General features: G+C 33.0%; 46 protein-coding genes and 3 pseudogenes (1 of these 49 running past the window's edge). 9 read left to right on the forward strand and 40 right to left on the reverse strand.

The features are described from left to right. From L987_RS10765 to L987_RS10795, 7 genes and pseudogenes are all read right to left on the reverse strand, one after another. On the reverse strand, positions 1 to 909 hold the 5' portion of the coding sequence (locus L987_RS10765; RefSeq protein WP_047504610.1) for an ABC transporter ATP-binding protein. The gene continues 546 nt to the left of window position 1, outside the view; 909 of the gene's 1455 nt are visible here — the first part of the coding sequence; its start codon is at positions 907 to 909; its stop codon lies beyond the left edge, outside the window. A 9-nt stretch (positions 910 to 918) separates the two neighbouring features. Continuing rightward, on the reverse strand, positions 919 to 1638 hold the full coding sequence (locus tag L987_RS10770; RefSeq protein WP_011302335.1) for an energy-coupling factor transporter transmembrane component T: 720 nt from the start codon (positions 1636 to 1638) through the stop codon (positions 919 to 921). 1 nt (position 1639) lies between these two features. Further along, complete coding sequence (locus L987_RS10775) at positions 1640 to 2224, reverse strand: MptD family putative ECF transporter S component (protein WP_002482316.1); 585 nt, start codon at positions 2222 to 2224, stop codon at positions 1640 to 1642. Between the two features lie 185 nt (positions 2225 to 2409). Further along, positions 2410 to 4134, reverse strand: a pseudogene (locus L987_RS10780) (glycosyltransferase family 2 protein). Between the two features lie 150 nt (positions 4135 to 4284). Further along, positions 4285 to 5973: a teichoic acid ribitol-phosphate polymerase TarL gene (gene tarL / locus L987_RS10785; RefSeq protein ID WP_011302333.1), complete on the reverse strand. Its 1689-nt coding sequence runs from the start codon at positions 5971 to 5973 to the stop codon at positions 4285 to 4287. Between the two features lie 75 nt (positions 5974 to 6048). Next, positions 6049 to 7077, reverse strand: coding sequence for an alcohol dehydrogenase catalytic domain-containing protein (locus tag L987_RS10790; protein ID WP_011302332.1), 1029 nt, complete (start codon positions 7075 to 7077; stop codon positions 6049 to 6051). Beyond that, positions 7070 to 7786 (reverse strand): D-ribitol-5-phosphate cytidylyltransferase, encoded by a 717-nt coding sequence (locus L987_RS10795; protein WP_011302331.1) that lies wholly within the window; start codon positions 7784 to 7786, stop codon positions 7070 to 7072. The genes L987_RS10790 and L987_RS10795 overlap by 8 nt, the downstream gene beginning before the upstream one ends. Positions 7787 to 8295: 509 nt before the next feature. Here L987_RS10795 and L987_RS10800 point away from each other — a divergent pair. After that, a complete protein-coding gene (locus L987_RS10800) occupies positions 8296 to 9633 on the forward strand; it encodes an aspartate aminotransferase family protein (RefSeq protein ID WP_011302330.1) in 1338 nt (445 codons plus the stop codon). 258 nt (positions 9634 to 9891) lie between these two features. On the opposite strand, the gene L987_RS10805 is transcribed toward L987_RS10800, so the two are convergent. From L987_RS10805 to pgsB, 5 genes are read right to left on the reverse strand one after another with little or no spacing between them, the layout of a single operon-like run. After that, positions 9892 to 11484, reverse strand: a complete 1593-nt coding sequence (locus tag L987_RS10805) for a gamma-glutamyltransferase (protein ID WP_011302329.1) — start codon at positions 11482 to 11484, stop codon at positions 9892 to 9894. Between the two features lie 2 nt (positions 11485 to 11486). Further along, positions 11487 to 11645, reverse strand: a complete 159-nt coding sequence (locus tag L987_RS13950) for a hypothetical protein (protein ID WP_162837506.1) — start codon at positions 11643 to 11645, stop codon at positions 11487 to 11489. Beyond that, positions 11635 to 12705, reverse strand: a complete 1071-nt coding sequence (locus tag L987_RS10810) for a CapA family protein (protein ID WP_011302327.1) — start codon at positions 12703 to 12705, stop codon at positions 11635 to 11637. The genes L987_RS13950 and L987_RS10810 overlap by 11 nt, the downstream gene beginning before the upstream one ends. A gap of 15 nt (positions 12706 to 12720) precedes the next feature. Next, positions 12721 to 13173, reverse strand: a complete 453-nt coding sequence (gene pgsC / locus L987_RS10815; protein WP_002482307.1) for a poly-gamma-glutamate biosynthesis protein PgsC — start codon at positions 13171 to 13173, stop codon at positions 12721 to 12723. Between the two features lies 1 nt (position 13174). Then, entirely contained in the window at positions 13175 to 14332 is a 1158-nt protein-coding gene (gene pgsB / locus L987_RS10820; RefSeq protein WP_011302326.1) for a poly-gamma-glutamate synthase PgsB, read from the reverse strand. 435 nt (positions 14333 to 14767) lie between these two features. On the opposite strand from pgsB, the gene L987_RS10825 reads away from it, so the two are divergent. After that, complete coding sequence (locus L987_RS10825) at positions 14768 to 15097, forward strand: hypothetical protein (protein ID WP_011302325.1); 330 nt, start codon at positions 14768 to 14770, stop codon at positions 15095 to 15097. Between the two features lie 195 nt (positions 15098 to 15292). Beyond that, positions 15293 to 16450 (forward strand): ArgE/DapE family deacylase, encoded by a 1158-nt coding sequence (locus tag L987_RS10830; RefSeq protein WP_002482304.1) that lies wholly within the window; start codon positions 15293 to 15295, stop codon positions 16448 to 16450. Between the two features lie 172 nt (positions 16451 to 16622). On the opposite strand, the gene L987_RS10835 is transcribed toward L987_RS10830, so the two are convergent. Beyond that, positions 16623 to 17504 (reverse strand): AraC family transcriptional regulator, encoded by an 882-nt coding sequence (locus L987_RS10835; RefSeq protein ID WP_011302323.1) that lies wholly within the window; start codon positions 17502 to 17504, stop codon positions 16623 to 16625. A 103-nt stretch (positions 17505 to 17607) separates the two neighbouring features. Here L987_RS10835 and L987_RS13775 point away from each other — a divergent pair. Then, positions 17608 to 18516, forward strand: a pseudogene (locus L987_RS13775) (DMT family transporter). A 243-nt stretch (positions 18517 to 18759) separates the two neighbouring features. Here L987_RS13775 and L987_RS10845 read toward each other — a convergent pair. The 13 genes from L987_RS10845 to nhaC all read right to left on the reverse strand — a co-directional run bounded on the left by L987_RS10845 (position 18760) and on the right by nhaC (position 33389). Continuing rightward, on the reverse strand, positions 18760 to 19734 hold the full coding sequence (locus L987_RS10845; RefSeq protein WP_011302320.1) for an alpha/beta hydrolase fold domain-containing protein: 975 nt from the start codon (positions 19732 to 19734) through the stop codon (positions 18760 to 18762). A 166-nt stretch (positions 19735 to 19900) separates the two neighbouring features. Beyond that, on the reverse strand, positions 19901 to 20392 hold the full coding sequence (locus L987_RS10850; RefSeq protein WP_047504616.1) for a GNAT family N-acetyltransferase: 492 nt from the start codon (positions 20390 to 20392) through the stop codon (positions 19901 to 19903). A 430-nt stretch (positions 20393 to 20822) separates the two neighbouring features. Continuing rightward, positions 20823 to 21149, reverse strand: coding sequence for a thioredoxin family protein (locus tag L987_RS10855; protein ID WP_011302318.1), 327 nt, complete (start codon positions 21147 to 21149; stop codon positions 20823 to 20825). Between the two features lie 114 nt (positions 21150 to 21263). Then, positions 21264 to 21668 carry an acyl-CoA thioesterase gene (locus tag L987_RS10860; protein WP_172439370.1) on the reverse strand — a complete coding sequence of 135 codons (405 nt, stop codon included), beginning with the start codon at positions 21666 to 21668 and terminating at the stop codon, positions 21264 to 21266. Positions 21669 to 21790: 122 nt separating this feature from the next. Beyond that, positions 21791 to 22780, reverse strand: a complete 990-nt coding sequence (locus L987_RS10865; protein WP_047504619.1) for a D-cysteine desulfhydrase family protein — start codon at positions 22778 to 22780, stop codon at positions 21791 to 21793. 155 nt (positions 22781 to 22935) lie between these two features. Beyond that, on the reverse strand, positions 22936 to 23481 hold the full coding sequence (locus tag L987_RS10870; RefSeq protein ID WP_011302316.1) for a GNAT family N-acetyltransferase: 546 nt from the start codon (positions 23479 to 23481) through the stop codon (positions 22936 to 22938). 174 nt (positions 23482 to 23655) lie between these two features. Beyond that, positions 23656 to 25692: a glucose-specific PTS transporter subunit IIBC gene (gene ptsG / locus L987_RS10875; protein WP_047504622.1), complete on the reverse strand. Its 2037-nt coding sequence runs from the start codon at positions 25690 to 25692 to the stop codon at positions 23656 to 23658. A 236-nt stretch (positions 25693 to 25928) separates the two neighbouring features. After that, a complete protein-coding gene (locus L987_RS10880; RefSeq protein ID WP_011302313.1) occupies positions 25929 to 27323 on the reverse strand; it encodes a YfcC family protein in 1395 nt (464 codons plus the stop codon). A gap of 333 nt (positions 27324 to 27656) precedes the next feature. Beyond that, complete coding sequence (locus tag L987_RS10885; protein ID WP_011302312.1) at positions 27657 to 29399, reverse strand: pyruvate oxidase; 1743 nt, start codon at positions 29397 to 29399, stop codon at positions 27657 to 27659. Positions 29400 to 29609: 210 nt separating this feature from the next. Then, on the reverse strand, positions 29610 to 30296 hold the full coding sequence (locus L987_RS10890; RefSeq protein ID WP_011302311.1) for an LrgB family protein: 687 nt from the start codon (positions 30294 to 30296) through the stop codon (positions 29610 to 29612). Then, positions 30297 to 30692 (reverse strand): CidA/LrgA family protein, encoded by a 396-nt coding sequence (locus L987_RS10895; RefSeq protein WP_011302310.1) that lies wholly within the window; start codon positions 30690 to 30692, stop codon positions 30297 to 30299. 244 nt (positions 30693 to 30936) lie between these two features. Then, a complete protein-coding gene (cidR, locus tag L987_RS10900; protein WP_002482286.1) occupies positions 30937 to 31812 on the reverse strand; it encodes a cidABC operon transcriptional activator CidR in 876 nt (291 codons plus the stop codon). A 230-nt stretch (positions 31813 to 32042) separates the two neighbouring features. Beyond that, positions 32043 to 33389 (reverse strand): Na+/H+ antiporter NhaC, encoded by a 1347-nt coding sequence (gene nhaC, locus L987_RS10905; protein WP_047504626.1) that lies wholly within the window; start codon positions 33387 to 33389, stop codon positions 32043 to 32045. 182 nt (positions 33390 to 33571) lie between these two features. Between nhaC and L987_RS10910 the strand changes: the two genes are divergently transcribed. Then, entirely contained in the window at positions 33572 to 34003 is a 432-nt protein-coding gene (locus tag L987_RS10910) for a CHAP domain-containing protein (protein ID WP_047504628.1), read from the forward strand. Positions 34004 to 34233: 230 nt separating this feature from the next. Here the strand turns inward: L987_RS10910 and L987_RS10915 are convergent, their stop codons facing one another. The 3 genes from L987_RS10915 to L987_RS10925 form a co-directional block, all read right to left on the reverse strand. After that, entirely contained in the window at positions 34234 to 35208 is a 975-nt protein-coding gene (locus L987_RS10915) for an SMP-30/gluconolactonase/LRE family protein (RefSeq protein ID WP_041079362.1), read from the reverse strand. A gap of 188 nt (positions 35209 to 35396) precedes the next feature. After that, on the reverse strand, positions 35397 to 36680 hold the full coding sequence (locus L987_RS10920; protein WP_011302305.1) for a hydroxymethylglutaryl-CoA reductase, degradative: 1284 nt from the start codon (positions 36678 to 36680) through the stop codon (positions 35397 to 35399). Between the two features lie 2 nt (positions 36681 to 36682). Next, a complete protein-coding gene (locus L987_RS10925) occupies positions 36683 to 37834 on the reverse strand; it encodes a thiolase family protein (protein WP_002482281.1) in 1152 nt (383 codons plus the stop codon). Positions 37835 to 37938: 104 nt separating this feature from the next. Between L987_RS10925 and L987_RS10930 the strand changes: the two genes are divergently transcribed. After that, positions 37939 to 39108, forward strand: coding sequence for a hydroxymethylglutaryl-CoA synthase (locus L987_RS10930; RefSeq protein WP_047504632.1), 1170 nt, complete (start codon positions 37939 to 37941; stop codon positions 39106 to 39108). Between the two features lie 255 nt (positions 39109 to 39363). On the opposite strand, the gene L987_RS10935 is transcribed toward L987_RS10930, so the two are convergent. Both L987_RS10935 and L987_RS10940 read right to left on the reverse strand, forming a co-directional pair. After that, complete coding sequence (locus tag L987_RS10935) at positions 39364 to 40953, reverse strand: BCCT family transporter (protein ID WP_172439360.1); 1590 nt, start codon at positions 40951 to 40953, stop codon at positions 39364 to 39366. 133 nt (positions 40954 to 41086) lie between these two features. Then, the gene (locus tag L987_RS10940; RefSeq protein ID WP_011302302.1) at positions 41087 to 41620 is read right to left on the reverse strand and encodes a methylated-DNA--[protein]-cysteine S-methyltransferase; all 534 of its coding nucleotides are present in this window, start codon (positions 41618 to 41620) and stop codon (positions 41087 to 41089) included. A gap of 120 nt (positions 41621 to 41740) precedes the next feature. Here L987_RS10940 and L987_RS10945 point away from each other — a divergent pair, with 120 nt between their 5' ends. Then, positions 41741 to 42013 (forward strand): YrhK family protein, encoded by a 273-nt coding sequence (locus tag L987_RS10945; RefSeq protein WP_002482277.1) that lies wholly within the window; start codon positions 41741 to 41743, stop codon positions 42011 to 42013. 96 nt (positions 42014 to 42109) lie between these two features. On the opposite strand, the pseudogene L987_RS13780 reads toward L987_RS10945, so the two are convergent. The 7 genes and pseudogenes from L987_RS13780 to L987_RS10980 all read right to left on the reverse strand — a co-directional run bounded on the left by L987_RS13780 (position 42110) and on the right by L987_RS10980 (position 53174). Beyond that, positions 42110 to 43521, reverse strand: a pseudogene (locus tag L987_RS13780) (MFS transporter). A 236-nt stretch (positions 43522 to 43757) separates the two neighbouring features. After that, positions 43758 to 44450: an alpha/beta hydrolase gene (locus L987_RS10955; RefSeq protein WP_011302299.1), complete on the reverse strand. Its 693-nt coding sequence runs from the start codon at positions 44448 to 44450 to the stop codon at positions 43758 to 43760. Between the two features lie 42 nt (positions 44451 to 44492). Further along, positions 44493 to 44957, reverse strand: coding sequence for a hypothetical protein (locus tag L987_RS10960; protein ID WP_011302298.1), 465 nt, complete (start codon positions 44955 to 44957; stop codon positions 44493 to 44495). A 260-nt stretch (positions 44958 to 45217) separates the two neighbouring features. After that, complete coding sequence (locus L987_RS10965) at positions 45218 to 46393, reverse strand: M20 family metallopeptidase (RefSeq protein ID WP_047504634.1); 1176 nt, start codon at positions 46391 to 46393, stop codon at positions 45218 to 45220. Positions 46394 to 46482: 89 nt separating this feature from the next. Beyond that, the gene (locus L987_RS10970) at positions 46483 to 47880 is read right to left on the reverse strand and encodes an MFS transporter (RefSeq protein ID WP_047504637.1); all 1398 of its coding nucleotides are present in this window, start codon (positions 47878 to 47880) and stop codon (positions 46483 to 46485) included. 318 nt (positions 47881 to 48198) lie between these two features. Next, positions 48199 to 50481 carry a transcriptional regulator AryK gene (aryK, locus tag L987_RS10975; RefSeq protein WP_047504640.1) on the reverse strand — a complete coding sequence of 761 codons (2283 nt, stop codon included), beginning with the start codon at positions 50479 to 50481 and terminating at the stop codon, positions 48199 to 48201. 182 nt (positions 50482 to 50663) lie between these two features. Further along, positions 50664 to 53174 (reverse strand): MMPL family transporter, encoded by a 2511-nt coding sequence (locus L987_RS10980; RefSeq protein WP_011302294.1) that lies wholly within the window; start codon positions 53172 to 53174, stop codon positions 50664 to 50666. Between the two features lie 147 nt (positions 53175 to 53321). Between L987_RS10980 and L987_RS10985 the strand changes: the two genes are divergently transcribed. Further along, on the forward strand, positions 53322 to 53876 hold the full coding sequence (locus L987_RS10985) for a TetR/AcrR family transcriptional regulator (RefSeq protein WP_011302293.1): 555 nt from the start codon (positions 53322 to 53324) through the stop codon (positions 53874 to 53876). A gap of 179 nt (positions 53877 to 54055) precedes the next feature. Here L987_RS10985 and pruA read toward each other — a convergent pair whose 3' ends face one another. Beyond that, positions 54056 to 55600, reverse strand: coding sequence for an L-glutamate gamma-semialdehyde dehydrogenase (gene pruA, locus L987_RS10990; protein WP_011302292.1), 1545 nt, complete (start codon positions 55598 to 55600; stop codon positions 54056 to 54058). Between the two features lie 240 nt (positions 55601 to 55840). On the opposite strand from pruA, the gene L987_RS10995 reads away from it, so the two are divergent. Next, positions 55841 to 56911, forward strand: coding sequence for an acyltransferase family protein (locus tag L987_RS10995; protein ID WP_047504643.1), 1071 nt, complete (start codon positions 55841 to 55843; stop codon positions 56909 to 56911). A gap of 110 nt (positions 56912 to 57021) precedes the next feature. On the opposite strand, the gene L987_RS11000 is transcribed toward L987_RS10995, so the two are convergent. Then, positions 57022 to 57603 carry a DUF4064 domain-containing protein gene (locus tag L987_RS11000; RefSeq protein WP_047504646.1) on the reverse strand — a complete coding sequence of 194 codons (582 nt, stop codon included), beginning with the start codon at positions 57601 to 57603 and terminating at the stop codon, positions 57022 to 57024. Positions 57604 to 57671 lie beyond the last annotated feature (68 nt).

Raw genomic sequence — 57671 nt, forward strand, 5'->3', positions numbered from 1 at the left:
TGTAGATTTTCCCGAACCGTTATGCCCTATAACTGCTGTCACTTTACCTTTATTTAGTTCAATTTTAGGTATATTAATTGATAAAGGTAATCTAGGTTTATATTTAAAATTAAAATCTTTCAACGTTAACGTACCACATGCGACATTGTGATGAACTTTAGGTTTCATTTTATCTAAATGTGTTGTTCTCAATCCTAACTCTGCCAATGTTTCATGACTCAGTTTATTAAATGTATCCTTGTCATATTGTTTACGCATTGTGCCTTGTGCCAATATGATAAAGCGATCAACAACATCCATTAAATAATGCAAACGGTGTTCAGCTATAATAATGGTTTTACCTTCTTGCTTCCATATATTTAACATTTTTCGCAGTTTGCTGATTGTTTTGAAATCTAAATTTGATGAAGGTTCATCTAAAATAATGATATCGTGACCACTCACTTGAATCGTCGTACATGCTATTAACTGTTTTTCTCCACCAGAAAGATTAAATATACCTCTATCCAATAAATGTTCAATATTAAATTCATAGGCGCTGTTAGCAATTTGTGTATTAATTTCGTTTGGCTCCACACCAAAATTCTCAGGCTCAAAAGCAAGTTCACTTGTTGTATTTAAGCAGAAAAATTGTGAGCGTGGATTTTGAAAGACTGAGCCACTTACTTGTGAAACCTCATAAATAGATTGTTTAGTAATGTCTTTACCATTCACAATGATACGACCATCTATCTCTCCATGAAAGAAGTGTGGTATCGTCCCGTTCAATAATCGTGTTATGGTGGTTTTACCGCAACCTGATGCACCAGTTAAACAAATAACCTCACCATCATTAATAGTAAGGTTTATATCGTTTAAGATTTTTTCGCTATTGTCATAATTAAATGATACATTTTCAAATTGAATCATATTTTAACCTCACACTATATAGTAAGTTATACATAAAAGCAGTGTGCCAACTATGAATAACCAATCAAGCCAACGTATTTTCAACGTCACAATAGAACTTCTTTTATGTGTCAAATTCAATCCACGAGTAATGGATGCGATAGTCAATTCATTCCCTATTTTAATCACACTATTTAATAAAGGTACAATACGATACTCGATATATTGCATTGGTTTTTTAAACGCAAACCGTAAAGAAATCCCTCTTATTTTCATTGCATCCTTAATGGATGCTGATTCCATTCTTATTGTGGGTATAAATCTAAACATAACAGCAATTGGGATAGTTATTTTTCTAGATAACTTCATGCGTTCTAAACCTAAAATAAGCACTTCTACTTGTGTTGTCTTAAATATATAGTAACCCATGGCTAAAGAAGGCAAAAATCTTGTAATAATTCCAGAAGGTACAAACACGAGTAATGTTGCAACTTGGCTTTGTTCAATAGACACAAATGCTTCACCATACCAAGCAGCTACGGTTAGCACAATACAGGCAATGCCAATCTTATATTTCCCTATCACAATCAATAATAAGACGGGAATCACCATTATAATCAATCTGATAAATATGCCCTGACCCGTTACGCCACCTGTTAGTGAAATGAGTGAAATAATTAGCATGAGTCCAATTTTTATCCTTGGATCAAAGTTAAATATATGATTTTGACTTAATACTTGATTATACATTTTATATAATACCTGCCCGCTTAAAATGCTTTTTCAAAATGCCTTTAGCAATGTATGCACCTATCCAAGCACCAATAATTGTAGTGATAAGAATAATGGGAATCATACCAATAGAAAACAATCCTTCTACTGTCGCTTCATAATCTGTACCATATTTGTCTTGAATAAAAGCTAAATATGAATTTCTCATAAAATAAAACGGTAGTAAATTACCTATTGGCCAAAATGAAAAAATAATATAACCTATACTATTTAATTTCCAACTTTTATATTGGCCCATCGCCATAACCATATCTGCAATCACAATCACTGGCACGCTTAAAATCAAAGCCATCCAAGGATGCCCCATGATTGCTAATAATAAACTTACGACAACACCACAAATCGTTAATGCACCAAATTTCTGCGTTTTGGTAATAAGTAACATCACAGGTATGCCACCTACTAGCCCTATCATTGCAGGAAGTAACAACATAAAGATAGGTATAATACCTAAAATACCCGGTGGTGCTATAAAAATGAAGTATACTGCCGTAAAGAGTCCTATATTAATTAAATCTTTAACATCTATTTTACTTTTTGTCATCGGTAACTCCCTCTTCACATGAATCTAAAAGACAATCTATATATAAATTAATTATTATTAAATTAAGATATAAAAATCATTCATTTCAAACTTACTATAATTGAAAATCATTATCAATAACATTCGATTAAAAAAAATAGTAAGTCAGCTAATATTTCTTTAACTCACTTACTATTATATACCAACTAGTATTTTAAAACTAAATGGGGCGTTTCAATTTTGAAGTTCTTTTTCAGATCTTTATCTTTCACTTTTTCTCCAACAGACAGATGATAAGTAAGTGTGTCTTTTGTAGTCACAGACGTTAAATAACCATACGTAAACATATGAGGTAAGATGACAGCTGTCATCCCTTCAGATAGAATATAGTTAAATTCTAAGCTGCGTAGTTGTATTGTCTGTTTATCCTTAATTTCAACAGCTAACATTTCATTTAATTTGTTGCTCGTTATATAAAATGATAAATTATCGAAGTCTTTCGTAAAATATGGTGTAAATCGATAATACCGATTGTTATATTGGGTAATTGTGCTCGTTTCCTTACTATACGGGTACTTAACACGTTTATTGCCAATACGTTTCTCAATGGTCATATTATCCACACGCATCTCTAGATGTGCATCCCAGACTTTTTCTTTTATGAGATAAGGCATCAAATCATTTAAATCTGCCTTAAACTTAAATCTAGTCTGATTATTCATAGTTAAAGGTATATAAATAAATTCTTTTTTATTACGTGATAATAATTTGAGTTGAATCATTGAAGCAACATGGTTGGGATTAATAATAGAACTAATAAATTCTAACTCCAGTTCAAAACCTTGATCGTTAAATTCGAAATGTGACATTCTAATATCAGGCTTCACTAATTTTTTGAAGACAAAATACGGTTCACCTTCATCAAATTGTATTTTTAACGTTCCTTCTTGAGCACTGTAGCTATGAAACTTTCCATTTTTATAACTTTCTTCTACCATTTGGTAATGCTTCATGTCTTTTAGACGAGCGTAATGTAATAACGGTTTGAATGAATCATTCACTAATTCATCTACAGCTGTTGGTACTTTTTGAATAAAATCTCCTAACGCATCCATCCACGCTTCTTTTTTATCATCTGCAATTTTAAGAGAAAAGTTATTTGTTCTAGAGAATGAGAAATGTCTATCTATAAAATATCCTAGCACTTCATTTTTATTTTCTAATGGGCTGTTTAATATTTCTTCAGTAATTAATGACATCACTTTATAAAAATCTTCGGGTGAGACATACGCAGAACTCATATGTTCTCCCTCACGTTTAGTTGCATAATAGTAAGGCTTATCTGCAAGTACAGCAATTCGTTTCGCATTGACATATGCCTTCATTGTAAATAATTGATCTTCTGCACTTCTTAAGTCCTCTGGAAATTCGATTGCGTGATCACGTAATAATGAGGTTCTTTAGAACTTAGTTGGGCTAAGTGTATAAATAATTCTAGAATTGGCTAATGTGACTGCATCACTCGTTTCTTTAAACATGGATTTCGGTACACCACGACCATTCACGCCTTCCATTTTCACCAAGACCACATCTGCATGATTTTGATCAACAAATTTCGACACATCTTTTAATGTATCTTTATTAATGTAATCATCTGAATCTACGAAAAATACATATTCACCTTGCGCTAATTGTAAAGCCGTATTTCTAGGTTTACCTGGTCCGCCTGAATTTGTATCAAGTTGTTTTATTATCAAATTTAATTTATTTTTATAAGCTTCTACCACATTTAAAGTATTATCTGATGAACAATCATCTACCAAAATAACTTCAAAATCTTTTTTATCATAACTTTGATTTTGTAAACTGTTTAAAAGTTCTGCTATATATTTTTCTGAATTGTAACTTGGTACTATAATTGAAAATTTCATTATACTCCACCTTGTAAAAATGAGTTAAGTACAAATCAATATCAGCCGTTCGGCAATCACAATTACAGGATCCCGTTCTATATCTAACGCTGAATATATATTTTTGTAGTTAACTCATTATGTTTTAATTGGTATTTCTATTCACTTAATTTAGCTGCCAAAAACGTTTCTTACTAAACGTTCACTTGAACGTCCATCTTGATATTTAAAATGTTTATCTAAAAATGGCTCAACTTTTTCAACGTCAAAATCTTTTTGATCCAATGCTACAATTAAATCGTTAAACGATTCAACGATTTTACCAGGTACAAATGTTTCATATGGTTCATAAAAATCACGTGATGTGATGTAATCTTCTAAATCAAATGCATAAAATAACATTGGTCGTTTAAATACAGCAAATTCATATACAAGTGATGAATAATCACTAATTAAGATATCCGTAATAAACAAAATATCATTCACTTCTCTAAAATCAGATACATCTACAAAGTATTCTTGATATTCTCTAGGAATATTCAATTTATTTTTAACAAACGGATGCATCTTGAATAGCACAATTGCATTATTCTCACGGCAATAACGTGCAAATCTTGCAAAATCAATTTTGAAAAACGGATAATGCGCTGTATGATGTCCACTACCTCTAAATGTCGGTGCAAATAATATAACTTGCTTTCCTTTAACAATTGGAAGTGCTTCTTCCATATCTGCAACAATGGCTTTTTCATAGTCTTGATCAAATAATATATCCGTTCTTGGTACGCCAGTTGGAATAATATTTTGTTCTTTTATACCAAACGCCTCACCATAAAATGGAATATCCGTTTCTGATGATACAAATGCTTTGGTGTAATTCCTATGGTTTACTGAGTTAAAAAATGGTCCGCCTTTTTTACCAGTACGGCTATAGCCTACTGTTTTAAATGCGCCTACTGCATGCCATACTTGAATAATTTCCTGACTCTTTCTAAATTTCACAGTATAAAGTAATGGATGGAAATCATCTACAAATATGTAGTCTGCTTTACCTAATAAATACGGAAATTTAAATTTATCGATAAAATTACGTCGTACAGATATATTAGATTTAAACAATGCATGTATTTTATATTTTTTATCTAAATTTTGACGTAACATTTCATTGTAAACATACTCAAAATTACCTGACATTTCGGCTCTAGAATCAGAAGTGAAAAGTACTGTATTCCCCTTTTTCAGATGGAAAAATTTAGTAATCTTGAAAATAGACTGAAAGATGAAGTTACGGACATTAAATGAATATTTATTATATTTTAGTTTAAGGTCTGTAATCCTTTTCTTAACTGGATTCATTTTAGGCATAGGTGCTTTAAATATAATATTCAATACAAATTCGTTCACTTCACTCGAAATCATAGGCTTTACAGTATATTCTGTTTTAGATGAATTACCTCCCTTTTTAAAGGTAAATGTAAAGTGGTCTAATAATAAATTATTTTTGCCATTTTGAGTCATTTCATCGCTATACTGTTCGAGTGCTGTTTCTTCTAATTCATAATTATTGGGATCTAACAATGTTTCATTTATATTGGCAATATAATCAAAATCACCTTTATAAACAATTAAGTACTCACCTGATGGTAGATAATTACCGTCATCTAATATGGCAACATTAAAACGTGCCTTAAATTGTTTGCCTTCTACTTTCACATCGTTTGCTTTTAGTTCTTTGGTTTCAGTCAAATTTCTCAATACAAAGTTTTTCTTATTAAGCTTTATATCTTCAACATGACCTTCAATAAATAATTGAATTCTTTCCCAATATATATTATCAATTATTATTTTAGATTTACTCAATTTTAAAAAATCCTCTCTTCATTCAAGTTGATAGGTTTTTATTACTAATTAAAAAAACGAAAATGCCTTACAAATTTACATTGTCCATTTGATAACCGTTTTACCCCATGAAGTGGATAAATCTGTTTCAAATGCATTGACCGCATCGTTGATTGTTTTGACATCAAACTCATTACCTTTAAGGAGCGCTAATTTTTCTACAACATCTGGATTATTTTTATAAAATTCAGCAATTTCTCTAAAGTCTTGTGCGCCACTTCTACTACTACCAAACATCGTCAAACCTTTTTCAAGTACTAAACGTGTATTGACTTCAATTGGATATTCACTGACACCAAGTAAACTAATCGTTCCTTCAGGTGATACTAAGTCAATAATCTGGTTAACTGCGGATTGGCTACCTTTGCCACCCACGCACTCAAAAGCATGATCAAACGTGACATTTGCAGGTACTTCATCAATATGATAGATGTGCTCCACAAACGAAAAATGACTTAATTTATAATCTGTTTTACCAAACACATAAATTTTAGCTTGAGGATACAATTTACTTAACAAAATAGCTGTAATATAACCTAAATTCCCATCTCCCCATATACCAAAACTATTTTTATTGGAAATTGATTTACGTTCAAATCTTTGTAATGCGTGCCAACTTACACTTACTAACTCTGAATAAGCAATCGTACTTAAATCTTCAATACTGTCATCTATTTCAACGACGCGATCGTGATCCATAAATACGTAATCTTGCATAAATCCATCGAAGCCACTAGATCTAAATTTACTACTAGGTAAATAGTTTTCTGCTATAACATCATCTTTTTCAACTGGTGTGTTAGGAACCATAATGACCCTTGTACCAATTTCATATTCACCTTTACTGTCATAGACGACTTCGCCAACACCTTCATGAATTAATGACATAGGTAATTTCTTTTTCAAAACTTTTTCATTTCTACTACCTGTATAATATCTTTGATCAGCAGCACAGATAGACAAATACAACGGTCTGACAATCACTTTGTTACTTTTAATATCTTCATTATTATAGGTTACTTCAAATTGTCTTGGCGCAACGAGTTGATAAACTTGATTAATCACTCAACATCCCACCTTTTATGATTGAGTTTGCCACTTTAAGATCATAAGGTGTCGTTATTTTAATGTTATATAATTCTCCCATTACCAATTTCACTTGTTTACCTGCTACAACTAAAATCTTACATGCATCTGTCATGATTTGTTTATCTTCATCAGATAAATCATTGTAGCTATTTCTCAATAGATTTACATTGAAAGATTGCGGCGTTTGTCCTTGATACATCTCACTTCTCACCGGTATCGATTGAATTGAATCACCATCTGCCGATGTGATAATCGTATCAGTTGCTGTAATAACAGTATCTACTGCACCATATTTTAGGACACTTTCAATATTTTCTTTAATTATTCTGCGTGTTAAAAATGGTCGTACCGCATCATGCGTTATAATAACATCATCATCAGAAATACCATTTTCTTTTTCTGCTGCACTAATAATATTCATAATTGTTTCATTACGATCAGAACCACCTTGAACAACTTCAATTCTGTCATCTGTAATGTGATGCTTACGTAATGTATCCTTTGTGTGAGAAATCCATTTTTGAGGTGTCGCGATAAATATCTTATCGAATTCACTTGTTAATAAAAACTTCTCAACCGTATGTACTAAGATAGGTTTTCCATCTAAATCTAAAAATTGTTTTGGTAGTGGTACGTTGCCCATTCTTGAGCCAATGCCACCCGCTAATATACCTGCATAAATCATATACATTCCTCCATTAAAGTTCTAACTCATACTGCTGTTCAACTTCATTACTATTTATTTTCATGTTTAATTAACGCTATATATATTTCCTGAATTTTGTTATAGATAAAAATATTATTTTATAAGAACAATATTACCAATTATCCCTCACTTTTTCTACTTATTACATTTTTCACAGTGTCCAACCATTTCTCAAATCAATGCTACTTATTAGATACAATATTTTCAGGATTAATTTCATCCACAGAATATTTGTGTCAAATTACACATAATGAGCGTTATTCAATTTTAATTTTTCAGAATATATTTACAATTCTAAATTTTCTTAGTATATTCATACGTATCAACGATTATTTGGGAGATGTCATAATGCATGCACTGTGGCGTATAGTAATCATTTCTATTTAGAAATACACTAGCAATTAATAGAGTGCCAATCACTATTTTCAATCCAAATCTGCATCAATCATGCGCACTATCTTATTTTCAATCATTGGGAGGCACAAATTATGAACAAATCAGAGCAACTTATAAATGAGGACAGTCAATACTTCGCAAAACCAGGACGCATCAAATATTATCCTTTAGCAATTTCTCATGGATATGGTGCGACACTTGTTGATGTTGAGGGCAATACATATATTGATTTATTATCAAGTGCAAGTTCACAGAATGTTGGACATGCACCTGAACAAGTCACTGAAGCAATTAAGGCACAAGTAGACCAGTTCATTCACTATACCCCTGCTTACATGTATCATGAACCCTTAGTTAAATTAGCAAAAAAATTATGTGAAATTTCACCCGGCCAATATGAAAAACGTGTCTTATTTGGACTATCTGGATCAGATGCCAATGATGGTATTATCAAATTAGCACGTGCTTACACCGGCAGACCTTATATCATCAGCTTTGTAAATGCATACCATGGTTCAACCTATGGTTCACTTTCAATGTCTGCTATTAGCTTAAATATGCGTAAATATTATGGTCCAATGTTGCCTGGTTTTTATCATATTCCTTTTCCAGACAATTATCGTGGAATGTTTGGCAGCAACCAGCCCAATACCGTTTCCGAATATCTAGCACCACTTAAAGAAATGTTTGAAAAATATGTACCTGCAGAAGAAGTGGCCTGCATCATGATTGAAACAATACAAGGCGATGGTGGTTTGCTCGAACCAGTAGATGGCTATTTCGAAGCCTTACAAGACTTATGTAAAGAACACGGTATCTTACTTGCTGTTGACGATATTCAACAAGGATTAGGACGCACAGGTAGCTGGAGTTCTGTCTCACATTACAATATTGAACCTGATTTGATTACATTCGGTAAATCATTGGCAGGCGGTTTACCAATGTCTGCAATCGTAGGGCGTTCAGAAATCATGGATTATTTAGAAGCACCTGCACATCTCTTTACCACGGGGGCTAATCCAGTGAGTTGTGAAGCAGCATTAGCAACCATCGCCATGATTGAAGACCAGAATTTATTACAAGCAAGTACAGATAAAGGTAATTATGTGCGCAAACGTATTGATGCTTGGACAGAACAATTCAATACTGTGGGTAACGTTAGAGGAAAAGGATTATCCATTGGTATTGATATCGTTTCTGATAAAATTAATAAAACACGCGCATCAGAAGCAGCATTAAAAATTTGTAACCGTTGCTTTGATAATGGTGTTGTCATTATTGCAGTAGCAGGCAATGTACTACGCTTTCAACCACCACTTGTCATTACCTATGAGCAACTGGACACTGCGCTTAACGTTTTGGAAGCAGCGATATCAGATTTTGAATCGGGTAAACTAGATAACTACGACACTGCAGGTCAGGGTTGGTAATAAATGAGTAAACTATGACAACCTTCTTGAATTTAAATAAACAACAAAAGTTAGTTTTTAAAACTACAGTATAATTAAAAAAACAAGAGTCTGGGACATAAATAGATGTCTCAGACTCTTGTTCATTTGTGAAGTAGATGATTGCGTTGAATAGGGATGGGACTACGAAATCGCAATTAGAAAATTTGATTTCTGTCACGCTTCCTTGTTTTGAATTATATATTACGTTTCATACCCCTTTGTATGACGATATATGGATTATCTATTACCAACATCTTGTCCTATTTCTACTGTTTTATCATTTTTATTGTAAAGTGCAGCTTGGACACTACCAAAGTTTGGATCATTGCGTTTTTCTTCAATTTCGAATCCTAAACTTTTGAATATATCTACATCTTGTTTACTAGTTGCATTTTCATAGAATATTTTTCCACCATCGTTGTAAAAACGCGGTTTATCTATAGACTCTTGTAGCGTGCCATCGCCTCTTAAATAATCTACCAGTACTTCATTCAGTGTTGTTGGTATTTTATTACCACCCGGTGTTCCTATACCCATATAATAATCAGGGCCTACAACAATACTTGGTGCAGTAAATGATCTCGGCTCTTTGTGTTTACCACCATAGTTAGGACTGGCTGGATTCGATGAGAAGTTACTTAAAGAGTTATTCATATAGAATCCCTCTTTCATGAATTTACCAGATCCAAAGAAACTCGCGAGTGTATTGGTAGTACTTGTTAATTTTCCATCTTTATCTATGACAACAAAATGCGTTGTGCTCGTATTATCAACATTATTCGTATTAAAGTTACTATTAAAGTTAACCTCGTTTAGTCTACCGAGTAAATAATCTTGTGATAAATATTCATCATAATCTTCATCTTGTCCATTGATAATATCTCTATTTCTATACATCAATGCTCTAGATTTTAAGATACCTGTTATGTAATCTAGACGATTATCTGGTGCTGCTTGGTTATCAGTAGCTTCATCTATTTCCAATCCTTGAAGCATTAATGTACCACCAAGTGGGTTAGACGCAGAGTAAACTTTATTATTCAAATAATCTGTACCTACAGGTTCTTTCTTCTCTGTTTTATAACTTTCAAAATCTTTCTCATTAATTTCATCATCTACTTGTTTAGAAACACTTTTACCAATTTTATCATAGAAATAATCTGGTCCTTTGTCTCTAATCCCTTTGATAGTAGAAGCTAGAGCTGGTTGTTTAACAACATCGCCTTCTCTTTTCGTTTGTTTTCCATCAAAAAACGGTGAATTTCTATCGATGTCTGAACCGTATAATTTTAGACTTCGCTCGAGTTCTGAATCTACTTCAAAACCATCTTCAGCTAAAGGAATAACGTAATTCAGGATTTTCTTTTCATCCATTTTCCCTGCTTCTTTATGTGCATCATGTATGCCTCGAACAAAACCAGGTGTACCGATTTCATCTTTTTGTTTAAAGTTAAATGACGAAATATCTTTATATTGCCATTGTTTTGGTGCAACGTTCTCTTGACCATCATAAGATAACATGGCACCGCCACCACCTAAACCGGATGAATGCGGTTCTGTTATAGCTAAAGCATAAGAAACACCCATGGATGCATCTACGGCGTTACCACCATCTTTTAATATTTTTTCACCAACGCGCGTAGCAATTGGATTATTTGAAGCGACACCGTAATTTTTATCTGACTTATCTTGGTTATGATCAGCTATTTTATTCTCATATAAATCATCTTTATCGTAATTATCTTTTTTTGTAATCATAAAAAAGATAAACGAAATAATGATTGTTAGGAGTAATATTACGATGAGCGATTTCTTATTGTAAATACTCATACTTAAGCTCCTTTAGACAAATATTGGTGATGAGAAGTCTCCAGTTCATTTTTTTCATATTGATCTAAGCCTTCATTCGCTCTAGCAAATACAATTAAAAGAAAAATAACCAATACGATTGAAATGATTGTAATACTTATCCAATGTTGTTTAATGTTCATAAACGTAGCCTCCATTCTCTTTTTTAAGATCTAAGTTTTTACTTTCTATATTGTTCAATAACTTTCTCTCTTCTACTACATTTGGTGATGACTTCGTTACTTTACCACCTTGAGATTTAATTGGTGTAATCATAAATTTAGATTGTTTACCATTCCAAGTTTGCTGAACTGCTAGACCTTGTTTATTTTTTGATAAGAAATCTTCGGATGTCGTATTGCCTAAGCTGTAAAAAATATCTGTATTTTTATATTTTTCAATTTCTTGAACAACCGAATTATGGCCGATAATCACATCAGCACCAGCTTCAGATAATGAATGTGCATACTCTCGTTGTCTAGTCGTCACTGAACGTTCATCGGTAATCCCCCAATCAACATTCACAACGACATAATCGTTATTCTCTTTTAATTTTTTAATTAATGGCATATAAATACTGGGTTCTAAACTAACTGATGTTGTATTTTTCAATGTATCCGTGTAATTCGACTCAACATCTGTAAATGAAACATTGGCAATTTTTTTACCCTTTATAGTTTGTTGTACAGTCTTACTATTTATCGGATTTGAACCATTTCCAGTAAGATAATTATATCCAGTTTGAGCTTCTACTGATTTCATAAAATCACGTGCCGTAATATTATCGGTAACTTGATTGATTACATTCAAACTTTTTAAATTGAGTCCCTTTAAGAACAATACATTTTCCAAGTTTTTGGATATATTCGTTTTCCTGTCATCTGAGAACTTCGTCATTTCTAAACTCGCAGTAGAATAATCACTTCCCTTTAAGATCTCTTTAATGGATGCAAAAGCATCATTAAGATTGTTCTTTCTGATATGATTATTTAATTCAATGTTTCCTAGATATGTCATACTTATCTCATTTGGTGCTTTTCCTATTGCTTTTACTGGTTCTATTTTTTGTGAAGTCATGGCAAATACTAAAAGTATCAATGCTACAACGAAGATAATACCGGTGTATATTGAATTCCTTTTTTTATGCCGCTTCGTCCACTTTAGTATGCGTTCTTCCATTGAAAATTTTTTAGAATTCTTCATAATCCAAGCTCCTTACTAGTTGATAAAGCTGTAAAAGAATAAGATGACATATGTAATACATGTGAGTAACATACAAGTTGACAAAGTAATTATGACACCTTGTTTTTGAATCGTATTAGCTATGATGCCCGGTATTACAACGCCAATGCCTGACATCTCTACCATTTGAAATGGACTTAACGGATAAATTAAATCAAAAACAAATTTCAACACCATACCGGTTAGTATCATCGCCGCAAATTTTCTACGTCCATATAATATAACGATACGACTAATACCATGGTTAACGATGAAGTATGTAATACAACTAATAATCAGTACGGATAATAACATGATCGGCTGATCAAATATTAATGCTAAATATCCTGGTACTACTAAACCAGCAGGACTGATACCAAATTTTTCGGCAAATATTAAACTTAATACGATGCCTACAAATAATGAAAAATATAACTCTGAACCTATCATATTATTTGATCCCTTCTATATACTCTGCTATTTGTTTACCTGGTCCGTGAATATTCCCTACACAGAACATCAAGGCATTTTGAGATTCATTATAAACTGCGCGTTCAACCTCTTTTATGTCTTTACCTTCAAAGTTTAAATATTTCTTCTCGGGCAATCCTTTCATTACGTCCGTTACCATCTGTGTACTCTTTCCTGTACATATCAATGTATCGAATTCAACATCCGTAATAAAGTCTTCACAGAACTGTCTCGTTCTATCAATTCTGTCTGAACGACAATTTAATATAAGAACAATTTTATTGTAAGGGTAATTATACGTTTCAACCTTGTTTAAAATTGCTTTTGTAGACTGCGGTTCATTGGCAGCAAATGCATTTACATAAACATTTGTTGAATTATTCGCATTATAGTATTTCACTTCCACTGCGCCGACATCTGGTGGTGCATTTAACATGCCTTGTAACGCAATATCTCTGTCGATGCCAAGTGCTTCAGCCACACCCATTGCAATTGCAACATTATCTGGAAACACAATATACCCAAATTTCCTTAAGAATGATTCAGGCACTTCTTCTTTATTAACGACAATTAATTTAGTCTTACGTCTTTTGGCTACTTTAGCAAAAAAGTCGGTGTAATCATCCTTCATTACGATAAGATGACCTTTGTAAGGAATTGTCGCTGTAAATGCTTCAGCTACCTCGTCTAAAGTAGGTCCTAAGACATCCATGTGATCTTCCATGACATTAACGATAACGCCAATATTAGCTTTAACCAATTCTTTTTGAAAGGTTATCTGATAATCAGGATTCACTGCCATACACTCATTTACAAGCGCGTTCGCCTTTTGTTTAACAACCTTCTTTATAATGTCGCGTTGTTCACCAATATTAGCGCCTTGAGGCTTTCTATAAACTGGATACTCTCTCGGTGTAAACCAATACATCATACGAGCGTCTGTACCTGTTGTCTTGCCTATTACACGATATTGATCTTCGCGTAAAATACTATAAATCAATCTTGTAATTGTTGATTTACCTCTAATACCATTTATATTGATGCGTATAGGAATTTTTTCTAATCTATCAGAATGCTGTCTTTTCTCAACAATTCCTAACCATAGAATCAAACCTACACAAATAATGATTAGTAGCAAATTTTGTCCCTCTTTTCACTTCAGACTATTAAATTTTATGTATAAATGCTTAAAGGCAAAGCACATGAGTCAACCACACTATACATAAGATGTATGAGACTATGTATATTCTTCACCATTCAATAAAGCCATCCTAACACGGAGTTATTGATTTAATATAAACACTTTGAACTAAGTGTTAATTAAATGTAAATTCGCATTTACAATACATGTAAAAAAGAATTTTTTTCAATCAACAAATCCTATCATAACAATGTTTTAATTTTTTAAAATCAAATATTTTTTTTATTATTTTTTAAAAATATTTTTACTCATCTCAAACGTTTTTCAGAAAACAAAAATATAATATTTACTTCAACTTTACATGATATTAAAAATCAAATGTTATCTTGTATGTATTAAGACATATACGAATAAATGATTAGGAGGCAGTTTATGAGTAAGTCAGTTAAATTAGTAGTTTCAATTTATCTTGCAGTAGTTGTAATTATTTGTTGTAGCTATCTAATTATGATTCTAGTTGGTAGTTTTCAAGGAAATGATATGAGAGGTTCTGTGCTAGATACGGATAACACAAAAAATATTGAAAATGTAGACTATATTAACAATACTTCAAAATCATTAGAATCAAATGCATCTCCTTCAGATAGTGTTCCAAAAATTTCACAATCTAGTATCGATACAACTTCAAATAAACTGTCTTCTATACAAGACGCTCACCATACATGGTCTTTAGATAATTCAATTTCTAAAAACCATGTATGATTTTTTTATTTCTATATATAACAATGATTGAAAGCCCTTTTTGATTTAATACGTCATTATATCCAATATTCAAGTTGAACATTCAAATGCAAATACCTTCCCTTTCTGAATTTATGCGATGCCATCTTTAATATATTCGATATAATTAAAATGACTCACATAAATTGTTTATTTATTAAAAAGGGGTTTTTAATTATGAGTAAATTTACAGAAGCTGAAAAAGTTCAAATTCTAGAAGATTTAGTTGCGATTAAATCAGTTAATGACAATGAAATGGAAGTTTGTATGTATTTAAAAGACTTACTATCGCAACACAATATTGATGCTAAGATTGTTAAAATCAATGACACGCGTGCCAATCTAGTTGCTGAAATTGGTGAATCAGGACCAGTCTTAGGTATTTCAGGACATATGGATGTTGTCTCAGAAGGCGATATTAAAAAATGGACATATGATCCATTCAAATTAACTGAAGTTGACGGCAAATTACACGGTCGTGGTGCTGCAGATATGAAATCAGGTTTAGCCGCTTTAGTATTGAGCCTTATTGATATTCATGATCAAGGTTTATTAGAATATGGTAGAATCCGTTTACTCGCCACTGCAGGTGAAGAGATTGTTGGCGAAGGGGCTAAAGCTTTCCAAGAACAAGGTTACATGACAGATGTAGAAGCACTTGTCATTGCTGAACCTTCACAAGACCGCATCATCTATGCACATAAGGGTTCGATGGATATCCGTGTTATTTCCAGAGGTAAAGCATCACATAGTTCAATGCCACAACTTGGTTTCAATGCCATTTCACCACTCGTAAAATTTGTTTACAAAGCGGATGAAGGCTTTAAAAGTTTCAATAAACGTAACGATTTATTAGGTGATGTACTAATGAACGCGACTATTTTCAATGGTGGTAATCAAGTGAATTCAATTCCAGAGCATGCCGAATCTGAATTCAATATACGTACGATTCCAGAACATGATAATGACCAATTCATCACTTATTTTAATGAAATTTTGAAGCAGGTTGAAACCGATAAAACAGATATAGAAATTGACACTTATATGTCTAGACCTCCTGTATATACGACAGGTGAAAATAAATTAGCTTCATTAGCGCATGATTTGGGTGAAAAATATTTAAATTCCGATTTACCTCTTGAAGCATCACCTGGTGTAACCGATGCATCCGATTTATTAGTCGATAAAGATGAAGACTTTTCATTCATTATGTATGGACCTGGATTAATACATCAAGCACACCAAGTTGATGAATATGTTGAAAAAGATGTTTATCTTACATTTATAGATTTATATACAGAATTTTTCCCTACTTATTTAAAAAACATGAAATAATTTATTAACAAGTAATCCAATTACTCAACTTTTATAATACACTTTATAAAAACGACACTTCTGCAAAAGTCGTAACAGCAATATACGCGCTACAAATTTTCACTTATCAGTGTCTATTTTGTAGCGCGTATATTATTTATGTAAATATTTTCTGTTTGCATATTTGATGCGGTTAATTTGTATGATGATATTTTTGGTATTGCTTTGGCGTCATACCGTAGCGTGCTTTAAATACTTTTATAAAATAACTCGTAGTTGAGAATCCACAAGCCATAGCTATTTCTGTAATAGTAGATAACCTATCTTTATCGAGGATAGATTTACTTTGTTCTAGTCTGTATCTCAACAGATATTCAAATGGCGTTTGTTTTACATATTTTTTAAATAATCTTATCGCTTCAGCTTCGCTTAAATAAATATTTTGACTCAGATGTCCTAGAGTGATTTTATCTTGAAAATGTTTATGTATATAAGACATCATTTGCTTTACTCTATAATCAAAATGGTATGTTAATTCCGTAGGTTGTTGTTTCATATATTGCATGAGCCATTTCACTATCTTATAAAAATAGGTCATGATATCCAGCTGAAAATATGCCTCTTGTTTCTGATATATTGTACCAACGCTTTCAATACATGCTAGTAATGCATGATGACTCAAATTTTTGTGAGATAAATATATATAAGGTACCATTTCAGCTTGTTGTGATATATAACTTAAATATTTATACTCCATATAACTCGAAATATTTGGTATTTCAATATTCCAACAATAAAACTCACTTATATGTTCAAGCCCCTGTATCTCGTGCACAACATTCGAATTAATAAATATGCCATCACCTGTATTTAACACGATGTTTTTGTCACTAATGCGAATAGTCAATTTACCACGTAATACAAACACAAATTGCAATGCACTGTGCCAGTGTATGGGTATCTGTTCCATAAACGCTTGATCTAACCTTGTTTTCAACACAATATGTCGCCAATATTCATCAGGGTATTGAATGCGCTCTTCTCCATTATCTTCAATAATTATCCCTTTATACATAGCCTATCACCTCAATATATTGATAATTTTAAACCATTTATTTGTATTATATCAATATTAAGTGCGTTATATTTTAATATATTAATACATCGTAGGTGATAAAATGAAACAACAATCTCGTTTTCTCGGCATTATATTGGCAATATTAGGCGCATCTTTTTGGGGTTTAGGTGGCACAGTTTCTGATTATTTATTTAAACATCAAAATATCGACATCAACTGGTACGTTACTGCACGACTCTTAATCAGTGGCTTGCTACTATTAACAATATTTAAAATACTTAACCCTAGGCAGTCCATATTTATAGTATTTCGTAATGTAACGAATACAATACAGTTACTTATATTTTCAACTTTAGGTATGCTACTTGTTCAATATGCTTACATGGCATCAATTAACTATGGTAATGCTGCCATTGCTACCTTATTACAATACATTGCACCTGTTTATATTACTTTGTGGTTTATCATACGCAAAAAAGAAACCTTTAAATTATTTGATGTTATTGCAATATTATTAACACTCACAGGAACATTCTTATTATTAGCCAATGGTTCCCTTGACAGTTTAATGGTTTCAAGCTCGAGTGTGATTTGGGGTATCATCTCTGGTTTATCGTAAGCCTTCTATACTATTTATGCCAGTAATCTATTATCCAAATTTCCATCAATACTCGTCGTTGGTTGGGCAATGCTCATTTCTGGTATCTTAATGAATTTCAAAGCACCTATTTGGCAATTCACTATGTCTCAAATAGATATAAGTGTGATTTTGTATTTAGCCTTTGGCATTATTTTAGGTACTGCAATGGCATTTTTCTTCTTTATTAAAAGTTTAAATTATTTATCTGCCAAAGAAACTACACTTTTTGGGACAATAGAACCTGTAATGGCAATTGTTGCGAGCGCACTTTGGTTAAAAGTTGTTTTCCTACCATTTCAACTATTAGGCATCGTGCTCATTATTATTCTGATATTAGCACTTTCTTTAAAAAAGGATAAAGAACGATAAATATGTATTGTACATCAGTGTAAACCATTACAACACAACTACTCAATCTTATACTAAAGAGGACTCATCCATCATATACGGACGAGTCCTCTTTAACTGAGGCAATCATACTATTTTGAAGGTGCATGCTTGCTTAGAACCTAGAGCATAACTTGAGCTGTCAATCTCTTACTCACACTCATACATTGCTCCCTCGGCGTCAACAGATTATGAAGTCAGTGACACTACCTCTATCATGTATATTTAATTTTGTTTAATAATTTTGTTGATCTTAGCGATAAATTGTTCTTTTTCTGGTATTGGGAAAATAGGATGTATATGAAATAAATTATATCCTGGCATAAAATCATGTTGAATATTTCGAGCATTCAACATATTTGATAATTTCACTGCGTCTGGATATAACGTTTCTTTCGTCCCTATTGAAATTGTTATATGACCCAGCCCTTCAATATCACCAAATATAGGAGATACGCGCCAGTCTGTCAGATCAAGGCCATTCGCCCATAATTTTATAAAATATTTACTTCCGTCGATTGCAAGCATTGGGTCTATTTTTTCATAAATTTTTGCTTCCGGATTTGAAAATGTTGCGTCAAGCACTGGAGATATTAAAACGATGTTACTTGGTTGTGCTAAGTTTAACGTTTTAATATATTGTGCAAATGATAAGGCTATTTGGCCTCCTGCAGAGTCACCCATTATTGTGAGTTGATGAGGATTTTCGACTTGTTTCAGTAATTGTGTATATAATGTTTCCAACAGAGTGAACGTCTCTTTATAGGTTGCATGTGGTACTTTAGGATATATAGGCATGATTACTTTAGCACCTAGTTCGCCAGCCAGTGAATCTATAAAATCAAAGTGATATTTTAATGGATTTTGGAACCAAGCACCACCATGAATATACAAGACAACTGGTTGTTGTCTATCTTTGTTGTCATTCACAATATATACTGTAGACTCTTGAACTGTAGTCGTTTGGACATTGTGGTTGAAATAATAATCCGTACCTTCATATAATGCTTTCGTTTCATCTTTAACCTTCTCTAAAGCTTGTTGCGCATTTTCCACATTTAAAAATGAACTTTTCATTTTTGTTGCTCTAATAATGATTTCTTCTAAAAAACTTTTGTAGCTACGTTTTTCTTTAACTTTTGCATATACGTATGATGTGGCAACACCTATACCAACAATAGTGGCTATTTTTCTAATCACGTTAATTATCCTCCTCGCACTTTCTTATACATATATTTTATAACAAATTGAGCAATCATTTTAAATAAAAGGTACTATCTTTATAGTAGATTATAAAGTATATACGCAATTTCCTGTTTATTGAAAATTCTAATGCATCATGCTCAGATTTGTTAAGCGTTAAATTTTAATCTTGGTTTAGCATCATTGCCATATATAATTCATCAAAATAATGTTCTTCCATAAAAACAGATTCATGCTTAATTCCCTCAATTTTAAAATCTAACTTTTCATAAAAGTTAACTGCTGGTTTATTCGAAGTAATCACCGTTAATTCTAACCTTCTTAATCCTTTGCGTTGTGCCCATTTGATTGTTTCATTAAACATTTGCGTCGCTAAGCCTTGTTGATGTAAGTCATTGATTAAGCCAGTCACAATATATCCAATATGTCTAACTTTAGCTAACATACTGATATGGACAGATAAATAACCTAATATTTGATTATCGTCCGTTTTAACACCTATGTAAAAATTCCTTTTTATATCTTCACTCAGTTTATCTTTATCAAAACTTCTTTCATCAGGCAAATAAAGCATATATTGCGTTTCTTGATCTATCTTTTTCATACAATTATAAAGTGCTTCTGCTTCATTTGGACAGATTCTTTCGATACGCATAAACATCCCCCTTAATGCTATAAATTAACTTTATCATACATTACTTTTTATAATTGCGATATAATTTATCTGATTTTTCTTGTTTCAATTTAACACAACTTTTTTAATTAAAAATAAAAGCATGGAAGTGTGACAGAAATCAAATTTTTTAATAGAGATTTCGTAGTCCCAACTATGCAATCAAGGCAAAGATGACGAGGATAAAGGTTTACTTGAGCTAAAGCTCATGCATAAGTCTCACTAGCATTTTTACGTGGCATACATAGGCTTTTGCAAAAGAACAAGTGAGACTTAATATTTTCAATTCAGTCATCTACTGCCTAAACGAAAAAGAGTCTGAGACAACTATTTATGTCCCAGACTCATGCTTCGTTATATCAACGTGATGGTTGTATACATTTTTTATATATAGTTAATACAAATCTTTCTGTTATACCATGCTTTTATACATCAAAGTCAGTTGATGTTCAAATTGTTGCATATCAATAAATCGACCTTGACGATGCATTTCTTTACCATTAAAGTAAATTAAATCTACAGGCACAGTAAAGATAGATAATTCTCCTGCAATCTCCTCTAATTCACTTTGATTAATCACACCTAATGGAACATCAGGAAACTCATTCACTATACCCGCAATTTGAGGTAATACAGCATGACATACGCTACAATGATCTCTCATGATATGAATGACTACAAGCCTATGCTCTGCAATAAATTCATGAAACGCTTCTATCGATGTTAATGTTTTTGGCATTTTGAAGACCACCTCTACAACATAAATTGAATATCATTATGTACTGTATTGCTTTGGACAATCAATTATTTTGCTCACTGTAATATCATATTTACACTTTTTCACATATTATGATTAGCTTAAAATCGTTTGAAATACTTCCGGCAATCTCGTTACTTTTTTCTTTTGTAAATCAAAAAATGTCCCACTTTGTTTGCCTATACAATGCACTGCATCCTCTGATTCAATTTCAAACTCAAATTCCCAACGTAGTTTACTTGCTTTTACTAAATAACAACGTCCTACGGGTTTATCATGTATGGTAATGGGTGTTTTGTATTCTGCTTCTGTATTCATTAGAATAGGCGATATTTGTTGATTCATCATATCAGAATATGGCATATATTGATTAATAAAGTCAGTTCGTAAATCTTCAAACCATCTTATATATACAATATTACTTACTATGCCCATCGCATCAATATCATATCCATTTACTTCAAAGTTTCTTTCAGCCACTAATTTTCTTTCAGTCATAATCCTATTCGCTCCTCAAACAACCTTTAATTTATCTATCCTCTATATTATAAGTATATAACTAGCAAATTGCATTTGTTTGAGTTTATTGTTAAAAATGCGATTATTCTTTGTAAAAGTTAAATTTACTTTAATAATGAAAGATCTATTTTATGCAACATCGTTTGCAAACGTAAACGTGTCTCTTGAGTATAGCCTTGTAGTCCACCCGTATGTATAAATAGAATGTTGTCTTGATTATCATACGCACCAGATTTTATTTCATGAACTAAACCTCTAAAAGCTTTTCCAGTATATGTTGGATCTAGTATAATGCCTTCTTTTTGTGCAATATCGATATAAAATTGTAATTCTTCGTCAGTTGCTTTACCATATCCCAGTCCAATATAAGCATCGTTTATCGTAATTGTCTCGTATGATTGAATTGTTTCATCTAATTGCTTTATTATCTCTATCACTTTATTTTTGAATGTATGTGCACTTTGGTCTACTGCATAACCTATAATTTGCGTAGTTTCACAGTTAATCATTTGCCCATACCAAAGACCAGCATACGTACCACCAGAACCAACAGCAACATTGATTGAATCAAAATGTACTTTCAGCTCATCCTGTTGCTTTATGATTTCATTATACGCATTAACGTAACCATGTGTTCCTATCCAATCCGAAGCACCCACTGGAATTAAAAATGGAGTTTTCCCTTGTCCTTCAAATGTCTTATATAGCTTATCCATCGCATCTTCCCGAGAACTTGTTGGTTCGATGATATGTATATGCGCACCTAACATTGCATCTAAAAATAGATTCCCTTCATATTCTGCCATCTCTCCTCTTAGAACAAGATGACATGATACATTACACTTAGCACACAAGGCAGCTGTAGCACGTGCGTGATTCGATGTAATTGCTCCGGTTGTTATAATAGTGTCATATCCATGATCTAATACATATTGCATTGTATACTCGAGTTTACGCACCTTATTACCTGATATTTCTGATCCAGTGTAATCATCTCTCTTAATATAAATATTTTTTCCTAATGCATCACTTAACTGATCTAATTTTTGAATTGGTGTATTTAAATTGGCAATATCTAATTTATTATGTAACATTCTTTAATCTCCTTCATACGTGTCAAATCGCTAACGCTTTATTTTCCGGAAAATATTTTTCATGCTTTTCGTTCCGCTTCGATAATATATTTTTACTTAAGTAATCATCTGTAATTATTATGCATTGATTTTAAAAGAAGTAGTTCTACCTGCGCTTAAAAATCTCTTTTCAACAGTACATAGCGATTCATATCTCTAAAGCGTTCACCATTAAACACATCTTCATAATCTGTTGCAACAAATTTAAAGCCCGCTTTTTCTGCTACTTTACAACTCGCTATATTGTTAACATCCGCCATAATAGTTAATTTATTCAGTGATAATGTTTCAAAAGCGTAATGGCATAACTGTTTAACGCATTTTGTAACAATTTGCTTCCCTGTATAGCCTTCTGCTATCCAATATCCAACCTCTGCTTTGTAATTAGCTTGATCAATATGATGTAAATCTATCGTACCAATCATCGTTTCCTCGTAGTAAATCATAAATAACCTAGCCTTATTTTTTGCATGCTGCTGTATCATCATTTTCAAATATGCTTTTTCATCTTCAACGGTTACATCTTCCTTAATAAAATCTAAAAATGGAGATAAATGTGAAAAATTACTTTTAATCAAATCATATAAAGTTTCCGCCATATTTAACTCTGGCGGTATTAGCGAAACATTGGGCATTACATTCATTGCTGGTCTATAATTCATACGTTCACCTGCGATTATTTATTTGTTATCTCTCATGATATTTATATTTTCAGAATATTTCAATACTTTAGACAAAATAAAATAGGAGTAGCTTTGAAATCTATGATGAGATTTCAAAATTCTACTCCTATACTATATGGATAAACTCAAGTGTTTCATCCTAGTTTACAACATTTATTTGTCATCTATCACTTTAATGATTAATTGTTCTGCTGTTACATCTTTGACGTCTTCTACAGATAATTGTCTATCCTCTAAATTAGTAATAATTAATGGCGTAACCGTACTTGGTGCATGGGCTGTTATATAATCTAAATCAATTTGCATCAGTACTTGTCCTTTATGGACTCTATCATCTGTTTCTACAAAACTTTCAAAACCTTCCCCATTCAACTTAACCGTATCTATGCCTATGTGTATTAATAATTCAAGACCTTGATCTGATTCTAATCCAATGGCATGCTTTGTCGGAAAAATGGTTTTCACTGTACCATCGAATGGCGCAACAATTTTACCGTCAGCTGGTATAAACCCAACACCATCGCCCATCATTTTTTGCGCAAAGACTTGGTCTGGCACTTCAGACAACGGTATAACTTGACCATTTCCTGGCGCATAAATGTTTACTTCAGACGCACGTTCGATATGAACTACTTCTTCACTTTCTTCTTCCGTAACTGTCGTCTCTTGAGGTTTTGTAATTTCACCTTTCATAATCAAGGACATGTCGTGTTTAATTTGATCTGATTTAGGACCAAAAATGGCTTGCATATTGTTTCCTACTTCAAGCACACCTGATGCGCCTAATGCTTTCAATCCTGCTACATCAACTTTACCTTTTTCTTTTACTTCCACACGTAATCTTGTAATACATGCATCTAAATGCTTAATATTTTCTTCTCCACCCATTGCTTTCAATACATTAAATGGAAGTTCGCTTGCTGATGAATTTGTAAATTGTGCTTGTTTATCTTCGCGTCCCGGTGTTTTATACTTGAATTTTAAAATTAAGAATCGGAAGACAAAGTAATAAATAAAGGCGTACACAACACCTACAGGAATCACTAACCACCATTGTGTCTTGTTTGGTAATACACCTAGTAAGACGTAGTCTATAAATCCTCCTGAGAAGGTATATCCCAAATGTACATTTAATAAATATAAAATTAAGAATGATAAACCATCCAATATTGCATGCACAAAGAATAATACTGGCGCTACAAATAAAAATGAAAATTCTAATGGTTCTGTAATCCCTGTTAAGAAAGAAGTTAATGCAGCTGATCCCATTAAGCCAGCTACGACTTTTTTATTTTCAGGTTTTGCTGTATGATAAATGGCTAAAGCTGCTGCAGGGAGACCAAACATCATCACTGGAAATTCACCTTGCATAAATTTACCTGCAGTTAATTTACTACCTTCACGTATTTGTTCAATGAAGATACGTTGATCCCCATGAATCATTTCTCCAGCTGCATTTTTCCATGCACCAAATTCAAACCAGAATGGTGCGTGGAAGATATGATGTAACCCAAATGGTATCAATAATCGTTTAATAAATCCAAAGAGAAATACGGCTAATCCAGTATTCGAGTCAAGTAAACCTTCACTAAATGCATTTAAGCCTGTTTGAATACTCGGCCATATCCATGCCATTGGAAACGCTAATATGAATGATGTTGTTGCCATCATAATAGGTACAAAACGTTTACCTGCAAAGAAACCTAAGTAAGACGGTAACGAAATATTATAGAATTTGTTATAACACCAGGCTGCTAGTGCACCAATAATAATACCGCCAAATACACCTGTTTGTAATGTTGGAATACCTAACACACTTGCGTAGCCACTCGCTGCATCATTTACATTATCAGGAGATACATGTAAAAATGCACCCATTGTTTTGTTCATTACAAGATAACCTACAAATGCTGCAATAGCTGCAACTCCATCACCACTTGCTAACCCAATTGCGACACCCATCGCAAAAATCATAGGTAAATTATCAAATATAATACCTCCGGCACCGGTCATCATTTCTGCGACACTTTGAATCCCCCCATTTTGAATAAATGGTAAGTAGTGTTGTAACGATTCACCTTGCATCGCAGTACCAATTGCTAATAATAGCCCGGCAGCAGGTAAAATAGCGACTGGTAACATTAATGCTTTACCAATACGCTGTAGCTGTCCAAATAGCTTTTTAAACATATAAAAACATCCCTTCAAAAATTTAAAATTTTATCAAAACCACCAAAAAGCGCACAAAAAAAGACATGAACAAACAGACTATCTCAGATAGTCATTATGTTTGCTCATGCCTGCCTAACCAGTAACACGCAATTTGACGATTATTTTTTTATATTATACAACGCTTTCATTAAAGATACAATAACTAATTGCAAATTTATTTTATTTTTTTGATCTCAATCTAAATACCCTTGTGATTAGTAACCTACAATTAATGCAATCGACATACCAATACAACAGATAAGTACCCAAGTTAAAATAATCTTCCAAGCAAACTTCAACCATTGTGTATACGTGATTTTACCGACTGCTAAAGCGCCCATTAAAATAGCCGACGTAGGAAATAATACATTACTTATTGCATCACCATATTGAAATGCTAATACAGTGATTTGACGATTAATATCTAATAAATCCGATATCGGTACCATAAGCGGCATGGTCGTCAACGCTTGTCCCGATCCAGATGGAATAAAGAAATTTAACATGAATTGTAAAATGAACATTGCGATGATGACTAATGCTGATGGAACACCATTTAATAATGTCGTCATACCATAGACAATACTGTCTATGACTTGTCCGTTTTCCAAAATAACAATAATCCCCTTAGCAAATCCTACAATCATTGCCCCAAACAAAATATCTTTCATGCCATCAATCATTGCATCAAATGTACCATTTAAACCAAGTCCACCAATAAATCCAGCAAGTAAACCTGCCAATATAAAATTCGCACTCATTTCATTGAATGACCAACCATATGAAAAAATACCGTATACATTTAAGATAATTGCTAGAACGATTAAGCCTAAACCACTTGCTTGTCTTTTGGTAAAACGAGCTATATGCATGGACGTAACCGTATGTCCTTCAGATTGTTCTAATTCATAAACGTAACTTTTTGTTTTATCATGCTTAACTTTACGCGCATATAACATCACTGTAGTGATAGCGGCAATTAAAATGAAAATATAGATGATGGAACGTAGACCCCATCCTGAAAACATCGGTAATTCTGCTACTGTTTGAGCAACACCTACAGTAAACGGATTTAACATACCACCCATAAAACCACTCGCTGCGCCTAATATAACCATAGCAGCACCAGTAAGCGCATCATAACCTAAAGTACGTGCAATGATGATCCCAATAGGTACAAAAATAATTGTTTCTTCTGCTAAACCAATTGAAAAACCTAAGATTGAAAAAATCGTCATCGTCAATGGAATCATCAGCACTTTATATTTTCCTAATGATTGCATTGCTTTATTTACTCCATTTTCAAATGCGCCCGTTTTATGTACAATGCCAAACGCGCCACCTACAAGAAAGATATAAAATACAATTTCGCCACCACTCATCAATCCTTCTGGAATTGCACGAAAAATATCGAAAAATGAAACACCGTGCTGTTGTACTTGTTCATACGAACCAGGAACGACAAGCGTCTGCCCATCTTTTTTCTCCCTGGCATATTCTCCAGCAGGAATTAAATATGTTAATATGCTAGAAATAATGATGATCATGAGTAACAGTGCATATGTATGTGGTGTTTTTATACGTAAATGCCTAAAGCTATGTTTCCCCATATTTTAACTTCCTCTCCCAACTATAAGTACGCTTTAAAATGTTCATTTATTTAAAATTTGTATAAGTCTTATTTTTATATTATGCCATTTACATATATAATTATCAGAATATTGCGCTTACTCTATTATCCCATAGTCCTAATTTTAATCAATGCTAAAGCGACAAAAAACGAAAACAAAATACAAATAGCAGGCCGAGATATTATTAAACATCTTGGCCTGCTATTCTAATAGAAAATCAATAACTAAATTATTAAATTATAGCAACCTAGTTATCCATTTTTAAATATTATTTTAGTCAAATAAACACGTTGCTACGTTCCGTTTTAACTATTAGAAGAAACGTTTAACGGCAGTTGACATTGGAGGGATTTCATCTAAATCTAGTTTTTTATCTTCTGTAATAGATCTGTATGCCCATTTACCATAATTAATTGCTTCATCTTTAACAATTTTACCAGGTAATGGTGCAGCATTTGGATCAACATAAACATTTACAATTGTTGGTTTATCTTGAGACATTGCTTCTTCCACTACTTCGTCAATTCTATTTGGATCTTTCAATGTATAACCAACACCGCCACAGCTTTCAGCAAATTTTGCTAAATCCATATCTGTGAAATTAATTGCATATTCTAATTCGCCCGCTGCTTGTTGTTCATATTTAATGAATGATAATTCTTGGTTATTTAATACAAAAATTGTCATTGGTAAATCATATTGAACGGCAGTTGCAAAATCTTGCATAACCATTTCGAAAGCACCGTCACCAGCAATACCGACAACTTGGCGATTTGGGTAAGCGCGTTTTGCTGCAATAGCACCAGGTAATGCACAACCCATTGTACCTAACCAACTTGAAACGATAAATTTGTTATTTACAGTTAAGTTTAAATAACGCGTAGACCAAACAGTTGAAGTACCAACATCAATAGAGAAGATGGCATCATCTGTTCTAACTTGATTGATAGCATCCATGAGACGTTCTGGGCGGATAGGCGAACTGCTGTCTGCCATATCTTTTGCCATCCATGAATCCCAAGTCGCTTTTCTTTCAAGTGTTTTATTTAAGAAATCACGATTTTTAACGTGTTTTGCTGAATCAGTTAGTTGTTGTAACGCTAATTTACTATCACCAATGATACCAGCATTTACATCGAAACGGTGTCCAATATTTTCAAGATTTGTATCGACTTGAATTGCTTTAATATTTTTCTTAGGTAAATAATCTACATAAGGGTAGTTCGTACCTACCATAATCAATAAGTCTGCATCTTGAATTGTTTGATAAGATACTTTCGTACCAATCTTACCTAAATTACCTAAGTTATAAGGGTGGTCATCTGCAAGAATCCCTTTCGCAGGTAACGTAACAATTGTTGGGATTTTAAATGCTTCGATAAATTCACGTACTTCATCTTTAGCGTGTTTCGCACCTGTACCAAGTAACATCACTGGACGTTTACTTTTATTTATTAATTTAGTTGCTTTTTTAACACTACGAGGTTTTGGCGCAACTCTTGCTGGAGGTGCAGTATCTACACCTTTGCTTGTAGTATCTTTAACTTTATTATTTAATAAGTTGTTTGGAAGAATTAACACCGCAACACCTTTTTTCTCATAAGCTGTGCGAATCGCTTCATTCACGATACCAAATACGTCTTTATCATTTTCAGAAATTTGATGTTTATATACAGCAACATCATCAACCATGTTACTAATATCAGTTTCTTGGAAAGCTTTTGTACCTAAAGCAGTACTATCTGTTTGTCCTGCTAAAATAAGTTGCGGTACGTTATCCATTTTGGCGTCATACATACCATTAAGTAAATGTACAACACCTGGACCACCAATACTTAATGCGACACCAATTTTACCTGTTAGTTTAGTGTAACTTGCAGCAGCTAAACTTCCGACTTCTTCATGACGCACATGTACAAACTCAATATTATCTCTTTCCGTTCTTAAACTATCAACTACTGCATCTATTGAGTCACCTGGAATACCATAAATATGATCAATATCCCATGCTTGTAATGCTTTTACTAATGCTTCATTTGCTTTAATCTTGCCCATTATTAAAAACTCCCTTCATTTTTAAATCGACTTCAATCGAATTTTTAAAGCTAATTTTAAGATAGATGTGGAACAGTAAGCTGATTTTCTAATATCTTTTTTAAATAAAGGAGTAGTTCTTTAAAATATTTACATTAATTTCATTTAACTCCAGCTCACTGATACCAAATCATTACTTAAATGTACAAATTGATTATAACGCATACCTATTTAGTATAAAAATAGTATGAGTATAGGTAAAACAATTGAACTTAGAACTGCTGTTAAAATCATACCAATTGAACTATAAGCACCAGTTTCTGAATCAATATCAAGTGCTTGAGCAGTACCAAAGGCATGTGATGCGTTACCATAAGTCATTCCTTTAGCAATTGAAGATCTAAATCTTCCTAATCTTAATAAATAAGCGCCTAAAATGCTACCAATCAAACCTGTCGTTATAATAAACATAACCGTAATTGTATCAATGCCACCTAGTTGATGTGACACTTCAATACCTACTGCAGCCGTTATTGATCTTGGTAACATCGTTACAATAGTTTCTTTAGAATAGCCAAATAATTTTAATATACTAAATACAAATACAAAATTTAACATGACCGCCATCAATACACTACTAAAAATAACACGCGCATACTTTAAAATTTTATGACGGTTTTGATAAAGTGGGAAAGCTAAACAAACCACCGTACAATTCAATAAATAATTAATCCATTTTCCACCGAGCATGTAAGTCTTGTAATCTACTCTAAATAATAATAGAACAATAATAATACCAATAGATGCTATAAGTGCAGGATTCAAAAATGGAGTTTGAAATTTTTGTTGTAGCTTTTTCGCGCCAATATACATTGCTATTGTTAAAATAATCATTATTATCGCTTCTAAAATCAACATCTAATTAACTCCATTCCCGTCTTGTTTATTTTTAACCATTTTTTCAGCTATAAAGCCTGAAATTAAAGCTACGCAACATGTACCAAGAAGAATCATTGAGAAGAATAAAATGAAATTCAAATTAATCATTGGTACAACATCCATGATTCCTACTACTGAAGGTACAAAGAAAAATACCATTGTCGTTAGGAAAAAATTTGACCCTTCATTTACCCATTTTGCTGGAATTACTTTAAATTGTAATAATAAGAAAAATAATAATAATCCTACGATACTGCCTGCAATGGGTATATGCATATAACGTTGAATTACATTACCTAAATAAGTAATCCCCATAATCACTAATACTTGAATCAACACTGTTATTATCTTTTTAAATTGTTGCAATAGCATCATTCCTTAATTGCATTTTTTTCTACTTGCTTTCCTGATTACAATTACTAGTATAGAATGATTATTCTTATAATAAAAATATTGAATTTTTATATGACCTATTATGATTATGAATGAAAGCGGTTTGATTAATCATTTCAGATAATAAATCCTCTTATTCTAATGAATTACGCATAAAAACCGAAAAGAAATCTTATTTAATGTAAGATTTCTTCTCGGCTTTTATTAAGTGTATATATGTTTATCTTTATAATCTTTCTTTCATAAAATCAATCCACTGTTTCGTTGCATGACTTAGGTACTTATCTTTTTTCCAAATCACACCTAATTCCCAACGCATACCTGGATCTTCTAATGTTTTGTTACTAAAACTACTATCTAATAAATGTACAATATTTTCGGGTAATATGCTGACTCCTAAATGGGCGTTCAATAAGTTTTCGATAAAATTCCACTGTGAAATTTTAGAAATCGTATTAGGAATAAAGCCGGCATTTTTCGCCGCTTCAATAATTTTGTCGTTCAAATAAAAATCTTCATTAAATAAAATGAAGTCTTCATCTTTTAACATACTCATATCAACATGCGCTTCATTCGCTAAATGATGTTCTTTATTTAATACTAATTTTAAATCTTCTTGATATAACGTCACAGAATGAAAAATGGACTGATCAACCGGTAATGTTGTGATGCCTATATCGATTTCATCATTAATTAATTGTGTTTCTATCATTTTCCCGCCATTTTCGACAAGACTATAGGTAACATTAGGATATTTTTGATGAAATTCACCTAAAATATTAATAAATTGGTTCATGTTCATCACTGCAGACAAACCTATACTGATATGCCCGGTTTCCAATCCTAAAAGGCTATTGATTTCTTTCGGCACATCATTATATAACGTTAAGATTTCCTTACATTTTTTATAAAAAATCGAACCCGCATCGGTTAAGACAAGTTGTCGCTTACTGCGATCAAACAATGTCATATCTAATTCTTGTTCTAAATCTTTAATCGCTTTACTTATTGTCGGTTGAGCGATAAATAAATGTTTTGAAGCATTCGTCATACCTTTTTGGTCAACAACTTCAACAAAATATTTCATATGTTTAATGTCCATGTATTCACTCCTTTGCATATATTTATTTAATATTATTCAGTATACGTTGAAATTTCAATAATTCAATAATATCGTAGGACTGAAACCAAATTTACTATTAGGCTTACATCTCACTTTAGACATTTCAACTAAAAAATGAATACAGAACATATATTCAATACATTTCATAAACTATCATAACACGTACAAAATAAAATTATTTTCTTTTATTTATTAAATTCGTTTCAGTTTTAAGCATTATTCGCATCATTTGTTTGTGTTAATTTATTTGGTTGATTAGTTATTTCATTATCTTGATTGCTAAGTTTAACAATTTTAAATCCAATATAACCAAATATTATTGAGATGATAGGGACTGTATAATTTAATATCGCATAGGGAGCATATTCTATTACTGAAACACCTAAGGTAGATGCAATAAATACGCCGCATGTATTCCAAGGTACAAATACAGAACTTAATGTACCGCCATCTTCCAGTGCTCTCGAAAGGTTTTTAGGATGCAATTCCTTCTCCTTAAAGGCATTAATATACATGCGAGAAGGTACGATGATTGATATGTATTGCTCTGAACAAGTAATATTTGTGCCGATACATGATACGATGACCGATGCTATTAATGTACCTGTAGACTTTGCAATTTTAAGTATCTGAGTGATTAAAGCCTTTAGCATACCTGAGTACTCTAATACGCCACCAAACGTCATCGCTACTAATGTTAAAGAAATTGTGTAGAACATAGATTCTAATCCACCACGGTTGAATAATTCATCTACAAGTTTATTACCTGAATCAATCGTATACCCTGTTTGTAGCGCGGTTAATGCTTCTGTAATCGTACCACCTTGTACAAAGATTTGTGCAAAAAATCCAAGAACAATCCCCATACAGATGGCTGGAATCTCCGGTACTTTTAATACAACTAGAGCTATGACGATTAAAGGAATTAATAATAACCATGGCGTAATTAAAAAGTGATTTTGCATGGTGTCTAGAATGGCATTAATGTTTTTTGTATCAAAGTTTTTCGTCCCAAAACGGTGACCAATAATAAAGAATGCAACCAGTGAAATGATTAAAGCTGGAATCGTTGTATAGAACATATGTTTAATGTGCTCAAATAAATCAACGCCTGTTAAGCCAGAAGCCAAGTTCGTGGTATCAGAAAGCGGGCTCATTTTATCACCAAAATATGCACCACAAATGACCGCACCAGCAACCATACCAGCTGAAATCCCCATACTGATTCCAATGCCCATTGATGCTACTCTCACCGTTGCCATCGTTGACCAACTACTGCCAATCGCTAATGCAACAATACCGCACAAAATAACAACTACAACCAAGAAATATCTTGGATCTATCAATTGCAACCCATAATAAATCATAGTCGCAACCACACCACTACCAATCCATGAGCCGATTACTAAACCAACTAATATAATGATGACAATCGCTGGTAAAGCATGTCTTATGCCCTTATACATCATTTCTTCTACTTCACTGAATTCATAACCATGTATTAAGGTAACTAAAATAGCCACTGCTGTACCAATTAATAAATGATAGTTGGACAATTAATGATATTGATTTGTGATATTGACTTTTAAATATGCACTTATTCAGATGTCATATTACAATTGTGTGGCATATATTTCTTCCTTGTTAAAGTTATTTGTAATAATTGTTTATATTATTGTACTTTTTACTTCTCAACCTTATTATAAAAATATAATTTTAAAAATGACTGGAGATATGTATGAATATTAAAAAGAAATTAGTAAATGTATTTATTGCAACTACGCTATTAATGACAGGGACAGTCACTTTTCAAGCGATTAATGAATCACAAACTACAAATGCTGCTGTTAACTATTACTATAAAAACCAATGTACTTGGTATGTATTTAAAAAACGTGCGAGTGTCGGTAAAGTTGTACCAAATGGTTGGGGTAATGCAAAGTACTGGTACAGTAAAGCTAAAAAAGCCGGATATCGTGTAGGAAAAAAACCAGCAAAACGTGCTGTCATGCAATCTACTAGTGGCACATACGGTCATGTAGCATATGTAGAAACCGTTTATAATAATGGTAGTATTAAAGTCTCTGAATATAATTACAATCGACCTTTAGCCTATGGAACAAGAGTGTTAAGCAAATCCTCTGCAGCGAAGTACAATTACATTTATTAGTTTCTATTTAGACTAAATAGATGCAAATCATAATTGCCATAGAAATCTTTCTAGATTAGCCAGCGTTTTATATAACTGTTACAAACACGCCATAGATGACGTCTTGCTGTTTAATTCAAGCCAAAACGCATACCTAAAAAAGTGGTGGCTCAATGTTTTCAGTCATCTGCTGCCAAATAAGAATAAGCGTCCGAGACATCTATTCATGTCTCGGACGCTTATTTTATATATTAATGAAATTGATAACTTTGATGACCTTTAGCAAATGCTTTAACAGTGTATATCCATGATCCCCCATCATTTTCGATGTCATTTGCACAAATGATGAGTTGGTCTGTACCTGGTATAAACGCTGGATGTGTCGATCTTAACATGTGACCTTGATCGCGCCCTGGCATTAATATCTGACCAATAGGCGAACCTTTTTTATTAAAAACGAGAACTTTTCCTTGACCATACATGGCAACATACAAATTATCATCGCTATCAATACAGCACGAGTCTGGACCCTCATGACCTGTAAAATAATATGGAATGGAAGCACCAAATGGCGCAATTGTCACCCCATCCTCTAATAAATCGATACGGTGTAAACGATTGGCATTCGTTTCTGTTACCCACAATGTTTTTTCATCTGTGCTTAAAGCTACACCGTTAGCAACTGCAAGATTTTGTATGACTGGTGTAATTGATTTAAAATCTGGCGATACATAATAAACGCCACCTTTGAGATTAGTAGAATAACCACGGAAATCAGTAAAATAAAACCCACCTTTACTATCAAAGACAAGATCATCAATACAGTATTCAGTTCCAATATCTGAAACGATATCTTGCGCATCATTACCGTCAGCATCTACCATGAAGATTCCTCCAGTGCTCTCAAAATCCCCTAAATAGCAGACAAATAGTCTGCCATCTTTATGAATTTTGACGGCTGCTGGGTTTTGTTTATGCGATTTAAATAGTTCAGTGACTTTTTTATCTGGTAAATTCACATGAAAAATCGTACCACCAAACACTTCACAAAGTAATAAGTTACCTTGTCTATCAAAGCATAATCCTTCTAACTGTAATCCTTGTTTAGATATTTCTAGCCAAGGCTCGGCAGTGACTGTAGGTAATTGTTGCTCATGTGCAGGTATTGGTGCGACACTATTTTCTCCATCTTTATAAGCTAGTACTGGCAATTCATTTGAATCCATAAAGCTCCACCCCTTTTTTAATTACTCATCTTCTTAATTATATGCAAAGCCTTTCATAAAATAAAATAATTTCATTTCCTGAATCGTGCGTATATATCTAACGCTTATAATAAAAACCCCTTTTAATGAGAAATTAAAAAGGGTTAAATAATTAATAAATGACTCTATTATAATCATTCGTATTGTACTTATTGTTTTTGTAATCTTAATTCGTCTAATAATTGTTGGGCAACAGCTGTATTCGCTCTTGGTTGTGTTTTTAACATATCCGCAATTTGTGCTATTTCCTCACCTTGCGCACCAACAACGATTGCTAAAGATTTATATTGTAAGCTCATATGTCCTTGTTGAATACCCTCAGATACAAGCGCACGACAAGCTGCAAAGTTTTGTGCTAAACCAACTGCCGCAACAACATGACCAAGTTCTTGCGCAGAATCTACTTTCATTAAATCCAGAGATGCTTTTGCAATAGGTAACACTTTCGTGCCTCCACCTACCGTTGCAAGTGTCATTGGTACTTCAATTGTTCCCACTAAAGTTTGTCTTTCTTCATCATATTTCCATGTTGCTAAACCACGATATTGACCATCTTTACTTGCATAAGCATGCGCTGTAGCTTCTGCACCTCTAGTATCATTGCCTGTTGCGAGTACAACTGCATGTATGCCATTCATGACACCTTTATTATGTGTAGCTGCACGATGGATATCAACTTGAGCTAATACAGAAGCCCGTTCCATTCGCTTAGCAACTGCTTCGCCATCTCGATCACCTTTAGATAACGCATCAACTGTAATTTCACCTTGTACCTTTACTACAGAAGCTGTGGCATGATTCGACAAGATACTCATTAATATATCAACGTCTTTTAATTCATTTTTAAGATACGCTGTTATACCTTCTAATATGGTATTTAACATATTCGCACCCATTGCATCTTTGGTATCTACGGATACTTTTAATGATAATAACCCTTCATTTGGAAAAGTATCAATATCTATTTTACGATAGCCGCCACCTCTTTCTATAATAGAAGGATACACTTCATCCGCAATTTGTTTAATTTGCGTTTCGAGATTATATATCTGTTGTGATAGTATCTCAGTATCGGATACTCCATCAAAAACGATTTGACCAATCATTAGACGTTCACTAGAAATAACTTTAAATCCACCTGTCTGATTGACAAGTTTTGCACCGTAACTTGCCGCTGCTACTACAGATGGTTCTTCAACCATCATCGGTACCACGTAAGATTTATCATCTACTATAATTTCTGGCAATAAACCGACAGGTAATGTTCCTTGTCCAATGACATTTTCAATTAAACTATTCGCAATTTCTTCAGGGATTAAAGGATTATTTAACAAAGTATTTTTATTTTCTTCATTTAACCAACCTTTTTGAACTAACGTGTTTAACTTGTCTTCTCTTGATAAATGACGAAATGATTTGTCTAATGCTTCCATTATTAAACCTCTCTTTCTATAGCAATAGCGATACCTAAACCGCCACCAATACAAGCAGTAGCAATGCCTGTTTGTTTATCTTCTTGTGTTAAAATATTTACAAGTGTTGTAACTAAACGTGTACCACTTGCACCTATAGGGTGTCCCAAGGCAATCGCTCCACCATATAAATTGAGTTGTTCTTCAGCTATACCTAGATTTTTACTTACTGGTATACTCTGCGCCGCAAAAGCTTCTGTCATTTCAACCACATCAAAGTCTTCTATCGCTTTATCAGCTTGGTTTAATAATTTTGTAACTGCATGATATGGTGCATAACCCATTAACTCTGGATCACAGCCTATTTCTGCATGTGCTCCAACAAATGCTAATATTTCAAAACCATTTTCTTTGGCATAAACTTCATCCATCAAGATAATTGTTGATGCCCCATCATTAATGCTTGAAGCATTGCCACCTGTCACAGTACCGTCTTCTTTAAAGATTGTTTTTAGTGTACTTAATTTTTCAACACTACTATTGCCACGAATACCTTCATCTGTGGTCATCCAGTCTCCGTTTACATCTTCTAAAGGTACAATTTCATTTTCAAATTTCTTAGCTTGTGTGGCTTGATGTGCTTTCAGTTGTGATTCATTAGCAAACGCATCTTGCGCTTCACGTGTCACATCATATTTTTCAGCAATTTTTTCCGCTGTAATACCCATAGGTACATTCATAAAGGCATCAGTAAGACCATCATGCATAAAGCTATCAACAGGTGTTTCACTGTCATTTAAAATGAGTTGAGGCGCATTCGTCATACTTTCAACACCGCCAACTGCTACGACTTTGGCTTCACCTAATTGTATTAATTGTTTTCCTAAAATAATGGATTTCAATCCTGAACCACAGACTTCATTTATTGTCATAGCTGGTGTTGTATTAGGCACGCCAGCATTAATAGCGATTTGACGTGCTGGATTTTGTCCATTGCCAGCTTGTAGTACATTACCATATATGACTTGCTCAATATTTTGTGAATCTAAATTTATAGCTTTTATAGCAGCTTCCAATGTTTTAGTGCCAAGTTCTACTGCTGAATAATGACTTAACTTTCCTTTAAATCTCCCTATCGGTGTACGCTTAGCACTTACAATTGCGATTTTATTCATGTTCATTCTCCTTTATATCTCTTTTTCAAATCATTGTATTTTATTGTCACGATTTGGTATGATACAATTGCTTATTTATATATAGAAAGGTGTCGATACGCTTTATGACAGTTGGTATTGATCAAATTAATTTTTATGTTCCAAGATTTTATGTAGACATGGCTAAGCTTGCCGAATCCCGTCAAGTAGACCCAAACAAATATTTATTAGGTATTGGCCAAACTGAAATGTCAGTAAGTCCAATGAGCCAAGACATCGTTTCAATGGGTGCAAATGCTGCCAAAGCGATTGTTACAGATGAAGATAAAAAACAAATTAGTATGGTTATTGTTGCAACTGAATCTGCCATTGATTCAGCTAAAGCATCTGCAGTACAAATACATAACTTGCTAGGCATTCAACCATTTGCTCGTTGTATTGAAATGAAAGAAGCTTGCTATGCAGCTACACCTGCCATTCAATTAGCTAAAGATTATTTAGCACAACGTCCAGATGAAAAAGTGCTTGTTATCGCTAGTGATACAGCGCGTTATGGTTTACATTCTGGCGGCGAACCAACACAAGGTGCTGGTGCAGTAGCTATGATGATTTCACAAAATCCACGCATTCTTGAACTAAATGACGATGCCGTTGCATTTACAGAAGATGTCTATGATTTTTGGCGTCCAAGCGGACAAGCTTATCCACTTGTAGATGGTGCTTTATCTAAAGATGCTTATATTCGTTCATTCCAAGAAAGTTGGCAAGAATATGCACGTCGCCACAACAAATCATTAGCTGATTTTAAATCTTTATGTTTCCATGTACCATTTACTAAAATGGGCAAAAAAGCACTTGATTCTATTTTAACAGATGACATTGATGCTGAAACAAAAGAACGTTTAACTTCAGGTTACGATGCAGCCACTTATTATAATCGTTATGTAGGTAATATTTATACTGGCTCACTTTACTTGAGTTTGATTTCTTTACTTGAAACACATGATTTATCTGCAAACGATACGATTGGCCTATTTAGTTATGGTTCAGGATCTGTTGGCGAATTCTTCAGTGGTAAAATCGTAGAAGGCTACCAAGATGTACTTGATATTCAAGGACATAAAGATTTATTAAATAACCGCGAAGAAATTTCAGTCGAAACTTATGAATCATTCTTTAACCGTTTCGACAATTTAGAATTTGATCATGAAACTGAGTTAGAAAATGAAAAAAATACTATCTTCTACCTTGAAAGTATTAATGATCATATCCGTAATTATAATACCTTAAATTAGATTTTAAATCACTAAATCTTATCACCTACGAACGACATCCTTTAAATTGTCTTATTTATTGTATACATTTTAATCAAATGTCCGTTGTTCGTTATAAATTCAAGTTCAAAATTATTAATTAATAATGAGCGCTTTCATACTCCAGTTTCACTGATGTAATGAAAAGCGCTTTTTATATTCAATAAAAAAATCCACCTCAAAAATTGTTTAAATTCTTTGAGGCGGATATAGGTTTAACCGTAATAACAACAAATGTTATTCGTATCTTTTTCTATTTTCTTCTTCAATCAATTTTGTATATGTTTCACTTCGTTTTTCATTTATTTTTAATGTTAATCCCAAGGCTTTTCTCTCACTATTAGCATCCTTATACAAAGAAACCATCATTAGAAAAACAACAACACTAAATGGAAGTGCTGAAATAATGGCAGCTGATTGTAAAGCGCTTAGTCCAGTATCTCCACCTGCTAACAATAATACATAGGCAATAGCTGCTAAAGCCAAACCCCAAACAATTTTTATAAAACCTGAAGGATTTAATGTTCCATATGCAGTTTGCATTCCCAGTACATATGTCGCAGAGTCGGCAGAGGTAATAAAGAAAGAAGCTATCAACGCTAATGCTACAATTGATAATATAAATCCAAATGGCAATTCATTAAAGATGCCAAACAGTTGCGTTTCTGGTGGCATTTTTAAAATGCTTGAATGCGATTGGCCCACTGTAATACCTGTAGCACCAAAAGCACTAAACCAAATAATACTTATAACAACTGGAACACCCAAGACTGCAATGATGAATTCTCTAATACTTCTCCCTTTGGAGATTCTAGCAATGAACGTACCAACAAACGGACTCCAGCTCATCCACCAACCCCAATAATAAATAGTCCAAGATTGAAGCCACTCACTTTTCTGTTCGTTCAGCGGCGCTACGTCTAAACTATTAAATACAAGTGAGTTTAAATAATCACCTGTACCACTCGTCATCATGTTGAGGATAAGTAATGTTGGACCAACGACAAATATGACAATTAACAATATCGCTGCTAGAACCATATTCAAATTACTTAAGTACTGTATGCCTTTACTTAATCCACTCCATGCGCTGTATAAAAACAATACGGTAACGATTGCAATAATAATACCTTGTACAACTGAATTACTTGGTACACCAAATAAATAATGCAAGCCACCATTAATTTGAATCGCACCGACACCTAAAGAAACAGCAACACCAATCACTGTTGCAAATACAGCGAGTATATCAACGATGTTACCAATTGGCCCATCTACTTTATCATCTAATATAGGTCTCAATGTTCTTGAAATAAGACCATTTTCACCTTTACGAAACTGAGAATAAGCAAGACCTAAGGCAACAATACCGTATACTGCCCATGGATGAAATCCATAGTCAATAAATGACGACTTAAAAGCTTCAGCCATAGCCGCTTTTGTTTCTGGATCTGCTGTTGGCGGTGCCATATAGTGGGATATTGGCTCAGAAGCACCGTAAAATACTAAACCGATACCCATACCAGCACTAAATAGCATAGCAAGCCAAGAAACTGTTTTAAATTCTGGTTTATCTTTTGGTTTTCCTAACTTTAACTTTCCTATTGGACTGAATAATAAGAAAATACAAAATCCTAATATAGCAGTATAAAGTAGCATATAGTACCAACCAAACGTCTCAGAGACCCATGTTGATATATTGCCACTAACTGTTCCGAATTGTTGTGGAAAAATTGCACCCACAATCACTAGCAAGCCAATTACTGCTGTAGAATATAAAAATACACTTGAAAATCCCTTTTTTTCCTTTAACAGAACACTCACCATCCCTAAATAATTAAATAAAGACGGTTATCACGATATCATACTGAGCTAATTAATCAACTCTATTTAGAAAAACTTTACAATCAGTAAATAGAAAGTGCAAAGCTCAATACATGTGGGTGTTCCTTAGACTGCATCAAGGTTTCGTACTGTGCTTGGGTCTATAAAATACATTCATGTCTAGACCCTCTAATTTTAACAATTCTATTTTGGTATCTATGCCACCACCATAACCAGTCAAGCTTCCATCTTTTCCTACAACTCTGTGACAAGGAATGATAATAGAAATCGGATTACTACCAACTGCACCACCAACAGCTTGAGATGACATCTTAGCTTCACCTCTTTTCTCAGCAATTTTTTGAGCAATTTCTCCATAGGTCCATGTTTCACCCTGTGGTATTTCCAAAAGTATTTGCCATACTTGTTCCCTAAATGATGTTCCAGTTGCTTTTAAAGGAAAATCTATTTTAGGATTATTTCCTGAGAAATACGCATCCAACCAACGTTTTGCTTTATCAAAAATTGGCAAATCAGCTGTCATTAATTCATCTTTATACTGTGTTTCAAAGTCTTTATGATTAGGTAACCATAAACCCGTTATATTTTCCCCATCTGAAGTGAGTGCGATTTGACCAATTGGCGATTGATAATTACTTTTATAATGCATGGTATCCCCTCTTTTCCTTACTCATTTATTGGTTATAATCTTAATGCTTTCATCATTTCGTGTAAACTCGTAAGATGATATATTAAAATATTTTCATTACTTACTAAAGGAGGACTGTACATGTCTAAATTCAAACAATCATCTAAACACTTAAATTTAAGTTTCCATCAAATCCAAGCATCTGACCGCATAACAGCCATTTACAAAGCACTTTACCAATTCAATGATGTCGTACTCGGCTTAGTTTTTCTAATTGGTAGTATTCTATTTTTTAATAGTTCAACTGTAACAAATGGTACGATATTATTTGTTATTGGTAGTATTCAAATGACTATAAGACCATTAATTGCCTTCGTACATGATTTACATCTTGCTTTTAAACGAAAGCAATAATGAATCTTGTTAAAGGATTTCCTAAGTTAAAACACAATTCCAAGATAAACCTGGCCAAACCATCTAATTATGCAGCGACCAGTTTTTTTATTTTTATTATCCTTCTGTCACTTGCCCCTTTTCGCCTTGTCTCACTTTTCGCGTTGGAATAACCAGTGCACTTGCACATACGCCGCCTATAACCAAACATGTTCCAACTACAAACCCAATACTAGCAGCTGTATCAACTGTTTGTCCGCTTTGTGAAACTCCAGTAAATATGGACGTCATAATCGCTATACCAAAGGCTCCACCAAGCGTTGAGCTCATTTTAAAAATACCAGATGCTACCCCAACTTTTTCTGCAGGAGTTGTTGAAACTGCGGTGCTTAAAGCCGGTCTAGCAAACAAGCCAGTACCTCCACCAAAGAAAACCGCAGCAATTAATGCGACTACTACATAAATTGAAGTATTAAAGAAAGTTAAACTAAATAACAATATACCTGTCGCTGTAAAAATAGGTCCAACAACCATTGAGCGTTTTGCACCAAAGCGCTTGATACTTTTTTCTCCTAATCGAACTACAAGTAACAATGTAATTAAATAGGGTAGCGTTAACAAACCAGCTTGAAAAGCACTGAATTTCAAGCCACCTTGTGCATATATATTAAATAAAGCAATAACGCCTACACCAGTATTCAACAAAAAGTTAGCAATGACTGCACCAATAAAAGGTTTGTTTTTAAATAACTCCAAATCAATAAACGGTGATTGCTTTGCTTTTTCTACTTTATAAAAAATAAAAATACAGATAATAAATACGGCACTCAATATTAGCGTTGCTGAACTTAACCATCCTAATTTATATCCTTGTGTAATTACAAACTGATACTAGCAATCATAATTACAAAGATAGTTAGACCAATATAATCAAAATGGTTAGATTGTGCTTTGACTTGTTTGCTTTCTGGCAGGTTTTTTACCAACAGCAATGCAACCAAGGACAAAAGTATAGAGAGTACAAAGATGGATTGCCACGATATAAACGTAGCCATTGCACCTGCAAAGAATGATGATAGGCCGGTCCCTCCAAATGCACCTATAGACCAAAAACTTAATGCTTTTTGTCTATCATCCCCTTCAAAGAAATCATTAACGATAGAAATGGTTGCTGGCATAATAATCGCTGCTGAAAAACCTTGTACAATTCTTCCCAAGAGCAACAAAGTGACATTACCAGAAATAATAAGCATCAATGATCCAATAATACTCAAAATTAGAGCAATACGCGTCATCTTAACCTTCCCAATTCTATCTGAAATGTTACCTGCTACAACCATAAAGACGCCAGTAACAAATGATGTCAAACTTACTGAAATGTTAACAATATCTGGACTTGCTCCAAAAGTTGCCTGTATCTTAGGTCCAATATTTAAAAAAGATTGTGCAAATAGTCAATAAGTTAAAATAGATAAGACAATTCCTACCAATAACTTATTGTCTGAAATTTTAGTAGTACCTTCTGTCATAAAAAAACATCCCCTATGTTTAAACTAATACGAAAATTCAGCTTAATATTTTTAAAATCATATATCCAACTCACTGCCCAAAACGTTATTTTACACATTATGGCTAAGAGCGGTATCGGTATATTTAAAAATGATTTACACTTTGAATTTTAGCATTTTTTAACATAAAAAGGATGAATTCACTTATTTTTTGCGAATTTTCTGACAATAATCGTATTTCTTTTATCTGTCGCTACTTAAAATAATTTATTGATTGCTCTATTAAAATATTTCTTAAAATAATATTGGCGGTGCAGCCCTTTTCTATTTGTATCAAAATAAAATACGGATGTCTCTGATACTAGCAGTTCATTCAAAATATCTACTGCTGCCTCTGTTTGTGGCACCATATATTGGTTTAAGTGATTACTTTGTTTCCCTTCAAGTTGGCCGACATACCAGTAAATATGATGTGTTGAATTAATAATCGGTTGGGATTTCATAAACTTAACAAAGTCAGGGTACCAAACTGAAGGTGAAATTAATATATAATGCCCAAACGTATCTGCGTGTTTAAACAACGCATATAGCGATACGAGCCCACCAAATGAGGCACCTGCAATACCGATGTCTTTTCTATCCTGAGAAATACGGAAACATTTTCTTAAATACGGTATTACCGCATCAGCCACCCAAGTGATATACGCATCCGCTTGACCACCATATTCAATATCACCAACAACACTTTTCCAGGGTGTATAATCTTTTTTTCGATTATTAGGCACGATACCAACAAATATAACGTCTTTTTTTACATCTTTAAATAAGTAGTCTCCATCTTGAACTATAACTAAAGGATAAGACTTACCGTTTGTCTTAAAATAATTCTTCGGTAATTTAATTTTTATTTCTTGGTGATGAAAAGATAGACTGAGTTCTCTTATACTCATAACAATCACCTCTTTCTATAACCAACTTAAAACGAACTGTTTTTATAAGAAATTATAAAGGTTAATATCGTTTTCTTTAGCATACTCTAAAGCTAATATTTCCAATATATTAATCATTGATGGATTGCCTTTAACTTTAATAAATTGAAATTTTAATCCATAATTTTCAGCTTTAATTTCTTTTGTTTCAGCTTCATCTAAGCTATTTTGTTCGGCAAATACTCTTCTGAATCTTGCAGTACCAGAGTCTGATTTCACATTAAATTGGCCTAATTTATCGTTTAAATCTTTTTGTGTTATTTTATAACCCGTCATATAACCGCCTACTTGGCCCACAAAGATAGGTTGCTTATTATTAAAAATAACAAAAATCCCTTTTTGACCTTCAACCTTACTTCTGCTGTCTTTATCAAAAGCACGTGCCTTTGATTTATCATATTTAAAAAGCTTTTTTAGTGGTTTTTTATAATTATCAAGCAGTTCACTTATTTTTTTGTCACCGTTCATTTTAATCATCCTTTATCATTTTATTATCACTCTTTATATACACTATATCGTATTTTCATAAACTTACGGTAACATATATGTTTTTTGATTAATTTTATACAATACAAATAGAAACAGAATGATGATAAGCTACTTTATATAGCTATCTCATTCTGTTTCTATGTTTACAATAAAAATAAATGAACTTTATCAAAATGAATACTAGAAAATATCTCTATTCCTCATAAGGTACAAATGTTTTCAATCATTGGGCTTATATTTTATTTTAAATAATTCATGACTGTAACACCTACAGCCTCTGCTGAGACACGTAAGGCTTTTTCACTGATATTGAATTTAGGATGGTGATGTGGATAGATGTTACCATCTTCTGGAGCAGCACCCGCATATATAAACGTACTAGGCAACGCTTTTGCATAATACGCAAAATCTTCTGATGGTGGCTGAGCTTCACATCTTTCTACTTTTTGAATCGCATCCGTATCAGCACTTTGAATTGAGTCGACCACAAATTGCGTAAACTCTGGATCATTGTACAACGCTGGATAATCGTCATGATAATCTAATTCACATGTTACACCAAACGTAGCTTCTAAACCTTCTGTTAAACGTTGTATTTCTTTCTTAATCGTATGTTTTGTGTCATCTGTCAGTGCGCGAACGTCTCCTTCTATTTCGATACTGTCTTTAATAACATTAAATTGTCCTTTACCATCAAATGAGCCGATAGTAACAACACCTGTTTCAAATGGATTTAATCTTCTTGAAACAATTGTTTGAACTGCATTGACGAAATATGCGCCAGCAACAATACTATCATTGGCTGTATGTGGTGAGGAACCATGTCCACCTTGGCCATTCACTTTCAATTTAAAGAAATCCCTACCAGTTTGAACATACCCTTCACGATAATAAATATTACCTGCTGGCATTTGACTCATAACATGTACGCCTAATACATGATCAACGCCATTTAATACACCATCTTGAATCATTGCTTGTGCACCACCAGGTGGTACTTCTTCGGCTGGTTGGTGAATGATGACTACTTTCCCTTTGAATTGTGATTTTAATTCAATTAACGTTTCTGCAAGTATGAGCATATATGCTGTATGCGCATCATGACCACATGCATGCATGACACCATCATTTTTAGATGAAAAAGATAAACCTGTATCTTCTTGGATTGGTAAAGCATCAAAATCTGCACGAATTGCAATTGTTTTACCCGGTTTTCCACTATCAATCGTTACTTTCAAACCATTTGGTCCAACATTTGTCTCAACTTCACAGTCTTTATCTTTATAAAATGCTTCAATATATTTAGGTGTTTCTTCTTCGTGAAATGATAGTTCTGGATGCTCATGTAAATATCTACGTATTTCAATCATACGTGACTCTTTGTTTTTTAATATATCTATTAATTGTTTAACCATTATTATTCCTCCTAATAATCCTTTGTTTAATAACATGATACACTTTCTAGTTTCTCTGTATGTGTTAAAACATTTATAATTGTTTTATTTTAACACTTAGCTTTTGTTTTAGTAGCTGGCACCATAAACATGATAATGATTAAAGATAATAGTGCCATAATGACATTTAACCAAAGACCTGCGAATGCACCAATTTGAACATTTGTTGCACTTGCTATAACACCAAAAAGTGCGCCTGATAATGCAATACCAAATGCACCACCAAGTGATGATGCCATTTTATATATACCTGAGGCAACGCCCACTTTATCTTCTGGAGAATTAGAAATTGCCATATCTGTAGACGGTGTCGCATAGAATCCTAAGCCTAAACCATATAATAAATAACCAATAATACAAACTACTACATAAATAACACTAGGTAAGAATGTCAGCGATATGAGCATAATACCTACCATATTAAAAAGTGTCCCTAATAGCATCGGCTTTTTAGCGCCCACCTTTTGCAATACTTTCTCACCTACACGGATCATTAATAACACAGTTATTAAGTAAGTAATGGATAACAGTCCTGTTTGAAATGCATTAAATCCTAGTCCTTGTTGTACAAATGTATTAGCAACTAAAAGTGCACCTGCAACACCATTCAATAAGAAATTAGATAATGTGGCACCTGTATATGCTTTATTATTAAATAATTTAAAATCAATTAATGGATTACCCACCCTGTTTTCAACTTTTAAGAATATGATTGTTGCTACTATAAATATAATAATAAGACCTAAAATCAATGGCGACGTGATACCGAATGTTCCACTTTGCGTTATAACAACGTTAATACTCAACATCATAATCACAAATAATATCAGTCCACTATAATCAAAACGTTGCTTCAGTGTGCTTTCTGATTTTGTTTCGGGTGTTCCTTTGATTAAATACATTGCTAATAATGCAATGATAATAGATAAAATATATATCCAGCGCCATCCCACAAAAGTAGCAACCATACCTCCAAATAATGATGCTAGTCCTGAACCTCCCCAAGATCCTATAGACCAGTAACTTAACGCACGTTGTCTCTCTTTTCCTTCAAAATAAGTTTTCATAATTGCTAATGTTGATGGCATAATAGCAGCCGCAGACAATCCTTGAATAACCCTTCCAACAATTAATAATAGTGGTAAATTACTGATAATGATTAATAATGATCCAATAATACTGAGCCATAAACCAATATAAGTAATTCTTACGCGTCCCACTTTATCAGCAAGACTCCCCGCACCTACAACAAACATACCTGAAAATAAAGCTGTAATACTAACTGCAATGCTAATTGTTCCAATATTACTATCAAAAGATTGCTGTAACGTTGGGACCACATTAAGTAAAGATTGTGCAAATAACCAAAACGTAACAACGCCTAACACAATACCTAATATGAGTTTATTATCCCCTTTATAATTTTGTGTATTTCCCTGTTGTGTCATTATACTTCCTCCTCTATCCAATTTAACTAATGACCATTAGGGAAGATAAGCTTTCATTGTAAATGCCCTTCATAGCAACATTTTCAACTCTATTAATTCGCTATCCTCTCTATCTCAAGTGTAGTGATTATCAATTAATAGCAATATATATTATTTGCTATTTTAACTACCTATTTATTGCATATGTATTATTTCTTCGACTAACAACAAAAATAGATGTATCATTTTTGTCTTTTTAACAACATACCTTTCAAATTTTGATAAATAGAAAGAGGCTATTACAACAAAAGGTGCCTCCCCTTCGTTGTAATAGCCAATTCAACATAGATATTTTTTAAACTCTATAATTTGGATAGCATTCGTTAACAATTTCAAGTGATATGTGATTGTATCATTGACTTTCACTTCACTAATGTCCATTTTCGGATATGAGATGCGATTAACATAAGCAATGGTTTCTTCATCCATACCATATCGCGTATTATAATGTTGCCAAACTGTATATAATGCCCCGTTATTTTTATCTAAGGTCATATGCTTAATTTTGTATGTTCCAGGATGTGCATTGATGATATTAATCTGATATTCCTTATGATTTAAATATTGTGCATGATGATTCAATATATAATATGGATTATAATGTTCAGCATCCCACATGACAATTTGAAAATGGTCAGTCGATCCAACAACCATACAATTTTCACTTTGATATAACACTTGATCGAACAGTTTTCTATAAAAGGCACTTGTAAAAAAGGCCGGCCTTTTTCCATCAAATTGATGATATAACTCAATACCAGTGAGTTGTGCACTTGAATCTTTTAATTTAAATTGTTCATGCAGCTCATAATTCAGCCAATAACCGATCATTTGAATTCTGTCATTCATTTCAATTAACTGTTCAAATATGATACCCGCTCTAAAATACTCTCCATTCGTTAAATGTGTATCTCCAGTCAACGTATTCCAATTTAATAATATAAACGAGATAGAACTTTGCTGAAGCTCTAATGTTTCAACAACCTTATTAAATTGTTCGTAAATATGTCGTTTCGCTAATTCATATTGCTGACTTTCTATAGATTGAAAATCAATCATATCATTCTGATTGGCTGAAAAAGCAATGCGATCAACAATTCTGTCTGATCGTTCTAAAATTCGTTTCGCTTTATGAGGCGCTTCTAATTTCCCTATGTCCACATTGAGCACAATTTCCACATTTGTAAAATAATATTTAAAAAGAGCAACCAGCTGATTAAATATTGAATCTTGCTTACAATCAATATAAACTACAAATTTCAATAAATTATTATTTGGTAAGCCATTAAAAATATGTTCTAAAAGGTAAGTCAATTTTTGATAATATTGGGTGAAATTAATCGTACTTCTAGGTGGCGTAAGTTCGATGCCTAAACCAATTTGATGTTTTATTAAAAAATTAATTGATTCATCCACTTGCATATAAGGATGTATATTGGGAATCATTTCATCACTCTCAATTTCCGAATGATTAATACGTCCCTGTTGAATGGGATCTTTGATAAGTATATGGTCTAATCCTAACATGGTCTTCACTTCAATTAACTGTCTTCTAACGCGATGTGTCAGGATTGTTTCGAGATAACCAACTTGAATAACGTGTTGATAGTGGGAAATGGATTTCCCGTCATTTTGTAATGTGATATCAATTACTTTTTGTGCATCGGGTGATTGAACAATATCTCCAATATTTTGATCAATCAATAAAGATAAATAATATAAATAAGATTGATACGTTGTTGTGGTAGGACAATCATCTACTTTTATATGTTGTTCTTTCATTTGAAATTTAAGTCGGTAGTTCGATGGCGTGTATGTTGTTTCAGCTTTAAAGTACTTTAATAATGCGTTAGAGTTACTAAAGCCATTTTTATAGGCGATTTGTGTAATGGGTTCATTCGTGTAAATTAAATCATTTTTACACTGTTCAAGGCGCACATGATTCACATATTGATTAAATCCAACGCCCTTTTTTTGCTTAAACAATTTAGATAAATAAGCATCGCTAAGTCCAACCATGTCTGCCATCTCAGTGAGTTTAATCGATTCAGTATAATGTTTATCAATATATTCGCAAATATATGCTAACCTGTCATCAGCTACCAATGGCATTTGTGCTTGTATATTGGTAGTTGGTAAATACCGCATCATGATAAATACTAAATCTATGAGTTGTTGTTCGATATATAAACGGTAGAATTCACCTTTTCTAATATAGACAATGCCTATTTTAGCAACTGCATTCACAATTTGTTGGTAAATGACTTCTTGCAAAGTATTTTTATTTAAAATAAATGCTTTATCTTTATAATCATTCATATACTGTTTTAAGTATGATTCCGTTAAATGAATTGAAAGATATAATGTATTTTTATGAGTTGAAAATCGACATGACGCTCTATGATTAATCAGAAATACTTCGCCTTTTTGATAGTTTGTCACAGAGTCTCCATTAATCACTTTCATCATACCGTTTAGTACGAGCACAATGCGTAACCCTTCTTCTAAATCTGTAAGGTTATTAAAATTTTTATTAAATTCCACATTATATAGTTCTCTCATGTTGCACCTCTTATTAAATTATACTTCGTGTACAAGGACTAATTAATACTTTCATTTTAGCAAGATTAGCAAATTTTTGACAGCGACGCTTACGCTATCACGAAACAATTTGGTATATAAAAAAACGTAGGTATCACAGCCTAATGGCTATGTACCTACGCTTAATTCAACAATAGAATCTATTATTTTTTAACAAGTTTTTCTATCAATGCATTTAATTCACTGATATTGTCACTTTGTTTTGATAAGAGTGACATCAATGCTTTATCTTGTAGCTCTGAATCTTCATTTAATTTAGAAGTTGCTTCATGACGTTTATCAGCATCATTATCTGCCTTACCTTGATAAGCTTTTAATGCTTCATATAAGAAATGTTGATTCGTAGACTGTTGAGCAATTTGATCATATAAAGCTTTAGTTTGTGCGTCAGTAGTAATCACATTTTTGTTGTCACGGTTATCATTTGAAGTTGCAATACTAAATGAACGATCATACTGTTCTTTCGATGCATTTTGATTTTGTTTCGCTTCTGGTTTTGAAGGCATTTTATCTTGTAATGCATGTCCTTCAATATCAACATGCGGTAAGATTCTATTTAACCAACCAGGAATGTACCAAGATGCTTTACCAAACAATTGTGTTAATGCTGGTATTAATAATAAACGTACGACAAATGCATCAAATAATACACCAAATCCAAGTGCAATACCCATGGATTTAATCATCACGTCATCTTGGAATACAAAGGCGATAAACACACTGAACATAATTAATGCGGCAGCGACAACAACTGGGCCACTTTCTTTAATACCAACTTTAATTGAGTGTTCATTATTGCGTGTCTTACTGTATTCTTCATGGATACGTGACATTAAGAACACTTCATAGTCCATTGCTAAACCAAATAACAGACCTATAGTTATAACAGGTAAGAATGCAAGTAATGGTCCAGTCGTATCCACACCGAATAAGCCAGACATAAATCCTTCTTGCATAATTAAAGTTGTAAAGCCTAGTGTTGCGACTAATGAAAGTACAAAGCCTAATACCGCTTTAAGTGGAATAATAATTGAACGGAATACAATCATTAACAAGATAAACGCTAATGCTACGATAACACCTGCAAATAACGGAATCGCTTCATTTAATTTTTGAGACATGTCTATATTGATGACACTTTGTCCTGACACTTCTGTCTTGAAGCCATATTTATCTTTAGCATCATCATTATAATCTCTTAAATCATGAACTAAATCATTTGTAGATTCTGCGTTAGGTCCTTTTTCTGGAATTACCGCAATTAAGGCATAATCTTTGTTTTTACTCAATTGTGGTGGTGTCACCATATCAACATTATCTTTTTTATCGATATCTTTCGTCATATCTTGTAAATCTTTTTGTAATGCTTGTGGGTTATCATTCTTATCTTTAACATTCACAAGCATGGCAATTTGACCGTTATAGCCTTCGCCAAATTTATCGGATACAATATCATACGCTTTCTTCTGCGTACTATCTGCTGGTTTCATACCATCATCTGGAATACCCAATCTCATATTACTAATTGGTATTGCAGCTACGACTAATATAATAAGTCCTATAAGTACAGCAGCTAATGGTTTACCAACGACAAATTTAGACCATTTTGTGTCTACATCATTGTCAAATTCTGATTTTGTTTTTTTCGGTTTGATTTGTTTATGGAAAATACTGATTAAAGCTGGTAACAATGTCAACGCACTAATAACCGCTACAAGCACACTGATTGCGGAGGCATAACCCATGATAGCTAGGAAATCAATGCCAACTAACGATAAACCACAAACAGCTATAATTACAGTTACCCCAGCAAAGATAACGGCACTTCCTGCAGTACCTACTGCTAAACCAACTGCTTTAATATGATTCGATTCCGTCTTAACAATCTGACGGTATCTAAATAATATAAATAAAGCGTAATCTATACCTACGGCTAAGCCAATCATTACCGCTAATGTTAGTGTTACATTAGGGATATCGAAAGCATATGTAAGTAACGAAATAATACCTACACCTGTACCTAAGCCAAGTAATGCACTAATAATTGGCATACCAGCCGCAATAAATGAACCAAATGTAATGAGAAGCACAACAAACGCTACAATAATTCCGATTAATTCAGAAGAACCGCCAATTTCTGTGTTTTCCATACCTGTACCCATCAATTCAACTTGGACATTATGGTCATCTTCTAATTTATCGACTTTATCTTGCACATTATCCTTGCCATCTTGTGTCATAGACGTCGCAGAGATATCATAATTAATATCTGCAAAAGCTGTCGTTTTATCTTTACTTATTTGTCTGTTTTCGTATGGATCGGTAATGTTTTTAATATCTTTGTCATCATCTTTGATGTCTTTCAATGTATCCTTGATATCTTTTGTCATATCTTGTTTAACGATGCCATTATCGGAATCGCTTTTAAATACAACCCTTATTTGAGCCTTCTCACTGTCTTGATTAAATTCATCTTCAATTTTTTCATTAGTATCAAGTGATTGCAAACCATTCATTGTGATATCGTTATCAAATTTAGGTGCACTTACTGTAAGCGGGATAATAATTGCAGCAAGTATAATAACCCACGCAACGACACTCCACCATTTATGTTTGGCCACAAATGATCCTAACTTGTATAAAAACTTTGCCAATCTATTGCCTCCTCAGATAATCAACGTTATAGTTTAATTGTATAGTGTAGATTATTTATATTAACACAATAAACGCTGTGTACAATTAATAAAAGAATTAAAAACTGTAATATGCCTATTTAAACTACAGATTAGGAGAAATGTAGAATGAATGAAAAAGATTTACGAGTCATTAAAACCAAACGCGCTTTATCCACAAGCCTATATGTCTTGCTTGAGAAACATGCATTTTCAAACATCACGGTAAACCAAATTTGTAATGAAGCACTCACACATCGAACGACATTCTATAAACACTTCTATGATAAATACGATTTGCTTATTTATTTAATTACAGAAATCACAAAAAATTATTTCTCTATGGATATTAAAGATCGTATCAATAATCCCTTTAGTGTTATGGAAAGAACTTTAAATGATATTAACGAGTTGAAACGTGTTGGTGATAAACAATGCGATGATAAAGAATTCGAGCGTACGATCAGTAATTATTTCATCAAAATATTGCAAAATGATATTAAAGAAAATGAACATCGCATTTCAGTAGACGCAAGCGTTCCAACAGAATTGATATTTTATGTTTATGGAACGAGTTTATATGGTTTTATGGAATGGATACGAGATAATGATATTCAACTTAGCGCACATGAAATCGACGTACTCTTCCAAAAATTAATCAATATCAAGGTTGAAGATGTTTAATCATTGTTGAAGTATTTTATATGGTATGTCATTTCCATAATCTTAATTATAATGCCCTTTTTCAATGACATTAAAACTTATTACACTACAAAAAGGCGACGCCATTTGACTGGCATCGCCTTTTTCAATTTAAAGATCGTGTTATATTGCTATGCTTTTTATAAACCACTTTATGCGATTTAAAACATTTCTGAAACTACTTTTTGTTCTAAGAAGTTTAATAAGTAGTCTGGACTTCCTGTTTTAGCATCTGTACCTGACATTTTGAAACCACCGAATGGGTGATATCCAACAACTGCAGATGTACAACCACGGTTCAGATATAAGTTACCAACATCGTATGATTCAACGGCTTCTATCCAGTTTTCGCGATTATTTGTGATCACAGCACCTGTTAAACCATAATCTGTATCATTCGCAATTTCTAATAATTCTTCAAAGTCTTTACCTTTAACAAAACCTACAACCGGTCCAAAGATTTCTTCTTGCATAATTTGGTCGCTCGATTTAAGGTTTGCTATAATAGTAGGCTCTACAAAGTATCCAGTAGCATCATCTGTACCGCCACCTTGTTTTAACTTGCCTTCTTTACTACCAATTTCAATATAATTTTTAATTTTATCAAATTGTTTTTGATTAATAACTGGTCCCATATACGTGTTATTTTCCGTATTGCCTACAGTTAAGTTTTTAGTTAATGCAACAGCTTTTTCTAAAACTTCATCATATACATCTTTGTGTACAATGGCACGTGAACAAGCTGAACATTTTTGACCAGAGAAACCAAAAGCAGACGATACGATTGATTCTGCAGCTAAATCTGTATCAATGTCTTTATCCACTACAATAGCATCTTTACCGCCCATTTCAGCAATCACGCGTTTTAAGAATTGCTGTCCGTCTTGTACTTTGGCTGCTCTCTCAAAAATTCTAGTACCTGTTGCACGAGAACCTGTAAATGTAACGAAATGCGTGTGTACACTATCAACAAGATAATCGCCAATTTCTTTAGGATCACCTGGTACAAAATTCACAACACCTTTTGGTAATCCAGCTTCTTCTAAAATTTCCATTAATTTATATGCCGTTAATGGTGTATCTTCCGCTGGTTTTAAAAGTACTGTATTTCCTGCAACTACAGGTGCTAATGTTGTTCCTGCCATAATTGCAAACGGGAAATTCCATGGTGGGATGGTTACGCCTGTACCGATAGGTTTGTAGAAATATTTATTATGTTCTCCTTCTCTATCTAATACTGGTTTACCATCAGCAAGTTCCATCATTGATCTTGCATAATATTCAATGAAGTCAATACCTTCTGCAGCATCGCCGACCGCTTCATCCCATGGTTTACCTGCTTCATAAACCATTACTGCTGAGATTTCTTCTTTACGACGTCTAATAATAGCTGCAACTCTAATTAAAAATTCAGCACGGTCTTTGTGTGACCATCGTTTCCAAGATTTATAAGCTTCATTAGCTGCTTCAAATGCGTCATCCACATCTTTTTGAGTTGCTTTTGAAACTTCTGCAATCACTTCAGTTGTATTTGCAGGATTGATAGACTGATACGTATCTTTTGTGAATTTCTCTTCTCCATTAATAACTAAAGGAATTTTTTGATTTAATTCACCTTTAACTTTCTTTAATGCTTCTTTAAATGATTCAACATTCTTACTATCTGTAAAATCTATGCTTGGTTCATTGTGATAATTGACTACCATTTTTCTACCCCCATGTGAGTTTGTAAATAGAAAACTAAATGGAATCTTCCATTCTTAATGTCATTGTATATGTATCACACAATAAATGCAATCGCTTACATAAACTTTCCTAAAATTGGGTCGCTTCGAATCTATTTCCGTTCATTTTGCCACACTTTATATTATATTCGATATTTTTAATTGTGTAATGTTTATATTTTGTATTTTAAATTAAATGAACAATCGAGAGGTAAGCTATATATGAAAACATATACGTCAGTTATATTTTGGATGCGCACGATAGCTTGTTTAAGTATTGTTCTCATTCATTCTATTACAACTACATTTAGCAAAATGGATTTTCTAGGTCATGGAACTGCAATCAGAGTATTTCAATTAATGCTTATGTTCAGTACCCCATTATTTGTATTCATTTCAGAATTCTTATTAGCTAAAAATTATCACGTCAAAACAAAACCAGGATTTTCTAAGAATAAATTAATTTATTTAGGTATCCCCTATATAATCATTAACATTGGTATTGCACTATTCTATTTTGAATCCAAAACATTCGATCAATTCATGACACATCTGGGAGACACAATGTTCCATGGTGGTGCAGTGACATATTTCATTGTTATTATTTTCCAATTCTATATATTACATATACTTTTTGCAAAATATCTCATTAAATGGAAACCTGTCCCAGTGATTATTGGTGCCGTTATCTTTGCTACAATTTATTGGGCATTTAGACAATATGCACCACAGTCAGAACATCCAATCCTTGGTCTATTCTGGGAAAGAGAAGGCTGGATGCTCTTTTTAGGATGGATTAGTTACTTCTTACTTGGCTTTTACACTGATATCTACTATGAAACTTTCATGAAGAAGATTAAAAAATATACTTGGCCAATTATTATTGGCGCAATAATAGCAACATCTATATTAGTCGGTAACTATTTGTTTGGCATTAGCACGTGGGTAGAATCAAAACGCTTTGATATACCTTTTTACGTAACGATGGTTATTCTAGTCTTTTTCTTATTCGCTTCATATGTTAAATACGTACCAAAATTCATTTTATTTATAAGTAACTATTCTTTCTGTATCTACTTAATACATTACTTCTTCGTCCACGAATTAGGTTTGTTAAGAGCAGCTAGTTCACTTAGAAATATTGCTTTCAATTTCATTATCACGTTAACCGTGTCCATTTGTTTAGCTTATATATTCAATTTGTCAAAATATGGTAAGTTTATCGTTGGTGGTATTGGCCATATAAAATATGACAAAGTATACGAAAGTTATAAACACGGTAAAATGGACTAAGCTGAAATGTTAATATGCGTTAATGCGCATTTTCTACTTTCATTCAGTCATCTACGCTCTAATTGGAAATAGCCTGAGACATCTATGTATGTCTCAGGCTATTTTATTCCCTATTTTTTATAACGTGCTTTCCTACTTAATTGTGTTGGTGCTTTATCTTGTTCTTCTGATTTATGATCATCCTCTTCATGATATGTAGTTTCAGTATTACGTTTTTGATTGTTATGATGATGCTTTGCTTGTTCTTTTTTTCTATTTCCTTTAGCTGGTTGATAGCGATCATAAGATTTTTGTTTTTTTCTTACTAATAACAATATACCTGCTACTAACCAAAGTATAGCTGTTATCCAATTGAGTGTAAGAACTGTCACAAGTCCCAGTAAAATAAATATAATACCAACAAATTTTGGAAGTTTATTTGTTAATATTGCAAATATAATGGCAATCACTGTACAAACAATAACAACAATTAAAGCTAAAATAAATAGATTACTCACTAAGTCTACTATATTAGCTGGATCCATCTGTGATGCATTTTGATTATAAATATTACTCTGGTTTATTACTTCTATTAACTCATTTTTCACACTGACATCATTAAAAAATGGTGCAACGATGGCCATTAAAAAAATTAAAATAAATTGTAGAATAATACTAATCCATATGAGTATTTTTTCAGCAGTCCTTTTCATATGTCTCCTCCTAACATCATCTATGTTGTTTTCATACCCTGCTTTTCAATAACTTATGCACTAGTCTG

The organism is Staphylococcus sp. ZWU0021, from assembly GCF_000798895.1.
Taxonomy (GTDB): domain Bacteria; phylum Bacillota; class Bacilli; order Staphylococcales; family Staphylococcaceae; genus Staphylococcus; species Staphylococcus saprophyticus.

Excerpts from the sequence above, each read along its gene's own strand:
- L987_RS10985 (WP_011302293.1), top strand. The coding sequence starts at position 53,322 with ATGAATGAAAAAGATTTACGAGTCATTAAAACCAAACGCGCTTTATCC.
- L987_RS10960 (WP_011302298.1), bottom strand. The coding sequence starts at position 44,957 with ATGAACGGTGACAAAAAAATAAGTGAACTGCTTGATAATTATAAAAAA.
- L987_RS10965 (WP_047504634.1), bottom strand. The coding sequence starts at position 46,393 with ATGGTTAAACAATTAATAGATATATTAAAAAACAAAGAGTCACGTATG.
- L987_RS10795 (WP_011302331.1), bottom strand. The coding sequence starts at position 7,786 with ATGATTTATGCAGGTATATTAGCGGGTGGCATTGGCTCAAGAATGGGC.
- L987_RS10775 (WP_002482316.1), bottom strand. The coding sequence starts at position 2,224 with ATGACAAAAAGTAAAATAGATGTTAAAGATTTAATTAATATAGGACTC.
- L987_RS10920 (WP_011302305.1), bottom strand. The coding sequence starts at position 36,680 with ATGGAAGCATTAGACAAATCATTTCGTCATTTATCAAGAGAAGACAAG.
- L987_RS10915 (WP_041079362.1), bottom strand. The coding sequence starts at position 35,208 with ATGGATTCAAATGAATTGCCAGTACTAGCTTATAAAGATGGAGAAAAT.
- L987_RS10890 (WP_011302311.1), bottom strand. The coding sequence starts at position 30,296 with ATGTTGATTTTAGAAGCGATAATAATGATTATTTTAACAATAGCAATG.
- L987_RS10770 (WP_011302335.1), bottom strand. The coding sequence starts at position 1,638 with ATGTATAATCAAGTATTAAGTCAAAATCATATATTTAACTTTGATCCA.
- L987_RS10865 (WP_047504619.1), bottom strand. The coding sequence starts at position 22,780 with ATGTTACATAATAAATTAGATATTGCCAATTTAAATACACCAATTCAA.
- L987_RS10805 (WP_011302329.1), bottom strand. The coding sequence starts at position 11,484 with ATGAGTATTTACAATAAGAAATCGCTCATCGTAATATTACTCCTAACA.
- L987_RS10880 (WP_011302313.1), bottom strand. The coding sequence starts at position 27,323 with ATGGGGAAACATAGCTTTAGGCATTTACGTATAAAAACACCACATACA.
- L987_RS10895 (WP_011302310.1), bottom strand. The coding sequence starts at position 30,692 with ATGATGCTATTGCAACAATTTAAAAAGATAATAACAGTGTTGATTCAA.
- L987_RS10970 (WP_047504637.1), bottom strand. The coding sequence starts at position 47,880 with ATGACACAACAGGGAAATACACAAAATTATAAAGGGGATAATAAACTC.
- L987_RS10940 (WP_011302302.1), bottom strand. The coding sequence starts at position 41,620 with ATGCATTATAAAAGTAATTATCAATCGCCAATTGGTCAAATCGCACTC.
- L987_RS10830 (WP_002482304.1), top strand. The coding sequence starts at position 15,293 with ATGAGTAAATTTACAGAAGCTGAAAAAGTTCAAATTCTAGAAGATTTA.
- ptsG (WP_047504622.1), bottom strand. The coding sequence starts at position 25,692 with ATGTTTAAAAAGCTATTTGGACAGCTACAGCGTATTGGTAAAGCATTA.
- L987_RS10925 (WP_002482281.1), bottom strand. The coding sequence starts at position 37,834 with ATGAATAAAATCGCAATTGTAAGTGCTAAGCGTACACCGATAGGGAGA.
- L987_RS11000 (WP_047504646.1), bottom strand. The coding sequence starts at position 57,603 with ATGAAAAGGACTGCTGAAAAAATACTCATATGGATTAGTATTATTCTA.
- aryK (WP_047504640.1), bottom strand. The coding sequence starts at position 50,481 with ATGAGAGAACTATATAATGTGGAATTTAATAAAAATTTTAATAACCTT.
- L987_RS10910 (WP_047504628.1), top strand. The coding sequence starts at position 33,572 with ATGAATATTAAAAAGAAATTAGTAAATGTATTTATTGCAACTACGCTA.
- L987_RS10930 (WP_047504632.1), top strand. The coding sequence starts at position 37,939 with ATGACAGTTGGTATTGATCAAATTAATTTTTATGTTCCAAGATTTTAT.
- L987_RS10810 (WP_011302327.1), bottom strand. The coding sequence starts at position 12,705 with ATGAAGAATTCTAAAAAATTTTCAATGGAAGAACGCATACTAAAGTGG.
- L987_RS10885 (WP_011302312.1), bottom strand. The coding sequence starts at position 29,399 with ATGGGCAAGATTAAAGCAAATGAAGCATTAGTAAAAGCATTACAAGCA.
- L987_RS10955 (WP_011302299.1), bottom strand. The coding sequence starts at position 44,450 with ATGAGTATAAGAGAACTCAGTCTATCTTTTCATCACCAAGAAATAAAA.
- L987_RS10850 (WP_047504616.1), bottom strand. The coding sequence starts at position 20,392 with ATGCGTATCGAAAGAATCTGTCCAAATGAAGCAGAAGCACTTTATAAT.
- pgsC (WP_002482307.1), bottom strand. The coding sequence starts at position 13,173 with ATGATAGGTTCAGAGTTATATTTTTCATTATTTGTAGGCATCGTATTA.
- L987_RS10825 (WP_011302325.1), top strand. The coding sequence starts at position 14,768 with ATGAGTAAGTCAGTTAAATTAGTAGTTTCAATTTATCTTGCAGTAGTT.
- L987_RS13950 (WP_162837506.1), bottom strand. The coding sequence starts at position 11,645 with ATGAACATTAAACAACATTGGATAAGTATTACAATCATTTCAATCGTA.
- L987_RS10995 (WP_047504643.1), top strand. The coding sequence starts at position 55,841 with ATGAAAACATATACGTCAGTTATATTTTGGATGCGCACGATAGCTTGT.
- L987_RS10945 (WP_002482277.1), top strand. The coding sequence starts at position 41,741 with ATGTCTAAATTCAAACAATCATCTAAACACTTAAATTTAAGTTTCCAT.
- cidR (WP_002482286.1), bottom strand. The coding sequence starts at position 31,812 with ATGGACATTAAACATATGAAATATTTTGTTGAAGTTGTTGACCAAAAA.
- L987_RS10870 (WP_011302316.1), bottom strand. The coding sequence starts at position 23,481 with ATGAATTATAGACCAGCAATGAATGTAATGCCCAATGTTTCGCTAATA.
- L987_RS10855 (WP_011302318.1), bottom strand. The coding sequence starts at position 21,149 with ATGCCAAAAACATTAACATCGATAGAAGCGTTTCATGAATTTATTGCA.
- L987_RS10800 (WP_011302330.1), top strand. The coding sequence starts at position 8,296 with ATGAACAAATCAGAGCAACTTATAAATGAGGACAGTCAATACTTCGCA.
- pruA (WP_011302292.1), bottom strand. The coding sequence starts at position 55,600 with ATGGTAGTCAATTATCACAATGAACCAAGCATAGATTTTACAGATAGT.
- L987_RS10935 (WP_172439360.1), bottom strand. The coding sequence starts at position 40,953 with ATGGTGAGTGTTCTGTTAAAGGAAAAAAAGGGATTTTCAAGTGTATTT.
- L987_RS10835 (WP_011302323.1), bottom strand. The coding sequence starts at position 17,504 with ATGTATAAAGGGATAATTATTGAAGATAATGGAGAAGAGCGCATTCAA.